General features: G+C 64.0%; 59 protein-coding genes and 1 riboswitch (2 of these 60 running past the window's edge). Of the genes, 30 read left to right on the top strand and 29 right to left on the bottom strand.

Features of this window, described 5'->3' with window-relative positions; translation table 11 throughout:
- The 6 genes from WM94_RS23340 to WM94_RS23315 all read left to right on the top strand — a co-directional run.
- Positions 1-152, top strand: the 3' portion of a protein-coding gene (locus tag WM94_RS23340; RefSeq protein WP_061552201.1) for a hypothetical protein. It extends 151 nt beyond the left edge of the window; only the last 152 of its 303 coding nucleotides appear in the window; its start codon lies beyond the left edge, outside the window; its stop codon occupies positions 150-152.
- An 81-nt stretch (positions 153-233) separates the two neighbouring features.
- Positions 234-467 (top strand): hypothetical protein, encoded by a 234-nt coding sequence (locus WM94_RS23335; RefSeq protein WP_061552200.1) that lies wholly within the window; start codon positions 234-236, stop codon positions 465-467.
- A 51-nt stretch (positions 468-518) separates the two neighbouring features.
- A complete protein-coding gene (locus WM94_RS23330) occupies positions 519-833 on the top strand; it encodes a hypothetical protein (protein ID WP_061552199.1) in 315 nt (104 codons plus the stop codon).
- Positions 834-1,045: 212 nt separating this feature from the next.
- A complete protein-coding gene (locus tag WM94_RS23325; protein WP_061552198.1) occupies positions 1,046-2,224 on the top strand; it encodes a tyrosine-type recombinase/integrase in 1,179 nt (392 codons plus the stop codon).
- Between the two features lie 35 nt (positions 2,225-2,259).
- A complete protein-coding gene (locus WM94_RS23320) occupies positions 2,260-3,846 on the top strand; it encodes an ABC-F family ATPase (RefSeq protein ID WP_013972511.1) in 1,587 nt (528 codons plus the stop codon).
- A gap of 247 nt (positions 3,847-4,093) precedes the next feature.
- Positions 4,094-5,287 carry an MFS transporter gene (locus tag WM94_RS23315; RefSeq protein WP_061552197.1) on the top strand — a complete coding sequence of 398 codons (1,194 nt, stop codon included), beginning with the start codon at positions 4,094-4,096 and terminating at the stop codon, positions 5,285-5,287.
- On the opposite strand, the gene WM94_RS23310 is transcribed toward WM94_RS23315, so the two are convergent.
- On the bottom strand, positions 5,249-6,295 hold the full coding sequence (locus WM94_RS23310) for a dienelactone hydrolase (protein WP_061552196.1): 1,047 nt from the start codon (positions 6,293-6,295) through the stop codon (positions 5,249-5,251). The two genes, WM94_RS23315 and WM94_RS23310, sit on opposite strands and share 39 nt — an antisense overlap.
- Positions 6,296-6,495: 200 nt before the next feature.
- Here WM94_RS23310 and yghU point away from each other — a divergent pair, with 200 nt between their 5' ends.
- On the top strand, positions 6,496-7,338 hold the full coding sequence (gene yghU, locus WM94_RS23305; RefSeq protein ID WP_013972508.1) for a glutathione-dependent disulfide-bond oxidoreductase: 843 nt from the start codon (positions 6,496-6,498) through the stop codon (positions 7,336-7,338).
- A gap of 123 nt (positions 7,339-7,461) precedes the next feature.
- Here yghU and WM94_RS23300 read toward each other — a convergent pair whose 3' ends face one another.
- Entirely contained in the window at positions 7,462-8,787 is a 1,326-nt protein-coding gene (locus tag WM94_RS23300) for a sigma-54 dependent transcriptional regulator (protein ID WP_061552195.1), read from the bottom strand.
- Between the two features lie 342 nt (positions 8,788-9,129).
- Between WM94_RS23300 and WM94_RS23295 the strand changes: the two genes are divergently transcribed.
- Complete coding sequence (locus tag WM94_RS23295; RefSeq protein WP_013972506.1) at positions 9,130-9,396, top strand: hypothetical protein; 267 nt, start codon at positions 9,130-9,132, stop codon at positions 9,394-9,396.
- 107 nt (positions 9,397-9,503) lie between these two features.
- On the opposite strand, the gene WM94_RS23290 is transcribed toward WM94_RS23295, so the two are convergent.
- From WM94_RS23290 to cobW, 4 genes are all read right to left on the bottom strand, one after another.
- Complete coding sequence (locus WM94_RS23290) at positions 9,504-10,070, bottom strand: VWA domain-containing protein (RefSeq protein WP_013972505.1); 567 nt, start codon at positions 10,068-10,070, stop codon at positions 9,504-9,506.
- A gap of 101 nt (positions 10,071-10,171) precedes the next feature.
- Positions 10,172-11,194, bottom strand: a complete 1,023-nt coding sequence (locus WM94_RS23285; RefSeq protein WP_015270206.1) for an ATP-binding protein — start codon at positions 11,192-11,194, stop codon at positions 10,172-10,174.
- A 1-nt stretch (position 11,195) separates the two neighbouring features.
- Complete coding sequence (gene cobN / locus WM94_RS23280) at positions 11,196-14,957, bottom strand: cobaltochelatase subunit CobN (RefSeq protein WP_061552194.1); 3,762 nt, start codon at positions 14,955-14,957, stop codon at positions 11,196-11,198.
- Between the two features lie 3 nt (positions 14,958-14,960).
- Positions 14,961-16,028 (bottom strand): cobalamin biosynthesis protein CobW, encoded by a 1,068-nt coding sequence (gene cobW / locus WM94_RS23275; RefSeq protein WP_013972502.1) that lies wholly within the window; start codon positions 16,026-16,028, stop codon positions 14,961-14,963.
- Positions 16,029-16,127: 99 nt separating this feature from the next.
- Positions 16,128-16,341, bottom strand: a riboswitch (cobalamin riboswitch).
- A gap of 473 nt (positions 16,342-16,814) precedes the next feature.
- On the opposite strand from cobW, the gene WM94_RS23270 reads away from it, so the two are divergent.
- On the top strand, positions 16,815-17,834 hold the full coding sequence (locus WM94_RS23270) for a branched-chain amino acid aminotransferase (RefSeq protein WP_013972500.1): 1,020 nt from the start codon (positions 16,815-16,817) through the stop codon (positions 17,832-17,834).
- A 253-nt stretch (positions 17,835-18,087) separates the two neighbouring features.
- On the opposite strand, the gene WM94_RS23265 is transcribed toward WM94_RS23270, so the two are convergent.
- Complete coding sequence (locus WM94_RS23265; RefSeq protein WP_061552193.1) at positions 18,088-18,516, bottom strand: multidrug/biocide efflux PACE transporter; 429 nt, start codon at positions 18,514-18,516, stop codon at positions 18,088-18,090.
- Positions 18,517-18,608: 92 nt separating this feature from the next.
- Here WM94_RS23265 and WM94_RS23260 point away from each other — a divergent pair, with 92 nt between their 5' ends.
- Positions 18,609-19,472 (top strand): LysR family transcriptional regulator, encoded by an 864-nt coding sequence (locus tag WM94_RS23260; RefSeq protein WP_061552192.1) that lies wholly within the window; start codon positions 18,609-18,611, stop codon positions 19,470-19,472.
- Between the two features lie 86 nt (positions 19,473-19,558).
- Here the strand turns inward: WM94_RS23260 and WM94_RS29630 are convergent, their stop codons facing one another.
- The 3 genes from WM94_RS29630 to WM94_RS23250 are packed head-to-tail and all read right to left on the bottom strand — an operon-like array spanning position 19,559 to position 23,139.
- Positions 19,559-20,785, bottom strand: coding sequence for an RHS repeat-associated core domain-containing protein (locus tag WM94_RS29630; RefSeq protein WP_256207040.1), 1,227 nt, complete (start codon positions 20,783-20,785; stop codon positions 19,559-19,561).
- A 6-nt stretch (positions 20,786-20,791) separates the two neighbouring features.
- Entirely contained in the window at positions 20,792-21,685 is an 894-nt protein-coding gene (locus WM94_RS23255) for a DUF2950 domain-containing protein (RefSeq protein ID WP_061552191.1), read from the bottom strand.
- A complete protein-coding gene (locus WM94_RS23250; RefSeq protein ID WP_061552190.1) occupies positions 21,682-23,139 on the bottom strand; it encodes a DUF3300 domain-containing protein in 1,458 nt (485 codons plus the stop codon). Before WM94_RS23250 ends, WM94_RS23255 begins: the two co-directional genes overlap by 4 nt.
- A gap of 295 nt (positions 23,140-23,434) precedes the next feature.
- Between WM94_RS23250 and WM94_RS23245 the strand changes: the two genes are divergently transcribed.
- On the top strand, positions 23,435-23,680 hold the full coding sequence (locus WM94_RS23245; protein ID WP_025338909.1) for a hypothetical protein: 246 nt from the start codon (positions 23,435-23,437) through the stop codon (positions 23,678-23,680).
- A gap of 11 nt (positions 23,681-23,691) precedes the next feature.
- Here the strand turns inward: WM94_RS23245 and WM94_RS23240 are convergent, their stop codons facing one another.
- Complete coding sequence (locus tag WM94_RS23240) at positions 23,692-24,351, bottom strand: VIT1/CCC1 transporter family protein (RefSeq protein ID WP_061552189.1); 660 nt, start codon at positions 24,349-24,351, stop codon at positions 23,692-23,694.
- Positions 24,352-24,473: 122 nt separating this feature from the next.
- On the opposite strand from WM94_RS23240, the gene WM94_RS23235 reads away from it, so the two are divergent.
- Complete coding sequence (locus WM94_RS23235; RefSeq protein WP_061552188.1) at positions 24,474-24,725, top strand: hypothetical protein; 252 nt, start codon at positions 24,474-24,476, stop codon at positions 24,723-24,725.
- Positions 24,726-24,806: 81 nt separating this feature from the next.
- Positions 24,807-25,526, top strand: coding sequence for a TorF family putative porin (locus WM94_RS23230; protein WP_061552187.1), 720 nt, complete (start codon positions 24,807-24,809; stop codon positions 25,524-25,526).
- Here the strand turns inward: WM94_RS23230 and WM94_RS23225 are convergent.
- Both WM94_RS23225 and WM94_RS23220 read right to left on the bottom strand, forming a co-directional pair.
- Positions 25,523-26,395, bottom strand: a complete 873-nt coding sequence (locus tag WM94_RS23225; protein ID WP_061552186.1) for a DMT family transporter — start codon at positions 26,393-26,395, stop codon at positions 25,523-25,525. The genes WM94_RS23230 and WM94_RS23225 overlap by 4 nt on opposite strands.
- Positions 26,396-26,503: 108 nt before the next feature.
- On the bottom strand, positions 26,504-26,914 hold the full coding sequence (locus tag WM94_RS23220) for a RidA family protein (RefSeq protein WP_054573119.1): 411 nt from the start codon (positions 26,912-26,914) through the stop codon (positions 26,504-26,506).
- Between the two features lie 210 nt (positions 26,915-27,124).
- On the opposite strand from WM94_RS23220, the gene WM94_RS23215 reads away from it, so the two are divergent.
- Entirely contained in the window at positions 27,125-27,448 is a 324-nt protein-coding gene (locus tag WM94_RS23215; RefSeq protein ID WP_015270192.1) for a hypothetical protein, read from the top strand.
- Positions 27,449-27,492: 44 nt separating this feature from the next.
- Here WM94_RS23215 and WM94_RS23210 read toward each other — a convergent pair whose 3' ends face one another.
- Positions 27,493-27,705, bottom strand: a complete 213-nt coding sequence (locus WM94_RS23210; protein WP_013972488.1) for a PLDc N-terminal domain-containing protein — start codon at positions 27,703-27,705, stop codon at positions 27,493-27,495.
- Between the two features lie 224 nt (positions 27,706-27,929).
- Positions 27,930-28,400: a hypothetical protein gene (locus tag WM94_RS23205; RefSeq protein ID WP_013972487.1), complete on the bottom strand. Its 471-nt coding sequence runs from the start codon at positions 28,398-28,400 to the stop codon at positions 27,930-27,932.
- 160 nt (positions 28,401-28,560) lie between these two features.
- Here WM94_RS23205 and WM94_RS23200 point away from each other — a divergent pair, with 160 nt between their 5' ends.
- Entirely contained in the window at positions 28,561-29,568 is a 1,008-nt protein-coding gene (locus WM94_RS23200) for a GlxA family transcriptional regulator (RefSeq protein WP_013972486.1), read from the top strand.
- Positions 29,569-29,876: 308 nt separating this feature from the next.
- Here the strand turns inward: WM94_RS23200 and WM94_RS23195 are convergent, their stop codons facing one another.
- A complete protein-coding gene (locus tag WM94_RS23195; protein WP_061552185.1) occupies positions 29,877-30,629 on the bottom strand; it encodes an anti-sigma factor in 753 nt (250 codons plus the stop codon).
- Positions 30,626-31,147: a sigma-70 family RNA polymerase sigma factor gene (locus WM94_RS23190; protein WP_013972484.1), complete on the bottom strand. Its 522-nt coding sequence runs from the start codon at positions 31,145-31,147 to the stop codon at positions 30,626-30,628. The genes WM94_RS23195 and WM94_RS23190 overlap by 4 nt, the downstream gene beginning before the upstream one ends.
- A gap of 129 nt (positions 31,148-31,276) precedes the next feature.
- Between WM94_RS23190 and WM94_RS23185 the strand changes: the two genes are divergently transcribed.
- The 4 genes from WM94_RS23185 to WM94_RS23170 all read left to right on the top strand — a co-directional run bounded on the left by WM94_RS23185 (position 31,277) and on the right by WM94_RS23170 (position 34,770).
- Positions 31,277-32,323, top strand: a complete 1,047-nt coding sequence (locus tag WM94_RS23185; RefSeq protein ID WP_061552184.1) for a catalase family peroxidase — start codon at positions 31,277-31,279, stop codon at positions 32,321-32,323.
- Entirely contained in the window at positions 32,320-32,853 is a 534-nt protein-coding gene (locus WM94_RS23180) for a cytochrome b (protein ID WP_061552183.1), read from the top strand. The genes WM94_RS23185 and WM94_RS23180 overlap by 4 nt, the downstream gene beginning before the upstream one ends.
- An 84-nt stretch (positions 32,854-32,937) precedes the next feature.
- Positions 32,938-34,143, top strand: a complete 1,206-nt coding sequence (locus tag WM94_RS23175) for an MFS transporter (protein WP_038409604.1) — start codon at positions 32,938-32,940, stop codon at positions 34,141-34,143.
- 81 nt (positions 34,144-34,224) lie between these two features.
- Positions 34,225-34,770 carry a cupin domain-containing protein gene (locus WM94_RS23170; protein ID WP_003248033.1) on the top strand — a complete coding sequence of 182 codons (546 nt, stop codon included), beginning with the start codon at positions 34,225-34,227 and terminating at the stop codon, positions 34,768-34,770.
- Between the two features lie 94 nt (positions 34,771-34,864).
- On the opposite strand, the gene WM94_RS23165 is transcribed toward WM94_RS23170, so the two are convergent.
- Positions 34,865-35,476: a 2-hydroxychromene-2-carboxylate isomerase gene (locus WM94_RS23165; RefSeq protein ID WP_061552182.1), complete on the bottom strand. Its 612-nt coding sequence runs from the start codon at positions 35,474-35,476 to the stop codon at positions 34,865-34,867.
- 31 nt (positions 35,477-35,507) lie between these two features.
- A complete protein-coding gene (locus WM94_RS23160; RefSeq protein ID WP_061302366.1) occupies positions 35,508-36,239 on the bottom strand; it encodes an SDR family oxidoreductase in 732 nt (243 codons plus the stop codon).
- A gap of 89 nt (positions 36,240-36,328) precedes the next feature.
- Between WM94_RS23160 and WM94_RS23155 the strand changes: the two genes are divergently transcribed.
- Both WM94_RS23155 and WM94_RS23150 read left to right on the top strand, forming a co-directional pair.
- Positions 36,329-36,892: a TetR/AcrR family transcriptional regulator gene (locus WM94_RS23155; RefSeq protein ID WP_054573115.1), complete on the top strand. Its 564-nt coding sequence runs from the start codon at positions 36,329-36,331 to the stop codon at positions 36,890-36,892.
- A complete protein-coding gene (locus WM94_RS23150) occupies positions 36,879-37,472 on the top strand; it encodes a DUF4157 domain-containing protein (RefSeq protein ID WP_024087033.1) in 594 nt (197 codons plus the stop codon). The genes WM94_RS23155 and WM94_RS23150 overlap by 14 nt, the downstream gene beginning before the upstream one ends.
- Positions 37,473-37,642: 170 nt before the next feature.
- Here the strand turns inward: WM94_RS23150 and WM94_RS23145 are convergent, their stop codons facing one another.
- The gene (locus WM94_RS23145) at positions 37,643-38,635 is read right to left on the bottom strand and encodes a bile acid:sodium symporter family protein (RefSeq protein WP_061552181.1); all 993 of its coding nucleotides are present in this window, start codon (positions 38,633-38,635) and stop codon (positions 37,643-37,645) included.
- Between the two features lie 119 nt (positions 38,636-38,754).
- Here WM94_RS23145 and ampC point away from each other — a divergent pair, with 119 nt between their 5' ends.
- On the top strand, positions 38,755-39,897 hold the full coding sequence (gene ampC / locus WM94_RS23140) for a class C beta-lactamase (protein WP_061552180.1): 1,143 nt from the start codon (positions 38,755-38,757) through the stop codon (positions 39,895-39,897).
- Between the two features lie 301 nt (positions 39,898-40,198).
- Entirely contained in the window at positions 40,199-40,531 is a 333-nt protein-coding gene (locus WM94_RS23135) for a hypothetical protein (protein ID WP_003253895.1), read from the top strand.
- A gap of 46 nt (positions 40,532-40,577) precedes the next feature.
- On the opposite strand, the gene WM94_RS23130 is transcribed toward WM94_RS23135, so the two are convergent.
- From WM94_RS23130 to WM94_RS23105, 6 genes are all read right to left on the bottom strand, one after another.
- Complete coding sequence (locus WM94_RS23130; RefSeq protein ID WP_023663278.1) at positions 40,578-40,889, bottom strand: hypothetical protein; 312 nt, start codon at positions 40,887-40,889, stop codon at positions 40,578-40,580.
- A gap of 140 nt (positions 40,890-41,029) precedes the next feature.
- A complete protein-coding gene (locus WM94_RS23125) occupies positions 41,030-41,218 on the bottom strand; it encodes a hypothetical protein (RefSeq protein WP_003253897.1) in 189 nt (62 codons plus the stop codon).
- A gap of 138 nt (positions 41,219-41,356) precedes the next feature.
- Positions 41,357-41,677, bottom strand: coding sequence for a YbjQ family protein (locus WM94_RS23120; protein WP_003258990.1), 321 nt, complete (start codon positions 41,675-41,677; stop codon positions 41,357-41,359).
- A gap of 189 nt (positions 41,678-41,866) precedes the next feature.
- Positions 41,867-42,751, bottom strand: a complete 885-nt coding sequence (locus tag WM94_RS23115) for an EamA family transporter (protein WP_023663280.1) — start codon at positions 42,749-42,751, stop codon at positions 41,867-41,869.
- Between the two features lie 146 nt (positions 42,752-42,897).
- Complete coding sequence (locus WM94_RS23110; RefSeq protein ID WP_054573126.1) at positions 42,898-43,653, bottom strand: class II aldolase/adducin family protein; 756 nt, start codon at positions 43,651-43,653, stop codon at positions 42,898-42,900.
- Between the two features lie 23 nt (positions 43,654-43,676).
- Positions 43,677-44,720: an ABC transporter substrate-binding protein gene (locus tag WM94_RS23105; RefSeq protein ID WP_061552179.1), complete on the bottom strand. Its 1,044-nt coding sequence runs from the start codon at positions 44,718-44,720 to the stop codon at positions 43,677-43,679.
- Between the two features lie 176 nt (positions 44,721-44,896).
- Here WM94_RS23105 and WM94_RS23100 point away from each other — a divergent pair, with 176 nt between their 5' ends.
- The 3 genes from WM94_RS23100 (at position 44,897) to WM94_RS23090 (ending at position 48,760) form a co-directional block, all read left to right on the top strand.
- On the top strand, positions 44,897-46,849 hold the full coding sequence (locus WM94_RS23100) for an FAD-dependent oxidoreductase (RefSeq protein WP_061552178.1): 1,953 nt from the start codon (positions 44,897-44,899) through the stop codon (positions 46,847-46,849).
- Between the two features lie 39 nt (positions 46,850-46,888).
- Positions 46,889-47,488: a helix-turn-helix domain-containing protein gene (locus WM94_RS23095; protein ID WP_015270174.1), complete on the top strand. Its 600-nt coding sequence runs from the start codon at positions 46,889-46,891 to the stop codon at positions 47,486-47,488.
- A 69-nt stretch (positions 47,489-47,557) separates the two neighbouring features.
- Positions 47,558-48,760: an NAD(P)/FAD-dependent oxidoreductase gene (locus WM94_RS23090; RefSeq protein WP_061552177.1), complete on the top strand. Its 1,203-nt coding sequence runs from the start codon at positions 47,558-47,560 to the stop codon at positions 48,758-48,760.
- 154 nt (positions 48,761-48,914) lie between these two features.
- Here the strand turns inward: WM94_RS23090 and WM94_RS23085 are convergent, their stop codons facing one another.
- The gene (locus tag WM94_RS23085) at positions 48,915-49,526 is read right to left on the bottom strand and encodes an FMN-dependent NADH-azoreductase (protein ID WP_003258995.1); all 612 of its coding nucleotides are present in this window, start codon (positions 49,524-49,526) and stop codon (positions 48,915-48,917) included.
- Between the two features lie 133 nt (positions 49,527-49,659).
- Between WM94_RS23085 and WM94_RS23080 the strand changes: the two genes are divergently transcribed.
- Both WM94_RS23080 and WM94_RS23075 read left to right on the top strand, forming a co-directional pair.
- Positions 49,660-50,562, top strand: coding sequence for a LysR substrate-binding domain-containing protein (locus tag WM94_RS23080; RefSeq protein ID WP_061552176.1), 903 nt, complete (start codon positions 49,660-49,662; stop codon positions 50,560-50,562).
- Positions 50,555-50,914: an MmcQ/YjbR family DNA-binding protein gene (locus tag WM94_RS23075; RefSeq protein ID WP_023660801.1), complete on the top strand. Its 360-nt coding sequence runs from the start codon at positions 50,555-50,557 to the stop codon at positions 50,912-50,914. Before WM94_RS23080 ends, WM94_RS23075 begins: the two co-directional genes overlap by 8 nt.
- Positions 50,915-51,035: 121 nt before the next feature.
- Here WM94_RS23075 and WM94_RS23070 read toward each other — a convergent pair whose 3' ends face one another.
- Both WM94_RS23070 and WM94_RS23065 read right to left on the bottom strand, forming a co-directional pair.
- On the bottom strand, positions 51,036-51,449 hold the full coding sequence (locus WM94_RS23070) for a DUF1294 domain-containing protein (protein WP_023660800.1): 414 nt from the start codon (positions 51,447-51,449) through the stop codon (positions 51,036-51,038).
- Complete coding sequence (locus tag WM94_RS23065) at positions 51,442-52,272, bottom strand: undecaprenyl-diphosphate phosphatase (RefSeq protein WP_003258998.1); 831 nt, start codon at positions 52,270-52,272, stop codon at positions 51,442-51,444. The genes WM94_RS23070 and WM94_RS23065 overlap by 8 nt, the downstream gene beginning before the upstream one ends.
- Before the next feature lie 299 nt (positions 52,273-52,571).
- Here WM94_RS23065 and mcpP point away from each other — a divergent pair, with 299 nt between their 5' ends.
- Both mcpP and pnuC read left to right on the top strand, forming a co-directional pair.
- Positions 52,572-54,206: a methyl-accepting chemotaxis protein McpP gene (gene mcpP / locus WM94_RS23060; RefSeq protein ID WP_061552175.1), complete on the top strand. Its 1,635-nt coding sequence runs from the start codon at positions 52,572-52,574 to the stop codon at positions 54,204-54,206.
- Between the two features lie 194 nt (positions 54,207-54,400).
- Positions 54,401-54,532, top strand: partial view of a nicotinamide riboside transporter PnuC gene (pnuC, locus tag WM94_RS23055; protein WP_061552174.1) — the 5' portion only. The gene runs 435 nt beyond the window's last position; the window shows 132 of its 567 coding nt (coding positions 1-132); it begins with the start codon at positions 54,401-54,403; the stop codon falls past the right edge of the window.

The raw sequence follows: 54,532 nt of genomic DNA, 5'->3' as shown, positions 1-54,532 counted from the left end.
GGTACCGCGTCCTCCGCCAAGCAGATGTCGACACAATCCATAACGGCGGCCTATTCGCCGGCCTGACACCCGACAACATCGTGATTAACGGTCACGACCTGGATCGGCGCACCGACGCCGTGATCGCAGCACACAAGGAGGTGCAGCCATGATCGCCCTCGCTTACATGGCCTACCTGATCTACAGGGGGCCGCGATGAAAATTCACCAGGTCGACACTCAGCAGGAGTTCCCATGGGCTACATCAACCCGCTACTGAAACTGCCAGCGGGCCAGGCCCTGCTGAAGCTTCCCGCAGAGGACAGGGCGCGGATCGAAGCAGTGCTGCGCGAACTGCGCGCCCAGGCTGACGCCGAGGCCGAAAACTCATGGCTTCGGCGCAAGGGCCCGATGGCTGCCTACTGGCGCGCCGTCTCGACCTACGCCCGCCACTTGGCGCACGCCCTTTCGCGTAACGCCCAGTCGTAACTCCTCCCCCTACAACTCAAGCCCGCGACATGCGCGGGCATGGAGAGGCTCATGCTCAATTTTTTGGCCCGCCTGTTCAAGCGCAAGAAGAAGCCGGCACAACGCGCTGCGCTCGGCCCGACCGGGTATGCACGTGGCCACAGCCCGGCATCCGGCCGGCAAGACCCGATGCTCGACCCGCTCAACCCCATGAGCCCAATCAGCCCTATGCATCCCACACATCTGGCGGACAGCTACGAGCCGGCTCGCTCGAGCAGTTCGTGTGCCAGTCGGGACTACGGCAGCTACGACAGCGGCAGCAGCTACTCGTCGAGCGACAGCAGCAGCTCCAGCGATAGCGGCTCCAGCTCGAGCAGCTGCGACTGACCACCAACCTGCCGCAACCGGCGGCGTGGAGACCATCCCATGGATATCGAAAGCACCGGTGACGTAGACAAGGTCACCGAGCAGCGAATGGCTGAACTCATCGGCTGCACCAAACGCTCCCTGGAACACCGGCGCCTGGATGGGAAGATTCCCGCAGGCGTCTGGATGAAACACGGCGGCCGGATCATTTACAGCATAAAGAGGTATGACGAATGGCTGGAAAGCCAATGGGTTTACCCCGCGGGGTCGAAATCTTCCGCAACTCCCTCCGCATTCGTTTCACATGGGACGGTATCCGTCGATGCGAAACGCTCCCCTATCCCCCGACACAAAAGGGGATCAAGGCTGCATCCAACCTTCGCGATCAGGTAACAAGCCTCAACAAGCTCGGTCTCCTTGACCAGGACAAGTACGCCGAGCTTTTCCCTAGCTCACAGGCGGCGGTCGGCGGAAAGCCGACATTCGGCGAGTACGCGCAGCTCTGGCTGGACAGCCGCGAAATCACTCAGGGCACGCACAACAACTACAAGAGCGCCCTCAACCTGTACTGGGTGCCACGCCTGGCTCTGGTCCGTATCGACCTGATCACAACCACCCTGCTCCGCCGCGTCATCAGCGATACCGAATGGACCTCGGCAAACGTGAAGCGCAACGCGATTACGAGGCTGTCGACGATCCTGGCTGCGGCAACCCGGGAAGGCCTACTGGCCAAGAACCCCGCCGAGGTGATTGAGTTGCCGAAGCGGTCGCGTAAGGAGATCGACCCGTTCACTCTGGCCGAAGCCAACACCATCATCGACAAGCTCTACGAACACAAGCATTGGCCGAGCCTCATCTACGCTGCATTGTTCGAATTCATGTTCTTCACCGGCCTCCGCCTGTCGGAGGCATTGGCAGTGCGCTGGGATGTGATCGATATGGAAAAGAGGACCTTGCACGTAAAGAGGACCGTCGCCTTGGGCGAGGTGGAGGAAAGGACGAAAACAGGAAGGGATCGGTTCGTTCTGCTGAATGATCGAGCCTTACGCGCGATTCAGTTCGCCAGGGAGTATGCGGACCGCCGCAGGCATGGGAAGGGAGCGATCACCGAAACCCCATATCTGTTTCCGCCGTCGAAGAGCGCCGAGTACGTGAAACAGACCTCCGACCTGCACAAGCAGTGGGTGCCGGTGCTGAATGAGCTGGGCATTCGGCGTCGTCCCCCATATAACTGCCGGCACACCTATGCGACAATATGCTTAATGTCCGGCCTCAACCCCGCATTTATCGCCCAACAGCTGGGTCACAGCGTTCAAATGCTGCTGTCGACGTATGCCCGTTGGCTCAACTCAAGCTCCGACTGGAGCGAGCTGGAAAAACTCAAGATTGGTATCAAATCGGTATCAGGTTGAAAGCCAGCTCTGTAAGTGACTGATAGGTAAGCCCTTTGATCTCCACCGCCAACATCACCATGCAGTTCGGCTCCAAGCCGCTGTTCGAAAACGTTTCCGTAAAATTCAACAACGGCAACCGCTACGGCCTGATCGGCGCCAACGGTTGCGGCAAGTCGACCTTCATGAAGATCCTCGGCGGTGACCTGGAGCCGTCCGGCGGCCAGGTCATGCTCGAGCCGAACACGCGCCTGGGCAAGCTGCGCCAGGACCAGTTCGCCTATGAGGAATTCACCGTGATCGACACGGTGATCATGGGCCACGGCCAGCTGTGGAAGGTCAAGGCCGAGCGCGATCGCATCTACTCGCTGCCGGAAATGACCGAGGAAGACGGCATGGCCGTCGCCGAGCTGGAAACCGAATTCGCCGAGATGGACGGCTACACCGCCGAATCACGCGCCGGTGAACTGCTGCTGGGCCTGGGTATTCCGCTGGAACAGCACTTCGGCCCGATGAGCGAGGTGGCTCCGGGCTGGAAGCTGCGTGTCCTGCTGGCCCAGGCGCTGTTCTCGGATCCGGACGTACTGCTGCTCGACGAGCCGACCAACCACCTGGACATCAACACCATCCGCTGGCTGGAAAACATCCTCACCGCGCGCAACAGCACCATGGTGATCATTTCCCACGACCGGCACTTCCTCAACAGTGTCTGCACCCACATGGCCGACCTGGACTACGGCGAGCTGCGCGTGTTCCCGGGCAACTACGACGAGTACATGACCGCTGCCACCCAGGCCCGCGAGCAGCTGCTGTCGGACAACGCCAAGAAGAAAGCCCAGATCGCCGAACTGCAGACCTTCGTCAGCCGCTTCTCGGCCAACGCCTCCAAGGCCAAGCAGGCCACCTCGCGGGCCAAGCAGATCGACAAGATCCAGCTGGCCGAGGTCAAGCCGTCGAGCCGGGTGAGCCCGTTCATCCGCTTCGAGCAGACCAAGAAACTGCACCGCCAGGCTGTTACCGTCGAAAAAATGGCCAAGGCCTTCGACGACAAGGTGCTGTTCAAGGACCTGGGCTTTACCATCGAGGCTGGCGAGCGCGTGGCGATCATCGGCCCCAACGGTATCGGCAAGACCACCCTGCTGCGCACCCTGGTCGGTGAAATGACCCCGGACAAGGGTGAAGTGAAGTGGACCGACAGCGCCGAAGTGGGCTACTACGCCCAGGACCACGCCCACGACTTCGAAGACGACATGACCCTGTTCGACTGGATGGGCCAGTGGACTTCCGGTGAGCAGGTGATCCGCGGCACCCTCGGGCGCATGCTGTTCTCCAACGACGAGATCCTCAAGTCGGTGAAGGTGATTTCCGGTGGTGAGCAAGGCCGCATGCTGTTCGGCAAGCTGATCCTGCAGAAGCCGAACGTGCTGGTGATGGACGAGCCGACCAACCACCTGGACATGGAATCGATCGAAGCGCTGAACCTGGCGCTGGAGAACTACCCGGGCACCCTGCTGTTCGTCAGCCATGACCGTGAGTTCGTGTCTTCGCTGGCCACGCGCATCATCGAGCTGTCGGCTGATGGCGTGGTGGACTTCAGCGGTACCTACGACGACTACCTGCGTAGCCAGGGTGTGCTGGTCTGATTGATGCGGCGGCCTGGCCATCTTGTATGGCTGGGCCGGCCTCTTCGCGGGCACGCCCGCTCCCACAGGGACTGCACAGGCCTTGAATTCTGTGCAGTCCCTGTGGGAGCGGGCGAGCCCGCGAAGAATTCACCGCCGACCCCACGGGCTGGCACTGCCCGACGAATAATTCGTTAGCCTGCTTTCATTTCCTTCGCGCAACGGCCATGATGGGGCCACGCCCAACCGCCCGCCCGCGAACGAGCCCATGACCGCGCAACAACCTGCCCCCGCCAGTAACACGCTGCAAATCACCCTGCAGATCCTGTCGATCGTTTTCTACACCTTCATCGCCTTCCTCTGCATCGGCCTGCCGATCGCCGTGCTGCCCAGCCATGTGCACGACCAGCTGGGGTTTGGTGCGGTGGTCGCCGGGCTGACCATTGGCCTGCAATACCTGGCCACGCTACTCAGCCGCCCGTTTGCCGGGCGCGTGGCCGATACCCTGGGGGGCAAGCAGGCCATTCGCTTCGGCTTGCTGGGGATTGCCGGCTGCGGGGTGTTGACCCTGCTCTCGGCCTGGACCCTGACGCTACCGCTGCTGAGCCTGGCGCTGTTGCTCGGCGGGCGCCTGCTGCTGGGCGTCGCCCAAGGGCTGATCGGCGTGGCCACGCTGAGCTGGGGCATCAGTCAGGTCGGGCCCGAACACACCGCCAGGGTGATTTCGTGGAACGGTATCGCCTCCTATGGCGCCATCGCCATTGGTGCCCCCTTGGGTGTATTGGCCGTCGACGGGCTGGACTTCAGCGTGCTGGGGCCGGCACTGTTGGTGCTGGCGATATCTGCCTTGCTGGTACTGCGCAAGCGGCCGGACGTGGTGGTGGTACGTGGCGAGCGCCTGCCCTTCTGGTCGGCCTTCGGCCGGGTCGCACCGTGCGGTCTGGGCCTGACCCTTGCCTCTATCGGCTACGGTACCCTGACCACCTTCGTCACCCTGTATTACCTGGAGCGCGGCTGGGTGGGCGCAGCTTGGTGCCTGAGTGCCTTTGGCGTGTGTTTCATCATTTCCCGGCTGCTGTTCGTCAATGCGGTCAACCGCTTTGGTGGTTACAACGTGGCGGTCGCGTGCATGGCCACCGAAGTGCTCGGCCTGAGCCTGCTGTGGCTGGCACCGTCGCCGCCGTGGGCGCTGGTCGGTGCCGGGCTTACCGGTTTCGGGCTATCGCTGGTGTACCCGGCGCTGGGGGTTGAAGCAATCAAGCAGGTACCCAGCAGCAGCCGTGGTGCAGGGCTGGGAGCCTACGCCGTGTTCTTCGACATGGCCCTGGCCATCGCCGGGCCGGTGATGGGCGCAGTGGCCGCACATCTGGGCTATGCCTCGATCTTCTGTGTGGCCGCCCTGCTCGCCCTGGCCGGTGTCGGCCTAACGCTGTTGCTGGCGCGGCGCGCCACTCGCCGCTGAACGCTCGGCCGGCTCCGGCGCGCCCAACGCCTGGCTGAAGAACACCGCGGCTTCCTGCTGCAGGGAATGGTGGATGTGCCGACGATCCACACCTGCGGCGTCCTTGCACAACGCCGGCATCCGCACGGACTGCTCGGCATCGCAATGGGCCATGAACACGAAGTGCCCGGCGCCGGCCAGCAGGCGATAGTCCGGTGTCACCGGCAACTTGCGGGCCAGGGCTTCGGCGTTGCGGTCCACCGCCACCAGCTGGTCGCTGTCGCCACTGTAGATCAGCGCCGGCACCTGCACCCCGGCCAGGGCATGGCGCCCAAACAGCAGGCTGAGCGGCGCCATGAGCATCACGGCCCCCGCCCGCTGGTCGGCCTCTGGCACCAGCTCGCTGCGGTCGGCAATCAGTACACCGTGGGTCTTGCAGGCGTCGGCGTCGTCAGGGCGCTCCAGGCAGTACTTGCGCAGGCGGTCCAGGTCCGGGCGCGCGCCTGAGAGGATCAAGGCAGTTTCACCACCGGCCGAGTAGCCGATCACCCCAACCTTGCCACCGTTCAGGTAAGGCCCCAGCAACGCATCATCGCGGGCGGCCGTAATTGCGGCACTCACTTGCAGCGGCCGGCCGTACAGGTTGCTCAGGGTGCCCAGGCGGCTGTGGTCGCGGGCGTTGTCGCCGGGGTGCACCACCGCCACCACGATAAAACCCTGGCGCGCCAGCGACGTCGCCAGGTAGTGCAAGGCCAGCGGGCTGCCGGTATTGCCGTGGGACAGCACCAGCAACGGGAACTGGCCCAATGCTACCGGCGCCTCTTCACTCACATCGACCGGGTAGCCGTCTATCCGGCTGCTGCGGGTCTTGCCAATGGCCGGGTAGAACGCCAGCGCCTGCATGGGCCGGGCATCGACCGGGTCGGCCAGAGTCATGTGGTGCAGGCCGACAACCCAGGGTGCGGCCTCGGCATGGGCCAGAAGGCTACCGAGCAGGGCCAGCGCCAGCATGCAGCGAGAAAGAGTCATCGGCCGGCGGTTCCTTGCAGGGCGAAGAGATAGCCCAGCATAGAACCGGCCTGGGCTGCACAGGATGAAACCTGAATGAAACCGAAGTCATGCACTTCACGCCCGCGCCCTATGCATTTGCGCTTTTCGTCGAACCCGTGGCATAGATGCAGGTCCACGTCTCTACGTGACCGTTTCGCGCCATTTAAGGAGATTCACGCATGAGCAAGCCCGCCTACGTGCCACCCAAGGTCTGGCGCAACGACGCCGCGTCCGGTGGCCAGTTCGCCAGCATCAACCGCCCGGTTGCCGGCCCGACTCACGACAAGGACCTGCCGCAGGGCAAGCACCCGCTGCAGCTGTACTCCCTGGCCACGCCCAATGGCGTGAAGGTCACCATCGCCCTCGAAGAGCTGCTTGCCCTGGGCCATCTTGGGGCCGAGTACGATGCCTGGTTGATCCGCATTGGCGAGGGTGACCAATTCTCCAGCGGCTTTGTCCAGGTAAACCCCAACTCGAAGATCCCTGCCCTGCTCGACCGCAGCGTCGAGCCGCCGGTGCGGGTGTTCGAGTCGGGTTCGATCCTGCTGTACCTGGCGGAAAAGTTCGGTGCCTTGCTGCCGAAAGCGCCAGCTGCTCGCACCGAAAGCCTGAACTGGCTGTTCTGGCAAATGGGCGCGGCGCCATACCTGGGCGGCGGCTTTGGCCACTTCTATGTGTATGCGCCAGAAAAGTTCGAGTACGCGATCAACCGCTTCACCATGGAAGCCAAGCGTCAGCTGGATGTGCTCGACCGGCGCCTGGCCGAAAGCCGCTACCTGGGCGGCGAGGAATACAGCATCGCCGACATTGCCGTGTGGCCTTGGTATGGCCAGCTGGTACGCGGCAACCTGTATGGCGCGGCGGAGTTCCTGGCGGTGGACGAGTACAAGCATGTGCAGCGCTGGGCCGAGGAGATTGCCTTGCGCCCGGCGGTGCAGCGTGGCACACGGGTGAACCGGACCTGGGGGGATGAGGCCAGCCAGGTGCCGGAGCGGCATGCAGCGGCAGACCTGGACGAATAACACGGCCTCTTGTGGGAGCGGGTTTACCCGCGAATACCGGCGTAGCCCGGTGCCATCCACCGCAGCGCCTGCTTCGCGGGCATGCCTGCTCCCAAAGGCTCGAGCACAGCCGAGGGCTGCTGCTCAGCGAATCTGGTGCTTGTGCAGCAACCGATAGAAAGTCGGCCGCGATATACCTAGCACCTTGGCCGCCACACTCATGTTGTCACTGTGCCGGCTGAGTACATCGCACAGCGCCTGGCGCTCGGCTTGGTGCTTGTACTCTTCCAGCGTGCCCAGCGGTTGCTGTACCTGGTCCAGGGGCTGCAAACCAAGGTCCTGTGCCTCGATTTGCCGGCCTTCTGCGAGCACCAGCCCGCGCCTTACCCGGTTGGCCAACTCGCGGACATTGCCCGGCCAGTCATGCCGGCCCATGGCCGCCAGGGCATGCTCGCTGAACGAGCGCGGTCGACGCCCGGTTTCAAGGCTGTAGAAATTGGCAAAATGACTGGCCAGCATCGCCAGGTCGCCATGCCGGTCTCGCAATGGTGCGGTCACTACCTGCAACACGTTCAGGCGATAATACAGGTCTTCGCGAAAGCGCCCTTGCTCGATGGCCCTTTCCAGGTCCACATGGGTAGCCGCCAGCACCCTGACATCCACCGGGATCGGCTGGCTGCCCCCCACGCGCTCGATGTGCTTTTCCTGCAGAAAGCGCAGCAGGTTGGCCTGCAACTCCAGCGGCAAATCGCCAATTTCGTCGAGAAACAGCGTGCCACCATGAGCCGCTTCGATGCGCCCGGCCTTGCGCTGATGAGCACCCGTGAAAGCGCCCTTTTCATGGCCGAACAGTTCCGACTGGATCAGGTGCTCGGGGATTGCCCCGCAGTTGATGGCAATGAACGGTTGCTCGCTGCGTTGCGACTGGCGATGCAGGGTGCGGGCCACCAGTTCCTTGCCGGTGCCGCTTTCACCACAGATCAGCACCGGCGATTCAGTGGGCGCCAGCTTGCCCAGCAGCTTGCGCAGTTCGCGGATCGGGCGGCTATCACCGAGCAGTTCGTGGCTTGTTTCATCCACCCTCGCCATCCCTTTGCCGCGCAGGCGCGCCATTCCGAAGGCCCGGCCCAGCGTGACCTGAACGCGGGAAACGTCGAACGGCAAGGTGTGGAAGTCAAAGAACCATTCACAAACAAAATCGCCGACGGCCGGCATGCGCAATTGTTCGGCGCTGAGCACAGCAATCCATTCGGTGTTGCTGCGTTTGATCAAGTCCTTGACCCCGTCCGGGCGCCTCAGGTGCGATGCCTGCAAGCGCAACAGGCCCACATCGCAGGGATGATCCAACGCGGCGCCGAGCATGCAGCTGTGCACATCCCAGCCTGCGCTGCGCAATCCGGGTAACAAACGATGGCAGTCATCGCAGGGGTCGACGATGAGCAAACGGCGTTGGGCGGCAGGCTGCTGCATGACCAATCCTTGGCGCCAGTTTTCAGTTTTTTGAAATAAAACAGTAAGTTGTGGCGCCCGATTAACAGTAGCAACTAAGTTGACGGTTCCCAGTACCGTCTGTCTGCCGAATCATTTTTTTACAATGCGTGACGGGAATTTTCGCACTTTATCGACATCACATGGCGGCATGGGCAAGAACGGATTCGACCCTGGCAAATTTTTTTACAACCAATGTGTGACTCGCCCCCGGACAACGAGCATCAGTACACATAACCCCGCGCTGCACTTCGCGATAACCGAGGCGACTTCGAAGCAACGCGGACTTTAACTGGATGTTTGGGACCATAGAGAGACCGAACCATGAATGCCCCGCTCCGTGTCAACGAAGCACTGCTGATTGCCGACCACGCCTTCGAACCCTTCCAGTGCGTAGCCTGGGATGCACCCAACGGTACTGGTGAACTGAGCCTGGCAGTGATCGACCGGACCAGCACCCGCATCGGCAGCAAGCAAGTGTCTTCGCGCATCTATTCCGACCCGGCCCAGTGGGCCAGCCTGATCGAGGAAGTGCGCGCCGAACTGTGCGAAAAAGGTTACGACCTGCAACCGTGGTCAATGCCGAAATAATATCGGCCGGCAAACCAAGTGCGTGCGTCGCCACGCACTTGTACAACTTCCGGGTTGCTGTTCTGGCAACTTTTCTTATTGCGGCATAGTGTCGCACCGGTGCTTTTTCAATCCACCAACCTGAACTGTTGCAGGTGCTGGTAATCCGCCTGAAGTTGCTGCGCCAGGCGCTGCGCACGGCCCAGGCGCACCGGCGCCAGTTCCATGTCCACCAACAGAGTGGCGCACGGCATCGGCTGCACGGTATTCCAGTGTTGCAGGCGACCGTCGGTGAACACCAGGCAGCGTAACGCTTCTTCGGGGTGGGCCCGTTGCCGATCCTGCAACCAGTGCCGAGCTTGCTCCAGTGCAGCGATCAACGGCGTGCCACCACCAGCTCCCAAGGCTTGCAGCCACGGTTGCAAGGCGGCCGAGGCCTTCAGGCCGTGGCGCTGCCACTGCGGTGAGCGCCCGCTGGCGGTAAGCAGGGCCAACCGGGCACGTTGGCGGTAGGCTTGGTCGAACAGCGCCGCCAGCAGCCCTTTGGTTTGCGCCAACGCCTGGTGGCGACGGGTCGAGGCCGAAGCATCGACGATTACCAGCCACAGTTCTGCGGGCCTGGCCTGGCGTTGCTGCCAGCACAGGTCCTGGCGCTGGCGTGGCCGGCCCTTGAGCAGGGTCGGCAGCCAGGCCACCCGCCCGGCCGCAGCACTGCGCGCCCGGCCTCGGCTGGCACCGTATTGCTTACCTGCGCCTGCTTTGGCGTCCGCCCCTTTGGCAGGTGACTGGGGGATGCTCAGGGCTTTTTTGCCCAGTTCGGCACCTCACGGCGCGCGCCGCTGGCCACAGGTTGCGCCGGCATTGCGCCCCAGTCGCCCTGCCCGCCCTGTTCGCCAGGGTTGCCCGCGTCTTGTCGACCGGGTTGCTGTTCAGGCTGCTGCGGCGCCGCAGGCGGGTTGGCCTGGGGCGAAACGCGGCGGCGATGGCGCAACGCGAACTCGGCCACTGCATCGACATCGGCCTCCTCGATGGCCTCGCCACCACGCCACGCACAGTGGGCGCGTGCGGCGCGCAGCCAGACCAGATCGGCGCGCAGCCCGTCGACCCCAGCGGCATAGCAGCGTTCGGTGATCCAGGCCAGCGCCTGGTCGTCCAGGGCAATGCCGGCCAGGGCCTGACGCGCCGCCTGGCAGCGCTCGCGCAATTGCGCCTGGGCCTCGGCCCATTGCGCGCAAAAGGCCTGCGGATCGCTGTCGAAGGCCAGACGGCGGCGAATGATCTGCTGGCGCGCCTCAGGCTCGGGCAAGCCTTCCAGGGCCACATTGAGGCCAAAGCGGTCGAGCAACTGCGGGCGCAGTTCGCCCTCCTCCGGGTTCATGGTGCCGATCAGTACGAAGCGGGCGCTGTGCCGGTGCGAGATGCCGTCGCGCTCGATGCGGTTGGTGCCGCTGGCTGCCACATCGAGCAGCAGGTCGACCAGGGTGTCGGGCAGCAGGTTCACCTCATCGACGTACAGCACGCCACCATCGGCCTGGGCCAGTACTCCTGGGGAGAACTGCGCCTTGCCCTGCCCCAGTGCGGCATCCAGGTCGAGGGTGCCGACCAACCGCTCTTCGCTGGCGCCCAGTGGCAGGGTCACGAACGGGCCCTCACCGAGCAGGTCGGCCAAGCCACGGGCCAGGGTACTCTTGGCCATGCCACGTGGCCCCTCGATCAGCACGCCGCCGATCTTCGGGTCGATTGCGGTCAGGCACAGCGCCAGTTTCAGGTCATCGGCACCGACCACGGCTGCCAGTGGAAATTGCACGGGTTCACTCATTTCAAGCCTGTTCCTCGCCGTCGAGCAGTTGTTCCTCGAGGGCTTCGCGGTAGTCACCCGGTGCCTGCCACAGACCGCGCTGCTGGGCCTCCAGCAAACGCTCGGTAAGGTCGCGCAGGGCCTCGGGGTTGTGCTCGCGCATGAAGTCGCGGGTCGCCGGGTCGAGCACGTAGGCATCGGCCAGCGCCTGGTAATGATGGTCGTCTATCAGTTGCGTGGTGGCGTCGAAGGCGAACAGGTTGTCGACCGTCGCCGCCATCTCGAAGGCGCCCTTGTAGCCGTGGCGCTTGGCCCCGTCGATCCATTTCGGGTTCAGCGCTCGGGCGCGGATGACCCGGTTCAGCTCTTCCTTGAGGGTACGGATGCGCGGCCGGTCGGCCTGGCTATGGTCGCCGTGATAACTGGCAACTGCCGCACCGGACAAGGTTTCCGACGCCGCCAGCATGCCACCCTGGAACTGGTAGTAGTCGTTGGAATCGAGCAGGTCGTGTTCGTGGTTGTCCTGGTTCTGCAGCACCGCCTGCACCTTGGCCAGGCGCTGGGCGAACTGGGCTCGGGCCGGGGTTCCGTCGTCGCTGGCGCCGTAGGCATAGCCGCCGTGATTGAGGTAGACCTCGGCCAGGTCGTCGCGGCTGTGCCACAGGCGCCCGTCGATGGCGTTCTGCACCCCGGCGCCGTAGGCCCCGGGCTTGGCACCGAACACCCGCCAACCCGCCTGGCGCGCAGCCTGCTCGGGGTCCACGCCCTGCGCCTGCAGCGCGGCACGCTCGCTACGCACGCGGGCAGCCAGGGGGTTGAGATCGTCGGGCTCATCCAGCGCGGCCACGGCCTGCACTGCGGCATCGAACAGGCGGATGAGGTTGCCGAAGGCATCACGGAAAAAGCCGGAAACGCGCAAGGTCACGTCCACCCGCGGGCGGTCGAGCAGGCTGAGTGGCAGGATCTCGAAATCGTCTACCCGCTGGCTGCCCGTGGCCCACACCGGACGCACGCCCATCAGCGCCATGGCCTGGGCGATGTCATCACCGCCGGTACGCATGGTTGCCGTGCCCCACACCGAAAGACCGAGCTGGCGCAGGTGATCGCCGTGGTCCTGCAGATGGCGCTCCAGGATCAGGTTGGCGGAGGCGAAGCCCAGGCGCCAGGCGGCGGTGGTGGGCAGGTTGCGCACGTCCACGGTATAGAAGTTGCGACCGGTGGGCAGCACGTCCAGGCGACCACGACTGGGTGCGCCACTGGGGCCAGCGGGCACGAAACGCCCGGCCAGCGCCGCCAGCAGGCCATCCATTTCGGCGCTGCCGCAGGCGTCCAGGCTGGGTGCCACCGATTCTCGCAGCGTCCGTACCACATCGTGCACCGGCTGCCATTCGCTCTGGGCAGGTAAATGCACGGTGCCGCACAGCGCCTGGTCGATCAACTGCAGCGCCAACAGTTCGAGGCGTTCGCGGGTATCGCCACAGGTGCGCCAAGGCTCGCTGCTCATGGCCTGCAGTTGTTCCGGACGTGGCCCTTGCCACGGCTGGCCAAGTTCGCAATCGAGCGGATCGAAGCCTGGCACCAGCGCCTTGGCCAGGGCCCGCAACAGGCTGGCATTGCCACCGCGACCGTCGCCACGCTCGACCCGTAACAGCGCCAGCAAGGTATCCAGCCGCAGCCGGCCTTCCGGGGACTGGCCGAACACATGCAGGCCATCGCGAATCTGCGATTCCTTCAGGTCGCACAGGTAGGTGTCCAGGCGCGGCAGCCACACGGCGGCATCGTCCAGTTGGCCTTCCAGCTGCAGTTCGCGGTCGATGTGGTTGGCCTTGACCAGTTCGAGAATGTCGCGCTGCAACTCGCGGGCGCGCCGCGGGTCGAGCAGCTGCGCTTCGTAGAACTCGTCGGCCAATTGCTCCAGGTGGCGCAACGGGCCATAGGTTTCGGCACGGGTCAGCGGCGGCATCAGGTGGTCGATGATCACCGCCTGGGTGCGGCGCTTGGCCTGGGCGCCCTCGCCCGGGTCGTTGACGATGAACGGATAGATGTTCGGCAGCGGGCCGAGCAAGGCGTCCGGCCAGCACTGCGCCGACAACCCGACGCCCTTGCCGGGCAGCCATTCTAGGTTGCCGTGCTTGCCGACATGGATCACCGCGTCGGCGGCAAATGCATGGCGCAGCCAGAAGTGAAATGCCAGGTAGCCGTGCGGCGGTACCAGGTCCGGGTCGTGGTACACCGCGCTGGGGTCCACCTGGTAACCGCGCGCCGGCTGGATGCCGACAAAGGTCAAGCCAAAGCGCAGGCCGGCCACCATCAGCCGGCCACTGCGGTACATCGGGTCCTGCTGCGGCGGCCCCCAGCGTTCCAGCACGGCCTGGCGGTTTGCCTCTGGCAGGCGCTCGAAGGCGGCCTTGTAGTCGGCCAGGCTCAGGCTCTGCGCGCACGGGCGCAGGTCCAGCTGGTCGAGGTCGTTGGTCACCCCACCGAGCAACTGATGGATCAGCTGCGTGCCGCTGCCCGGCAAGTCGGCCAGCGGATAGCCTTCGGCCTGCAGGGCCTTGAGTATGTTCAGCGCGGCCGCTGGCGTGTCCAGGCCAACGCCATTGCCAATACGGCCGTCCCGAGTCGGATAGTTGGCCAGCACCAGGGCTACGCGCTTCTGCGCATTCGGCAGGCGCGCCAGCTCGACCCAGCGGCGGGCCAGTTCGGCGACAAAGTCCATGCGCTCGGGGTGGGCGCGGTAGCAGACCACATCGGACTGGCTGCGCTCGCTGCGCCAGGCCATGTCCTTGAAACTGACCGGGCGGGTGATGATGCGCCCGTCCAGTTCGGGCAAGGCGATGTGCATGGCCAGGTCACGCGCCCCCAGGCCCTGCTCGCTGGCTTCCCAGCCGGGCTGGTTGTCTTGCGCGCAGATGGCCTGCAGCACCGGGATGTCGCGACGGAACGGGCGCAGGTTGGGGCGCTCGGGGCTGGACAGGGCAAAGCCGGTGGTGTTGACCAGCACTTCGGCCCCCACCTCGTCCAGCCAGGCTTCGACCTGCTCCAGGCAGGCGCTTTCCTTGAGGCTGGCCACGGCGATCGGCAACGGGTTGAGCCCGGCGGCCTGCAGGCGCTGGCAGAACACATCGATGAACGCGGTATTGGCCGCCTGCAGGTGCGAGCGGTAGAACAACAGTGGCGCCACCGGCTGTTCGGGATGCCACTGGGAGTACCAATCCTCCAGCGTGGCGCTGCCCTTGGCTGGGTGATACACGGCAGTGCGCGGCAGCGGCTGCGGCTCGTCCCAGGCATAGTCGCGGCCCAGCCACTGGCTGGCCAGGCAGTTGAACAGGTTGATGGCATTGGCCTTGCCGCCCTGGCGCAAGTAGTGCCAGAGGCGTTCGGCCTGCTCGCCGCTGACACTGCCCAGGCTGGTCAGCTCCGGGTCCGGGCGGTCGTCACCCGGCACCAGGATCAGCTGCACGCCACGGCCGGCCAGCTCGACCAACTGCTCGACGCCATAGCGCCAGTAGCCGACGCCACCGTGCAGCGACACCAGGATGACCTTGGCATGGCGCAGCACCTGGTCGACGTACAGGTCGACCGAGGCATGGTTCTGTACCTGCATCGGGTTGGCCAGGCGCAGGCTGGGGTAATCCTCGGGCAATTGCTCGGCGGTATCGGCGAGCAATGCCAGGTGCGAATCGCCGCTGCAGAGAATCACCAGCTCGGCGGGCGTCTGGCCGAGGTCGGCAATGCTGTCATCCGGCACGAAGCCGCCGGGCTGGGTCCGCAGCAGGTGCATGGGTCAGGCGCCCAGTGCCTGGCGCAGGCGCGCTTCCAGCTGGGCGGCGTCGAGGTCCTGGCCAATCAGCACCAGGCGGGTGATGCGCGGCTCGTCGGCGCGCCAGGCGCGGTCGAAGTGCTTGTCGAAACGGGTGCCCACGCCTTGTACCAGCAGGCGCATCGGCTTGCCCGGGATGGCAGCGAAGCCTTTGGCACGCAGGATGCCGAATTCCACCACCAACTGGGTCAGGGCGTCGAGCAGCAGGCTTTCGTCGGCTTCGGGCAGGTCGATGGAGATGGAGTCGAAGGCGTCGTGGTCATGATCGTCATGGTCATCGCCGTCATGGTGGGAATCATGGTGGGTACGGCGACCATCGATGTGCGCCTCGGACTCGGCGCCCACACCCAGCAGCACCTCCAGCGGCAGCTTGCCGCTGCTGGCCTCGACAACCTTGACCGCCGGAGGCAGTTCTTCGGCCACCTCGGTGCGGACCTTGGCCAGGCCTTCGGCGTCGATCAGGTCGGCCTTGTTCAGCACCACCAGGTCGGCACTGGCCAACTGGTCGGCGAACAGTTCGTGCAGTGGCGACTCGTGGTCCAGGTTGGGGTCGAGCTTGCGCTGGGCATCGACCTGGTCCGGGTAGGCGGCGAAGGTGCCGGCGGCCACCGCAGGGCTGTCGACCACAGTGATCACCGCGTCGACGGTGCAGGCATTGCGGATTTCTGGCCACTGGAAGGCTTGCACCAGCGGTTTGGGCAGGGCCAGGCCGCTGGTTTCGATGAGGATATGGTCCAGGTCGCCACGGCGTGCCACCAGCTCGCGCATCACCGGGAAGAACTCTTCCTGCACGGTGCAGCAGAGGCAGCCGTTGGCCAGCTCGTAGACGCGGCCGGTGGCTTCTTCCTCGGTGCAACCGATGCTGCACTGCTTGAGGATTTCGCCGTCGATGCCCAGCTCGCCGAACTCGTTGACGATTACCGCAATGCGGCGGCCCTGGGCGTTGTCGAGCATGTGGCGCAGCAAGGTAGTCTTGCCCGAGCCGAGGAAGCCGGTGACGATGGTGACGGGGAGCTTGGCCAGTGTTTTCATGTCGCATTGCCCTTGGCAGATTGGCGCGGGCATGCAGGACGACAGCCGCAGGCCAGGCCGGCCGGGCTTGTTCGCCACCGGATCACCCCGCCCGGTTGAAAGTCGAAAACGTGACGAGGCAGGTCTCCTGGCTCGCACCGTTCCATGTACCCGCTGGTGCAGCGGGCTGGCGGGATGACGCCTTCCCGCGCGCGGGCGCAGTGGCTGTGTCGATCCGTTGTCGGTGCTTACAGTTGCGGGGGCAGCCGCGGCTTGTACCGCGTTCCCGTCTTAGCTTCGGCCTGGCCGAAGAACCTCGAAGTGGCAAGGCTACGCAGTGGCTGGCGGGTGGTCAACCATTGGCTCGCCTCGATTCTTGTAGCGCCTGTGAGCTCGAGCGCCGCCCGCGCGGCGCTTCGCAGCACAAGGCTGCTCCTACATCTGTTTCGGGCCAGTAACGCCTGTACCAATGCGCGCGACCGCCTTGTTTGTCCGGCACGATATCGAGGTGGACACCAAGGGGCCGCGTGCCTTTGCCTCAGGAATAATTGGCCCGAAACAGATGTAGGAGCAGCCTTGTGCTGCGAAGCGCCGCGCGGGCGGCGCTCGATCTCACAGGCCCTGAAAATGTTGTGGCGAGCACCTCGCAGCCCCACTGCAATACCCGCGCCGTGCCGCAATAAATGCATTGCAGGCTATCAATTCGTGACTGGCCGTTCCCGATCTCCCACGGATGTATTATGGTGGCGTGGTGCGCATATAACAGCAGCCCGAGCAATCGGGCACTTGCAAGACAATGAGGGTGTCATGAGCAACGAAAGCATTAATTGGGACAAGCTGGGTTTCGACTACATCAAGACCGACAAACGCTACCTGTCCGTATGGCGCAATGGCGAGTGGGACAAGGGCACCCTGACCGAAGACAACGTACTGCACATCAGTGAAGGCTCCACTGCCCTGCACTACGGCCAGCAGTGCTTCGAGGGCCTCAAGGCCTACCGTTGCAAGGACGGTTCGATCAACCTGTTCCGCCCGGACCAGAACGCCGCCCGCATGCAGCGCAGCTGCGCCCGCCTGCTGATGCCGCAGGTGCCGACCGATGTGTTCATCGAGGCGTGCAAGCAAGTGGTCAAGGCCAACGAGAAGTTCGTGCCACCGCATGGTAAAGGCGCCCTCTACCTGCGCCCGTTCGTGATCGGCACCGGTGACAACATTGGCGTGCGCACCGCCCCCGAGTTCATCTTCTCGATCTTCGCCATCCCGGTTGGCTCGTACTTCAAGGGCGGCATGAAGCCGCACAACTTCCAGATCTCCAGCTTCGACCGCGCAGCCCCGCAAGGCACCGGCGCGGCCAAGGTCGGTGGCAACTACGCCGCCAGCCTGCAGCCGGGTGCAGAAGCGAAGAAAGCCAACTTCGCCGACGCCATCTACCTCGACCCGCTGACCCACACCAAGATCGAGGAAGTCGGTTCGGCCAACTTCTTCGGCATCACCGCCAACAACGAGTTCGTCACCCCGAAATCGGCTTCGGTGCTGCCAGGCATCACCCGCCTGTCGCTGATGGAACTGGCGCAATCGCGCCTGGGCCTGACCGTGATCGAAGGCGATGTGGAAATCAACAAGCTGGACCGCTTCATCGAAGCCGGCGCCTGCGGTACCGCTGCGGTGATCACCCCGATCGGCGGCATCGAGTACAACGGCAAGCTGCACGTGTTCCACGACCTGGAAAAGGTCGGCCCGGTTACCCAGAAGCTCTACAACGAGCTGACCGGTATCCAGAGCGGTGACGTGGAAGCACCGGCTGGCTGGATCGTCAAGGTTGCCTGAGGCGCTTTAACGGTTTGAAAGACGGGGCATGCCAGCGATGGCATGCCCCGTTTTTTTATGGGCTGACGCGGTCAACTATAGATGGCACCGGCTGCGCCGGTGTTCGCGGCTAAAGCCGCTCCCACAGGGACAGCGCAAGCCTGAAGCCTGCGCCGCCCCTGTAGGAGCGGCCTTGTGTCGCGAAAGGGCTGCGAAGCAGCCCCAGGATATCCGCACAATGCACAAATCGAGGAGCAGCGCAGGCTGGTAGTTTTCATGCAAGGCGACGCTGCATCAGCAGGTGCCGGGTTTTGTCGAAGGCCCAGTTGTACAGCACGGTGTAGGGCAGGATGATCACGAAGAAGCCCAACTCCACCATGAACGCCTGCAGCAACGAAATCTCCAGCATCCACGCCGCCACCGGCAGGCACCACACCACCAGCCCGGCTTCGAAGCCCAGGCCGTGCACAAAGCGTGCGCTGGCCTTCCAGTGGATGCGCTCGACCTGCACGTAGCGGTCGACCAGCGCGTTGTAGACCATGTTCCACAGCATGGCGATCACCGACAGGGTCACCGCCAGCGCCCCCGCCGTCGCCAGCGACTTGCCCATGATCCAGGACAACAGCGGCGCACACAGCAGCACGGCGAACACTTCATAGCCGACGGCGTGAACCAAGCGTTCGGTGAAAAAGACATTTTTCATTGCAGATTCCATCCAGTGCGTGAGTCGTGCTTCCTATTTTCTTTGATAGAACTGATACTCGCGACATAGCTACCATCGGTTTTATCAATACCATGCGCTACTCACCCGAAGCTCTGGTCGCCTTTGTCGAAGCCGCATCGCTGGGTTCGTTCTCCGCTGCGGCGCGCAAGTTGCGCAAAAGCCAGTCCACCATCAGCATTGCCATCGCCAATTTCGAGGCCGATGTGGGTTGCCCGTTGTTCGAGCGTGGCGGTCGCCACCCTACACTGAACGAGGCTGGGCGGCAGGTGCTGAGCCATGTGGAGGCGATTCTCGATGCCAGCGCCCAGCTCGATGCCCTGGCGGTGCGGCTGGCGGAAAACATCGAGGCACTGATCTCGGTGGTGATGTCGGACAGCTACAGCGTGACCTTCCAGGGCGCGGTGATGGCCCGCTTCGCCCAGCACTACCCGCATACCGAGCTGCGCTGCGGCCCGTCGGAAGATGCCGATGTGATCGAGCTGATCCAGCAGGGCCTGGCACACGTCGGCATTCTTGCCACCCAGCCCAGCTACCCCGCTGACGTTGCCGTGGCACGCTTGCCCGAGCAGGCAGAGTTTGGCGTGTACGTGGCCAGCGGGCATCCATTGGCGGCTTTGCCCCAGGTGCAGATGCAGCACCTAGAGAGCGTGCGGCAGCTGTATATCAAGACCTATGCCCCCAGCCTGCACCACGGTCGCGGCCAGGCCTGGTCGGCACCGGATTACCTCACCCTGCTGGAGTTCGCCGTGCGCGGGTTCGGCTGGGCCGAACTGCCCAGGGCCCTGGTGGCTCGGTTTGGCAGTGGGCTGGTGGAGTTGCAGGTGGCCGGGTACCCGCGACGGGTTGACATGGATGTGGCGTGGTCGAGCCGGCGCGCGCTCGGGCCGGCGGGGCAGTGGCTGGTGCGGCAGATGCTGGAAAATTATCCGCAATAAAATTTTATTGCAAAGGGCAATATGAAATGTGGCACGACTCGTGAATAAACTAATTAATCAATACAAATTATTCACTGGATAAATATTTATGAATTGTTCTTCGCGCCCCCTCTTCTGATACTATTAATTGTACCAGACGCAATGCTTGGGAAAGCTTTTTTTAATGTACCCGCAATATTAGCTCCGCTCTGCCTCGCGAATATTGCCAGTTGACGCGCACGTCTACTTTCTTCAATCGTCATACCCGGAAACGCACGCTCGTTTACCTGGTTGAGCTCGGTGAACCCATCCAAACCAGCTTGATTAGCCTCTATAATAGGTCTCCCCTGGCGACTTTCAGGCAGACGCATGCTTGACGCCACAGGAGTTCCTGCATTGGATGAAGACAACTCTGCAACATGAGTCGTCATTGCACGATCCGGGGGGTTCACCATCGTATTCAATACCTGATCAGGCCGCGTCGAGTGCTGAGCTGGCGCAGCTTTTCGTTCAGGTGCGTAGGCCAGGTCCCAGCCTGGATGAGCATACATTTTATCAATCACTTCTTGAGGTGAGGGGCTTCCACTCTGGCCTAATACCGGACGCTTGCTAAGAGTGTGACTTGGTGAAGAAAGTTTTCGTTTGAACATATGCCCGCTGGGATCAGTGAAATTGACCGGATCACCCGCACAATAGGCATAACAGTTCAAGCCCCCCGCACCAAATGGGCTTTGGCTGTCGGGACTCTGAAAACACATCAAGACCGGATTGAACGCACGATAACCATTCCCGAGTAAATAGAGATACCACAGCAGCAGGTGGCCATTGAATGCCGGTCGATGCAAGGGAATGCCATTAGGATTGTGATACCCATAGGCATTGTAGGTCACCGCCTCCGGCTGCCCCTGAGATCGGACGCCTACCACTGAATCCCCGCTGTCTGCAGCCAGTAATGCCGAGCGCGCTGTTTCCTGCTCCAGCCTGGTTTCTGCCAGAACGCCTGCCTGCCCTCTCATGCAGACCACGGCAGCGTCACCTGACAAAGCGGTATGAACCCTGTCGTGCTGCATGAAAAAGCGCGTGTACTTCATTGGCGAGGTCATATCTGGCTCCCGTGGATGAGGTAGCCATATTTTCGCGTCGAACCCCATCAAACAACTGTCAGAAATGACAGGTACGGCTTTCGTGAAACGCCAACTGGCGGTATGAAAGCCAGGGCTACCTTGCAGCCCATAGGAACGAAGCCCCATCAGATGAGCGCCACCTTCTGCGCAGCGCAGTTTCAGTCGTCGGCTTCCATACTCGCAAACGAAACGATGCTGCTCAAAGGCCATGCAGAGTCAGTCATCCGCCGGCACATCCACCACCTTCCAACTGTCATCCGGATCGAAGCGTTTCATCTCCTTGGCCAGCTTGTCACCGTGCGGCCCGAGGTCTTTCTCGAACACCTCGCCGTCATGGCTGATCATGAAGCTCATCACCCCGGTGTCATCGTACCTGGCCGGCCAGGCAACCATGGCGAAGCCACGGCTCATCTGGTTGCCGATCAGGTAACTGTAGGCACCGCCAGGGGCGGATGGGCCCTGAGCATCGAGGATACGAAAGTGGTAGCCATACCAGTCGTCGCCAACCCGGTCCTGGCCGAACAGCGGGCCCAGCGGGCTGACCTGGCCATCGCCGTCGTCGTCCCAGTACAGCCCGTCATGCTTGCCGGGCTCGCTGAATATCTTCTGCGCGTATTCCAGCGCACCGTTGCCGTTGTGGTCCTGGGTGGCGTACTCCATTTGCGCATCGTGATAGGCCAGCATCGACTGCATGGCACCCAGCTCGTTGCGGCCAATACGCCGCGCGCGGATTTCGGCGCTGCCGGCCTTGAGGTCGAAACGCCAACCCTGGTCGCCTTTGGTCAACGGAATAGGCAACGTCCAGTGATCACTGCCCACCGCGAGGATGGCCTTGTTTGTACCCGACAGGTTGATGCTGTGCTGCGCGCGATACTGCGCAAGGAACGTGTCCACATCACTGCGTTGCACACCACCGCGCGGTATGTAGGCACGCCAGTCATCACCCAGCAACCGGGCCAGGCGGGCTTCATCAGGTTTCTCCTCGCCCAGCGCCGCAACAAAGGATTCCACGGCCTTCTCCGGTGTCGGGAAGGCTTCCTGCGCAGCGGCCAGGGATGACCATGTCATACCGGCTGCGATTACCAGTGCCGCTATCGTTTGACGGTTCATCGACGGCCACCTCCCCCGCGGCGTGCGGGCGCACTGGGCCGGGAAATCTGGTGCCCGGCGGCACGTGATGCGCTCGGTCGCTGGGCGAACGACTGGCTGGTGCGGCCACGGCTGGCCTGCACGCTGGTGCGCGAGGGTGAACGCACGCCGTCGAAGGCATTGTTACGCGCACGGCCAGCGGTATTGGAAGGCCGGTTTTGTGCCAGCTGCCGCCCCTGGCCTTCGCCCTGCCTGCGCTGGTTCACCTGGCTGTTCTGCTGGCGAGCCTGGGTGTTGCGGGTTTCCTGTCGACGGTCGGTTGCCCTGGGGTTGTCGCTACGAGGCTGCATGCGGTTGCCGACCGAATTGCCTGCCTGCGCCTCGCGCATCTGCTGGCGTGCCTGGCGGTTGCTGGTGGCCGGACGTTCGATGCCGGCCCGGTCCATCGACGCCCGGGCCTTGTCCCGCGCCTGGGCGCGTTGGGCGTCGTCACCGCGGAAGGCAGTACGCTGGGTGGCACCGTCCAGCTGGCGACCGTACTGCTGGCGGCTGCGAGAGTCGCGGTACGGCACGCCGTCGCGGTTGGCGGCGTTGTGCTGCCATTTGTTCTGGTTGTTGGTGATGCGGTTGTTGGCGTTGATGTTGTTGTAGCGGTTGACGTCGATGTCGATGTCGTTGTTGCCCCAGTCACAGTCGCCCCACAGCGAGGCTACAATCGCCACGCCGGTACCAAAGGCCAGGCCCGCCACCAGTGCAGAACCAGGGTAATACATGGGCGGTGGCGGGTAATACACCGGCGGCGAGGCCGGGTAGGCCCAGGTGCCGTAGCTGGTGGTCGGGTTGTAGCTGGGCACGTACACCACTTGCGGGTCGGCTGGCTCGATGATGATGGTGGTGGGCGGGCTACTGGCCGTAACCACCTGGGTACTGCTGCCGCTGGAGGCCGGTGCCGGGGCGGTCTGCACGGTCACGTTCTGGTACTGGTTGCTCTGCAGGTTGCCGGCGGCCTGGGCCTGGTGGCGCAGGCGCTGCACGCCGCCCATGACATCGTCGGGCTGCGCAAGGAAGGCGTCACCCAGGCGCTGCACCCAGACCGGGTCTTGCCCCAGGGTCGCCAGTACCTGCGGGAAGGCCACCAGCGCCTGTACACTCGGGTCCCAGGGCTGGTTCGCCACCTTCTTGACGGCATCGTCGCCGGTGGCCTTGGGGTTGGCCTTGGACCAGGTCACCGCTTCGCTCACCTGCCCCGGATAAGTGGAGGCCATCAATACCTGGGCCAGCAGCGCATCGGGGTACAACGCGATGGGCGCGAGCATCTGATCCAGTTGCTCCTGGGTGAACACCGGGTCCTTGGCCGCGACCGTGTCGGTTTGTGGTGCCGGGTCGGGGGCCGGTACATCCTCTGCCAGCACCAGGCCGGGCGTGGCACTCAGATACAGGATTACCGACAGGACCGCTGACAGTGGAATGCGCATCGCTTCTCTCCATGAGATAAGACCGCGTGGATTAAGGGTAGCAATGGCGATGCTTTTGGCCAGATGTGCGGGCGCAAACTTTTCGCGCTCTAAAGGTGAGGGTGGTTGCTGCTTTTGAATCTATTCCAGGGCTGGGCTGAGATCTGTAATTGACTGTACCGGCCCTTTCGCGGGCACGCCCGCTCCCACAAGGTCACCACAGGTTCGAACATTGTGGAGTACCTGTGGGAGCGGGCGTGCCCGCGAAGAGGCCGGCGCATGCACAAGACCGTATGCCAAAAAGGAGCCCACCCTGATGAACACGCCCCGCCTCATCGCTGTCATCATGCTCGCCGTGCTCTGCACCTCGGCCTGGGCGGCCACCGACCGCGCCGAACGGCGCCGCGAGGCCCGTGATGTGCGGCAGGAAACCCGCCAGGACGCGCGGCAGACCAAACAGGACTGCCGCCACGCCGACCAGCAAAGCAACGCCGGCTGCCGGCAGGACAAACGCCATACCAAGCAGCAAGGCCGTGAGCGCGCCCGCGACATAAAATACTGAGCGGGCAGTGCTCAACCGCCCAAGGCGATGATCGCCACGATCAGTGACGCCCCGACTACCGCCAGAACCACGCCGGTCAACAGGGTGCGGCCACCGGAATAGCGTGCCAGCAGCCAGCCCGCAAGGAAGAGCATGGCCAGGGCGACCAGGTTCGATACACGGATGGCCGTACCGGTGGTCTCGATCAGCAGGAACGGAATGACCATCGGGAAAGTTGCCAGTACCACCAGCAGGAAAGTGGCCAGCGCCGCCTTGAAATCATCAAGCCCCAGGCGTGCCGGTAGCGGACGGGCAGCATCACGCAGCAATCGCCCGCGCAGCATCTCCAGCCCGTCTTCATCCAGTGCCAGGCCGATGCGCTCTGGCAGCGTATCGGCAATCAGCCTGCGCCCCTGGTTGATATCACCTGCTTGCAGGCGGGCCAGCAAGGTCCGACTGCGGGTGCGTTCGGTCCAGGTACGCAGCAGGTAGATTACGGCATCGGCCAGGCCCCAGGCCAGGTTGCAGCCGAGCGCGGCAATCAGCATCAGCCGCGCGTCTTCGCGCCCTGCCGTGGCCACGCTCAGCGAGCCGATGAAGGTCATCGCCATCAACAGGCCGAAGATGACTTCGGTGATCCGGTCGATCGGTTCCAGCACGCCCCATTTTCGCGGTTGCTCGTCTTGCCCCATCGCACCCTCCCAGGAACCATCGATAGTCACTATCGAGAATGGCAATTTCTGCCGAACGACATGGCCGAATAACCTAGCTCCATCGACTCGCCGCCCACTACCCCGGCCCCTGGAGCTACCTGATGAACACCTTGGCCCGCCTGCTGTCCGCCATCCTTGCCGTTATTGCCATCGCCATCACCAGCGGCTGTGCCAGCCACCCCGAACTGCGTCCCTACACCGCCGAAGAAACCCGTCAACTGCAATTGGAAGCCTTGCAACGCCGTGGCCTGTCGCTGGACGACTACGAGCAGCAACGGCGGGTAATCCAGCGTGCCGGCAACCTGCCCGTGGTGACCGAAGCTGCAGACGCCGACCGTTCGACCAAAGGCTGAATGGGCTAGCCCGCGGTTCCCTCACGTTACCTGCACAGGTATGCTTTACCGCTCAACCGCAAGCCTTCCAGGACGGAGACCATGACCAGGCCCCTTCTGTTGCTGAGTGCTGCACTGCTGTTCAGCCCCATGCTGCTGGCCCAACAGATCAAACGCGAACTGGGCGACTTCGACTTTACACTCGGCACCACCCCCTCACGCAGTATGGCCCAGGGGCTGATATCGCCCAGCGCCATCGGTGCGTTCCACGGTGGCCTCGACTTCAGCCACCCCAGCGGCTGGTACCTTGGCCAGTACGCCCCGAGCATGGGCGTGACGCCCGACTCCACCCTGCGGCTGGACAGTTATCTGGGCTACAAGCACCGGTTCGACACTAGCCTGGGCTACGAGGTGGGGTTGATCCATTATAGTCAGCCAACCATTGCGGGCCCCGACAGCTATGCCCTGTACGGCGGTGTTTCGGTGCTGGGCAGCCGTTTCGGTGGAGCGCTGCGCGACAATCCCGACAACCGCACCGCCACGCTGTTCGCCGACTTCGGCCAACTGCCGCTGTTTGATGTCGACCTGAGCGTCAAGCTCGCCCATCACCGCCTGGGTACGCCATTCACCATTGGTGATGGCAGCGAGGTGAATGCCTTTTCCGATTGGTCGCTGGAACTTTCCCGGCCTTGGCTCGGCATCGACCTGAACCTGGTCTACAGCAACTCAAACCTCAGTGGTGGCGGGTGTGATGCGTATTCGGGCATCAACACCTATTGCGACAGCATGGTCACGCTCAAGGCGCAACGCCGTTTCTTTTAACGGCGCGACGCCAGCGCCAGGGCGATACCGCCCAGCACCACCACGCAGGCCACCAGCAAGCGCAACGACAATGGCTCGCCAATCAGGCCAACCCCGCCCAACGCCGCGATCACCGGGACGCTGAGCTGCATGGTCGCCGCCTGCTGCGCGCTGACTTGCCTGACCACGCTGTACCACACGGCATAGCCAGCACCGGACGCCAGCACACCAGAACCCAGCGCATACAGCACGCCGAGCGGGCTCAGGTGCAAGTCGGCGCCCAGCAACAGCATCGGCGCCAGCAGCACCAGGCACGGCAGGCTCCGGGTGAAATTGCCGGCAGTGTCGGCCAGCGGCCTGGGTGAACCTTTGCCCAGCAGCGTGTAAACGCCCCAGGCCACGCCAGACAGGGTCATCAGCAAGGCACTGGCAAAAGGTGGCGCCGCAGTACCGGGCAACAGCAGCACCAGCAGGCCGACGAAGGCGATCAGCATGCCCAGCAGCATCCGCGCGGTGATTTGTTCGCCTTTGTACCAGGCGAAGCCGAACATGGTGATCTGCACCGCGCCAAACAGCAGCAACGCACCCGCGCCTGCGCCCAGTTGCAGATATGCCGCAGAAAACAGGAATGCGTAGAGGAACAGGGCCAAGCCGCCGCGCCAGCTCCCCCCCATGGCAAGCGCGGGTTTGCGCAGGCGGATCAACAGCAGCAGGAACAGTGCACCACTGGCCAGGCGCACCACGGTGAAGGATGCCGGGTCGATGGCCCCATCCTTCAGCGCGAGTCGGCAGAATACCGAGTTGGCAGCGAAGGCCACCAGGCTGAAAAGTGCGGGCCAGACCCAGGCCCGGGCCTTGGGTTCGGCAAGCGTGGTGGTGCCGGTGCTCATGGTGTGGTCACCTTTGAGGTCAATTGTTGTTATAGCGGCCATGCTGGTTGGGCCAGCACCGATATACAACATAGTGTTTATCTGCCGCCACCACCGAATCGCCCGGGCCTATACAGCCGCCACTGCCTCGATCTCCACCAGCATGCCGTCCAGCGCCAACCGGGGTACCGGTATCAGCGTGCAGGTCGGTTTCATGCTACGGCCCCAGGCCCTGTCAGCCTCGGCTACCCATTCATGCAGTCGCGTTTCGGAATGCTCGACGATCAGCAGGGTCAGCTTGAACACCTGGGCCAGGCTGGCGCCTTTCGACGCCAGGGCAATCTCAAGGTTGGCCAGTGCCTGGCGCGCCTGCTCGGCGAACAGCGGCGACAGCTGCCCGTTGCGGTCCTCCCCGCCCTGGCCGGCGATGAACAACAGGCGGCTGTCGGCATGAACCTCGGCGACATGAGAGTAGGCATTGCCGCTGGGGTCGTACAGGCCTTCGGGGTTGCTCAGCTGGAACGCGGTTGAATGGCTCACGGTAAACCCTCGATCAGTTGGAAGAGGGACGGAGTATCGAACCTTGAGTTAACTCGAGGTCAAGCATGCATCGTAAAACGGGCTTGTCTGCGTAGGACGTTTCGCACAGCGCACTGGCTTGCGTGAACCACGCGTTTGTATGCGCGGTGGCTGCCAGGCGCTAGATTGTGAGGCCCGGCATGGAGGCCTGCACGTACCAAGGATAAAGCGATGAGCAAATATGATTTTCAGCTGGCTTATACCATCAAGCCCAAAACCGCACGAGATGAAGACGATGCGGCAAAGGCGCGCCTGCACCTGCGCGAAAAAATTGGCCTGGACACCGTCGAACACATTGAAACCACCTTGCTCGGGGTGATCACTCTCAGCAGCACCACGCTCGCAGACCGCAGGCGCGATGCCGAAAAGCTGCTTCACGATTACATCCATGAAGCGCTCAAGCATCTGTGTGTGCTGTCGACCGTGAAGTTCTACGGTTGCCTGATGGTGGACGGGCTGGGGTCAGCCATTCGCTTCGATATCCTGCCCAAGTGAACATCGACGGCCTCAGGCGCCCCCGCGCCTGAGGCCGTTCGCCATCATTTTTCCTGCAGTACCGCCCTGCCCTTCACCGCCCGAGGCCCGCGCCAGGCCCAGAACAGCAAACCGGGGAACGGTGCGTAGACCACGAAGACGATCCACAGCATCTTGCGCTCGGCGCGCCGGTCACTGCCGATGATGTGCCAGATGGCCCAGATTTCCAGCAGGATCACAAAGGCCGCGACGATGATCCAGATCGTTCCGATTTCCATGAGCGCTCTCCCATTTGGCATGTAATGGGTTGGGTTGCAGAGGCTGCCGAGGGTTCAGATTGATTTGGCTGGCGGCATGGCACCACGGCCCTTTGTAGGAGCGGCCTTGTGTCGCGATGGGCTGCAAAGCAGCCCCCTGCGGTCTTTCGTAGGGCAAAAATCCTGGGGCTGCTGCGCAGCCCATCGCGACACAAGGCCGCTCCTACAGGGAGTAGTGACGGCCCTCAATGCCGTGGTGCAGCTTCCAACGCCGCCTTCAACGCCGGCGCATCGGCAAATGCCCGCTGGCTCACCAGCTTGCCCTGTTCCAGTTGCAACCACTGCACCTGGCCATCCTGCCCTGGATAACGGCTGGCCACGCGCCCGTCGCGGTCGAGCAGCACGCGGTAGTTGTAATCGCGCATGGCGGGGATGGCGAACAGCTTGCTGATCAGCGCCGGCATGCGCTGGATGTCGGCAACGAACACCGCATCGCGCGCCTCCAGGTAACCCTTGGGCTGTTCGGCCAGCGCCGCCTTCACCAGCTTGGCACCGTCCATGTCGCGTGCCACCAGCAGGATGTGCGTGCCGGCGGCGAGGCTATAGGCCTGGTCGTACTGGTCGAGCAGCGTCCACGGGGCGAGCTTGTCGCCCTGCTCCAGGGCATTGGCCAACAATGGCATCAGGCAAAGCAACAGGGCAGCGGCGTACTTCATCAAGGTATCCTCAGTGACAGGAGCATCAGCATAGCGGCAATGGGCCAAGCCAGACAGGTTGCCTGAACACGACCTGGAATACGACACGGCCACCCGGGAGATTGTCTTTCCCCCGGCCACCCGCCACACTCTCAAGGCCAGCCAGGAAGCGGAGTCCAGAGTGCCCACCCCACGCCAGTTCAGCAAGAAGACCAGTACCAGCAACATGCTGCGGCTGAAGTCCACCAGCGCCAATGCCCAAGCCCCCTATCGGGTCGATTTCGTATTGCTCGAACACTTCTCCATGGCCAGCTTCACCGTGGCCATGGACGTGCTGGTCACGGCCAACCTGCTGCGCGCCGACAGCTTTCGATTCACCCCACTGTCGCTTGCAGGCGACCGCGTGCTCAGCGACCTGGGGTTGGAGTTGGTGGCTACCGAGTTATCCGCCGAGGCCCTGAAGGAGTTGGACCTGCTGGTGATCTGCGGCGGCCTGCGCACGCCATTGAAGTACCCCGAGCTTGACCGCCTGCTGGGCGATTGCGCGGCCCACGGCATGGCCCTGGGCGGGTTGTGGAACGGCGCGTGGTTCCTCGGCCGCGCAGGGGTGCTGGACGACTATGGCTGCAGTATCCACCCCGAGCAACGCGCCAGCCTGTCCGAGCGCAGCCCGCAGACGCGGATCACCCCGGCCAGCTTCACTCTCGACCGCGACCGCCTCAGCGCTGCCAGCCCCAATGGTGCCATGGAGCTGATGCTCGGCCTGGTGCGCCGGCTGTATGGCGACGGCCTGGCCGAAGGCGTCGAGGAGATCCTGTCGTTCTCCGGTGCCCGCTATCGTCAGGTCGGCCCGGGCGCGAAGAAGTCCATGAGTTTGCACCTGCGCACCATCGTCGAGCTGATGGAGAACAACCTCGAGGAAACCCTCAGCCTCGACCAGTTGGCCGCCTACAGCGGGCGCTCGCGCCGACAGATCGACCGCCTGTTCCAGGCCCAGTTGGGCACTTCGCCGCGGCGTTACTACATGGAGTTGCGCGTCACCAAAAGCCGCCGCCTACTGCAGTATTCCGACCTGTCGGTGATGGAGGTGGCAGTGGCCTGCGGGTTTGTTTCGGTGTCGCACTTCAGCAAATGCTATGCGGCTTACTTTGGCTACCCGCCGTCGCGTGAGCAGCGGTTGGGCGAGTGAACAGGGAAAAGTGGCAGGAATGTGTGGCCTGGCGAGGCCTCTTCGCGGGCGCGCCCGCTCTCATAGAACAACACATGACTCATTGGTTCGGCGAGGTCCTGTAGGAGCAGCCTTGTGCTGCGAAGAGGCCGGGGCTGACAAAGCCTGTCTATTGGCTGTACCGGCCTCTTCGCAGCACAAGGCTGCTCCTACAAAGGACGCGTCAGACGAGCGATATTGGTTCTCTGCGCGACAGCGCAGCCCAAAGGGCTGGGCAATCTCCCACAGGATCACCAAAGCATCCACGTGCGATCCCGGCGAGAGCGGGCTCACAAACCCAAGCGCAACGCCTCCCCCACCCCCGCCCCACGCAAATCGTCCACCGCGCTGACCAGAGCAAAGTTGTAGGCCCCATGCGACCAGTACCGCGCCTCCAGCTGCCCGTCCACGCGCTGCCCGTCCGGCATGCGCCGATAATGATCACCTGGTGAGCGCAGGAACAGGCTGATGCGCTGGCCCTTGCCATCCTCGAACACCAGCAACGCCGCCGGCCCCTGCTCATTGCTTAGCAGGCGCGCGCCCACCGGTTTGAAGCCGTAGCCCGCCAGGTCCGGCAGGTGGCCAACGCGGCTGAAGTGGCGCCCCAGCCAGTCGCGCAACTGGCCTGGGTCGCTGGCCTGGATATCCAGCGCCTGGCTACCGGCAAACAAGCGGTGTGCCTGGACAGCATCGGCCATCGGCAGGTCGGCACGCGCCAAGGTCGCGTCGCGCACCTGCCAACCGCCCAGGCCACCCACGCCCAATGCCAGCAGCAACACCGCCGCCGTGGCCCAGCGGCGCTGGCGGCGTTGGCGCAATTGCCGGCGCAACTGCCCCAGGTCCAGCTGCGCCGCCCCGGGCACTTCGCCAAACCCGGCCAGTGCCGTACGCAGGCGGCGGGCGTCGGCACGCCAACCCTCGACCTTGGCCGCGGCCTGCGGGTTGGCCGCCAGCCAGGCCTGCACCTCGGCCCGGCGCACAGGCTCCAGGCGCTCGTCGACATAAGCGTGCAGTTCGTCTTCGCTGGGGATCAGGCGCGTCATTTCAGTCTCCGCAAGGCCGGGGGCTGGGGGCTGCCCTCGGTCAGTTCGCGCAAGGCATTGCGGGCGCGCGACAGGCGCGACATCACAGTGCCGATAGGGATGCCCAGGGCCTGGGCGGCCTCCTTGTAGCTCAAACCTTCAATGCTGACCAGCAGCAACAACGCACGCTGTTCTGCCGTGAGCCGGGCGAAAGCCTGCAGGTCGGCCTGGGCCAGGACAATGGCCTCGAGGTTGCCACCAACCGGCTCGTCATCGCGCTCGCCGCGGCCGAACCAGGACAGCCATCGCGCGTGCAGGCGCTCGCGGCGCTTTCCATCGAGGAACAGCCGATAAAGGATGGTGAACAGCCAGGCCCGCAGGGCATCGGCATCACGTTGCTGGTCGCGCCGGCTCAAGGCCCGCTCGACCGTGGCTTGTACCAGGTCGTCGGCGCTGCCCGGCTCGCGGGTCAGCCACACGGCAAAGCGGCGCAGGCGGGCCAGCAGCTCGCGCCACTGGTGGTCGTCCAGATCATGCATGGCAAGGTCCCGGCCTCTGGGGTTGTCAGTGTAAGAGGCAGACGCCTGCGAGGAAAATCTATTCCCGGCCAGGGAATAAGTTTTTCCCTGCGCCGTCGTACCGGCACCTTCACTGAACCGGACAAGACCATGAACTCACCTCTGCACGGCCCGGCCAAGGCCCTGCGCCTGGCCGCCATCGGCGTCGTGATGCTGGGCGCGGGCGCCGCCTTTGCCTATGCCGCCGGCTGGGTTGGCGATACCCGCCTGACCCCACAACGCATCATCGACACCTTCGAAGCCCAGGCCGGGCATTACCCGGGTTACCGCAAGAACCACGCCAAGGGCCTGTGCGTCAGCGGCTACTTCCAGCCCAGCGGGCAGGCCGTCAGCCTGTCCACGGCGCGGGCGTTCAGCCAGCCGCGGGTGCCAGTGATCGGCCGCTTCGCCATCGGCGGCGCCAACCCGTTCGCGCCGGATACCGGCATACCGGTGCGCAGCCTGGCCATCGAGTTGAGCACCGACGACGGGCAGGTCTGGCGTACCGGCATGAACAACCCGCCGGTGCTGGCGGTGAGCACGCCACAAGCCTTCTATGAACAGGTACTGGCGGGGGCACCTGAACCGCCCACCGGCAAACCGGACCCGGGCAAACTGCAGGCGTTTTTCGCCGCCCACCCGGAAAGCGCGGCGTTTCGCCAATGGGCGGCGGGGTACAAGCCCAGCAACAGCTTCGCCAGCACGCAGTACCACAGCATCAACGCCTTCCGCCTGATCGACGCAAGCGGCGCGTCCCACCCCGTGCGTTGGCAACTGGAGCCGCAGACAGCGTTTGCCGCCCTGCCTGCCCAAGTCGATGACAAACAGTTCCTGCAGCACGACCTGCAGCAACGGCTGGCCCAGGGCCCGCTGCGCTGGACGCTGCGCCTGGTACTGGCGGAACCCGGCGATGCAGTGGACGACCCTGCCAGCCCGTGGCCTGCCGACCGACGCAGCGTGGACGCCGGCACGCTGGTACTGGAACAGGTCGACGGCCCCGAGCAAGGGGCCTGCCGCGACATCAACTTCGACCCGCTGATACTACCCCGGGGCATCCAGGCCTCTGCCGACCCGATTCTCGCCGCCCGTTCGGCCGCCTACTCGGAATCCTTCAACCGCCGCAGCCGCGAGTCGCTCGACACCGGAGCCCACCCATGAAAACCGACGCCTTCCACCCCCTCGCCCGCCTGTTGCACTGGCTGATGGCCGTGCTGATCCTGGCCATGTTGTTCATCGGTGTGAGCATGGTCGCCGACCTGTCGCCGCGCCACCCCGTGCTGATCGGGTTGCACAAGGCAACCGGCCTGGCCCTGCTGGTGCTGGTGCTGCTGCGCATCGCCGTTCGCCTGGCCCTGCCCCACCCAACCCTGCCGCGCGACCTGCCTGCACTGCAACGCTGGGCCGCCGGGGCTTCGCACCTGGTGCTCTACGGACTGATGCTTGCCATGCCGCTGCTGGGCTGGGCCATGCTATCGGCCGGTGGCTACCCCCGCCCCCTGGGCTTGCCGGCCATTGCCCCCCATGACCTGCAACTGTATGCAGTGCTGCGCCAGGCCCATGGCTGGGCTGGCTACTTGCTGTTCGCCACGGTGCTGGTGCATGTAGGTGCGGCCTTGATGCACGCGTGGGTGCGCCGCGATGGCGTGTTGCGTAGCATGTGGCCTGGCCCGCTGCGCCGCAGCCAATGACGCTCGGCAGGCCGGGGGCTCGACACCGATAACGATTCCCAACAAGATCGGCTTTCTATTTGCCGTACCGCCCTGGACTGCCCTATGAATGTCGCAAAGGATCCTGCCACACTCGCACCCGCCAGTACCCTGGACTTGCGCCCCCTGCTGCTGGCCAACATGGCCTGCACCATGTCGATGATGGCCTTCGTCGCCCTGATCGGCCCGATCGCCCGCCAGCTCGGCATGGCCACCTGGCAAGCCGGTGCCGCCGTGACCGTGGCGGGCGTGGTCTGGGTGCTGCTGGCCCGGCCGTGGGGGCGCGCAGCAGATCGCCTGGGCCGTCGGCGCATCCTGCTGCTGGGCAGTGCCGGTTTCACCCTGGCCTACTGGCTGCTGTGCCTGTTCGTAGAAGGTGCGCTGCGCTGGCTACCGGGGGCGACCCTGGCCTTCATCGGCCTGATGGTCGCGCGCGGCTGTATCGGCGCCTTCTATGCTGCCATCCCGGTGGGCTGCAATGCGCTGATCGCCGACCATGTCGAACCGCAACGCCGGGCCCGGGCCATGGCCTCGCTGGGGGCGGCCAACGCCGTCGGCCTGGTGGTGGGGCCGGCGCTGGCAGCGCTGCTGGCGCGGCATGGCCTGAGCCTGCCGTTCCATATCATGTCGCTGCTGCCGGCCAGTGCCTTTCTGGTCCTGCTGTTCACCCTGAAGCCGCAGGCGCTGCCGCACAGCCATGCTCCCAGCCCGGTGCGCCTGAACGACCCACGCCTGCGCCGGCCTTTGCTGGTGGCGTTCAGCGCCATGCTCAGCGTCACGGTATCGCAGATCATCGTCGGTTTCTTTGCCCTCGACCGCCTGCACCTGGGCCCTGCCGAGGCTGCGCAGGCCGCTGGCATCGCCCTGACCACGGTGGGTGTGGCGCTGATCCTGGCGCAGGTGCTGCTGCGCCAGCTGGAATGGCCGCCGTTGAAGATGATCCGGGTCGGCGCCACGGTTTCGGCCCTGGGCTTTGCCTGCGGCTCGCTGGCCACCACGGCGCCCTGGCTGTGGGCTTGCTACTTTGTCGCGGCGGCGGGCATGGGCTTTGTCTTCCCGGCGTTTTCGGCGCTGGCGGCCAATGCCATGCACGCCTCCGAGCAAGGCGCCACGGCCGGGTCCATCGGTGCTGCCCAGGGCATGGGTGCAGTGATCGGGCCGCTGGCCGGCACCTTGGTATATGCCGTCGATCCTCGCTTGCCATTCCTGGCGGTGGCGGCGCTGTTGCTGCTGGTCGGGTCATGGCCGATGCCGCGCGATCAGCGGGCCTGACAAGCACAGCGCGCAAGCGCGCAGAGTGTGTTTTAATGCGCATCGCTCATTATTATTGACACCTCTGATTACAAGGCGGCTATGGACACGGGGACGCGACTCAAACTGGTGCGTGAACGCAACAACCTCTCCCAACGGGAACTGGCCCGCCGCAGCGGGCTGACCAATTCGACGATCTCGCAGATCGAGCAGAATCGCGTCAGCCCTTCGGTCAGCTCCCTGAAAAAACTGCTCGAAGGCATTCCGATGAGCCTGGCGGAGTTCTTCAGTTTCGACGAGCCGGTGCGCGAAGAGCGCTACGTGTTCCGTGGCGGCGAGCAGCCAGATCTGGGCCGCAACGGCCTGCGCATGCTGCTGGTTGGCGCCAGCGTCGAAGGCCGGCAGATGCGCATGCTGCGTGAACTGTATGCACCGGGTGCCGACTCGGGCGAGCCGATCGTGCATGCCGAGGGTGAGGAGTGTGGCCTGGTCACACGCGGCACCGTCGAGTTGTGGGTCGATGGCCAGGTAAGCGTGCTCAACTCGGGCGACGGTTACTACATCCCCACTACCCTGCCGCACAGTTTCAAGAACATCGGCCCGGACGAGGCCGAAATCATCAGCGCCAACACCCCGGCGAACTTCTGACTGCTTTATGCATGGAGATGGCACCGGCTTTGCCGGTGTTCGCGGTTGAAGCCGCTCCCACAGGAAACGCGCCAACCCTGTGGGAGAGGCGCCTTCAGGTAGGGCTGCCGGCGCCCTGACGCAGGGCCTCTTCGACAAAGTCCAAACGGTCCTGCCCGAAGAACATCTCGTCACCGACAAAACAGGTCGGCGCGCCGAACACCCCGCGCTCCACTGCAGCTTCGGTCGCGTGCCTCAGCGCGGACTTCACCTCGTCGTCACCCGCCAGCGCGCGAAATGCCTGCGGGTCGAAGCCGCCCTGGCTCAGCGTGTCGTCGAGGACGGCGTTGTCGCCCAGGTTGCGGCGCTGAGCAAACAGACCATTGAACAGCACCGCCAGCAACGCCTCGAACCGCTCCGGCGAACGCAGCTGGGTGCCCATTGCCCCACGCATCAGGGTCAAGGTATTGACCGGGAACCCCGGCGGCAACCCGAACGGTACCCCGTAGCGCGCGGCGAAGCGCGCCAGGTCGGTGAACATGTAGCGGCCCTTGGCCGGAATCATCACCGGCGAGGCGTTGCCGGTGGCCTGGAAAACCCCGCCCAGCAGCATCGGCCGGTAACGCAGCGTGGCACCCTGGCGGGCACACAGGCTAGGCAGTTGAGTCCAGGCCAGATAGCTGGCCGGGCTGCCCAGGTCAAAAAAGAAATCGACAGTCTTGTTCATGTGGTTACGGTCCTTGCTCGGTAAAAGGGGCTTACCAACGTTCCATCCAGGGGCGCAGGTCCAGCTCGAAGGTCCAGGCGTCGCGGGGCTGGGCATGCAGGAACCAGTAGCTGTCGGCGATGTGGGCCGGGTCGAGGATGCCATCCTGGTCCTTGAGGGCGTAGCGCTCGGGGAAAGTGTCACGGATGAAGGCGGTGTCGATGGCCCCGTCAACCACCACGTGGGCGACATGGATGTTCCGCGGCCCCAGCTCGCGCGCCATGCTCTGGGCCAGGGCGCGCAAGGCATGCTTGGCCCCGGCGAATGCCGCAAAGCCCGCCGCGCCACGAGTACCAGCGGTGGCGCCGGTAAACAGGATGGTGCCACGCTCGCGCTGGACCATGCGCCGGGCCACCGCCTGGGCGGTAAGGAAACCGGCAAAACAGGCCATCTCCCAGATCTTGAAGTATTTGCGCGGGGTTTCCTCAAGAATGCTACAGGGCACATTGGCACCGATATTGAACACAAACGCTTCGATCGGGCCGATATCACGCTCGATGGTTTCGACCAGCGCCGCCACCTCCTCCTCCTTGCGCGCATCGGAGCCAAACCCGTGGGCCTGGCCGCCGGCAGCACGGATTTCGTCCAGCAGCGGCTGCAACTTGTCAGCCTGGCGCCGGGTAACACAAGCAATGTAGCCCTCGCGGGCAAAGCGCTTGGCGATCTCGCCGCCGGTAGCATCCCCCGCGCCAATCACGAGCACCACTTTTTGTTGTTCTGCCATGCCTGCCCCCATTAGTGAATGATCGTTTAGTAAACGAACGCTATGTTATGATCGCCGCCACCGTCAAGCCCGCCTGCAGAGGCAACTGAATGCGCTACACCAACGAACACAAGCAGCAAACCCGCGAGCGGCTGCTGGCCAGCAGCGGCGCGCTGGCCAAACGCGGGGGCTTTTCCAGCACCGGCGTAGCCGGGCTGATGAAGGCGATCGGCCTGACCGGCGGAGCCTTCTACAACCACTTCCCGTCCAAGGACGACCTGTTCACCGAGGTAGTGCGGCAGGAATTGTGCAACAGCCCACTGGCGCGCCTGGCCAACCAGGGCGCCAGTCGCGAACGCCTGGGCCGTTGCCTGCAGCAGTACCTGAGCCTGGCCCACCTGCACAATGCCGAAGGTGGCTGCCCGCTGCCGCCATTGGGGGTGGAGATTGCCCGGGCCGAAGCACCCGTACGCGCCGTGGCCGAGCATTGGCTGGTGGAGCTGCACCAGGCATGGAGCGCGACCCTGGAAGACAGCGAATTGGCCTGGGTGCTGATCAGCCAGTGCGTCGGTGCCTTGCTGGTCGGGCGCATGTTGGCCACGGAAAGCGTGCAGTCGCAGGTACTGGACGCCAGCCGCCACTTTGTCGAGAAGGCCCTGCATGAAGCGGATTAGTCTACTGCTGGGGCTACTGATGAGCTTGCCTGCACTCGCCGAACAGGCCTGCCCGCCAGGGCAATACCAGGTGTGCCTGATGGGATGTTTCTGTGCGCCCATCGACCCCGGCCAGGCCGGGCAGATTTTCAAGGACGTGGAAGTACTGGCTTCGTCCAGCCTGACCTACGCCTTGCAGCAGGCCCGCGACGAAGCCACCGCCAGCGGCGTCGAGCCGATCCCGTTGCATATCCGTGCGCAACTCGAACCCTGGTACGACTTTGCCGTGCTCGACGCGGCGCGCTTCCGGGTGGGTGACGAACAGCAGATGAGCGCGGCCAATGCGCTGCTGCAGAACCCCGATGTGAACGCCGTGACGCTGATCGACACGATCATTTTCCGCCGCCCCGCCGATGCCGAGGACAACGTGGCGTTGTGGGCACATGAGCTCAAGCATGTGCAGCAGTATCAGCAGCTGGGTGTGGAAGAGTTCGCCCGGCGCTACACGCGCAACTACGACGACCTGGAAGCGCCGGCCTACAAGATCGAGGCCGAGGTAGGCAAGGCGCTGCGCGAGCGTGGTTCAGGGCAGGCCAGATAATTCCTGGTCATTGCGCGGTCGCCGTGTAGGAGCGGCCTTGTGTCGCGAAAGGGCTGCGCAGCAGCCCCTCGATTTCAGCTTGGAGCAAATATTGCCGGGGCCGCTTTGCGGCCCTTTCGCGACACAAGGCCGCTCCTACATGGCGACCGCATCAGTGGCCAAACCAGGTGTCAGGACGCCGCCGAAGCTTCTTCAGCCACCTGCTCACGGCTGGCATAACGTTGCGCCAGCACTGCACAGACCATCAGCTGAATCTGGTGGAACAGCATCAGCGGCAGGATCATCGCGCCAATGCCACTGCCGACGAACAGCACCTGCGCCATCGGCACCCCGGTAGCCAGGCTCTTCTTCGAACCGGCGAACAGGATGGTAATGCGGTCCTCCAGGTCAAAGCCCAGCAACTTGCCGAGCAGCCGTGTACCGTACAGCACCACTGCCAGCAAAAACCCGCACACGGCAAACAACCCGGCCAGGTGCTGCGGCGATACCGTGTGCCACAGCCCGGTGACCACCGCCTCGCTGAACGCGGTGTAGACCACCAGCAGGATCGAACCCTGGTCCACCACCTTGAGCCAGCGCGCATTGCGCTTGACCCAGGCACCGATCCAGCGCCGGGCGACCTGCCCGGCCACGAACGGCACCAGCAGCTGCAGGGTGATCTTCAGCACCGCATCCAGACCAGAACCACTATCACCGCTGGCCCCCAGCAACATCATTACCAGCAACGGCGTGAGGAAGATACCCAGCAGGCTGGATGCCGCCGCACTGCAAATGGCCGCCGGAACGTTACCACGCGCCAGCGAAGTGAAGGCGATGGCCGACTGCACGGTAGCCGGCAAGGCACACAGGTAGAGCACGCCCAGGTAAAGTTCGTTGCCCACCAGCGGCACGAACAGTGGCTTGAACGCCAGGCCCAGCAGCGGGAACAGCACGAAGGTGCAGGAGAACACCAGCAAGTGCAGGCGCCAGTGCCCCGCTCCGGCAATGATCGCCTCGCGCGACAGCTTGGCGCCGTGCAGGAAGAACAGCAGGCCGATGGCCAGGTTGGTCAGCCAACCAAAATACACCGCGCCGTCGCCCGAGCAAGGCAGCACGGTGGCAATCAGCACCACCCCGAGCAAGGCCAGGGTGAAATTGTCGAATAACATGCGCAAATACTTCATCACAGTTTCCGTCTTGTCATTGTGCAAGGGCAGACGATAAGGTCTTCGGTTTTTCGCCGCTAACGCCGGAACCCCCACCGGTGTCGCTCAACGGACACGCTCCAGCACAGGACCCGCTCATGCCCCTCTCCCGCCTGGCTGCACTTGCAGCCGCCATCACTCTCACCCTGGGCCACAGTGCCGCCCAGGCCGACGACCAGTTGCAGGCCAAGGTCGACCAGATCATCCGCCCGCTGATGCAGGAGCAAGGCATCACCGGCATGGCCGTGGCTATCTATGCTCGCAACCACGCGCACTACTTCAGCTATGGCGTGGCCAGCAAGGCAGACAATGTGCCGGTCAGCCGCGACACGCTGTTCGAGATCGGCTCGCTGAGCAAGACCTACACCGCCACTTTGGCCGCACTGGCCAGTGCCGAAGGCAAACTGGACCTCGATGCCCCGGCCAAGCGCTATCACCCTGCCCTCGCCGGCTCCCCCATCGGCGACGCAAGCGTGCTGGAACTGGGCGCCTATAGTGCCGACTGCCTGCCGTTGCAGTTCCCGGATGCGGTGCAGACGCCGCCGCAGGTGGTCGATTTCTTCCGTCACTGGCAACCCCGCGCCAAACCCGGCACCCAGCGCTGCTACTCGAACCCCAGCCTGGGCTTGTTCGGTGACCTGGCCGCCCGAGCGCAGCATCAGCCGTTTTCCACGCTGATGAGCGAGGGCCTGCTGAAACAGATGGGCCTGGAAAACACCTATCTGCAGGTCCCGGCCAGCGCCCAGGGGTTGTATGCCCAGGGCTACGACAGTGCCGACAAGCCGGTGCGTGTCGGCCCCGGCCCTTACGCCGACGAAGCCTACGGCATCAAGACCAGCGCCAGCGACCTGCTGCGCTATGTGCGCCTGCACATGCAGCCAGAGGGGCTGCCACCGGCGCTGGCAAAAGCCACGGCCATCACCCAGCGGGGCTACTTCCAGGTCGGCGCCATGACCCAGGGCCTGGGCTGGGAGCGTTACCCCTACCCGGTCACGCTGGCCGCACTGATCGATGGCAACGGCCCGCAGCTAATCCGTGAACCGCAGGCAACCACACGCTTGCAACCAGCCGTGCCGCCGCTGTCGGCAGCCTGGTACAACAAGACCGGCTCGACCAATGGCTTCGGCGCCTACGCCGCGTTCGTGCCCGCCGAACAACTGGCCGTGGTGTTGCTGGCCAACCGAAACTACCCGAACGAAGCCCGGGTGCGCGCAGCCTTCGACATTCTCTCCGGGCTGTAGTGCGGGCAGCGATTGTCGAACAAAACGACACAATGTAGTGAGAAAAAATATTCACTACAAAATGGTTGACGCCGTTCATCGCCCTTGGGCATGATGAAGCCGTCTCCCTGATCGGGAGCGGTGGCAAGGGTGTTCCAGACGGCCTGCGCGGTAACGCAGGCCGTCCGTGGAGAGGGAAACTGTCCAAAAGGCAGCGTGAGAAAGCCCCTGTTGCGATGCTGCTGTAGCAGCCTTGGTAGTGCGCTACACCGTGGTAGCGCCAACTGTGAAAAATCACCTACGAATGGGTAATGGGGGCTTTATGATGAACTTGAACAACAATCCGACTATCGACCAATTGGCCCAGCTGTTCGCCGTACGCAAGGACAGCCTTGACGACCATCTGCTGTGGGTAAGCCAGACCGGTGAAGTGCGCCTCGACCGCCTGCCACCGAACACCGTCGAAGATGAATTCGAAGAGCACCTGCCCAGCATGCGTGCCCGCTTCAAGGTCTACCGCCGTGGCCAAGGCTACGTCGGCAAGAAGGCCGCCGCCGACACCGAGTTCGTCGGCCGCGTTCTGCAGACCCTGCAACAAGAATGGCCCGCTGCCCGTGAGCAGCAGGCAGTCAAGGTAATCGAACCGCTCAACTGAGGGTTCCCACCTTTACCTGAGCCCGGCCCTCACAGGCCGGGCTTTTTCATGCCTGGCGCCGCTGGCTGCGGGGTTCCGGCAGCGGCAAGGCGCCGGTTGCCATCGCCCGGGCGCGGTCTACACCCCACACCAGGGCGCGAGTCATGGTCTCGCCTGGGCGTGCGGGGTAATACTCCTCCAGCAACGCTCGCCCATCACCGGCGTACAACCCCAAAAACAGTTGGGTCGCCCCCAGGCGCGACAGGCGCACCTGCACGTCGAGCGTGGTGCCGTCACTGAGTGCTTCGTCGTGGCAGCGGCTGTGCAGCTGTGCGTCGGCCCATTGCCAATAGGTCTCTTCCCTGACTCGCATGAGCATTCAATCCTCCGTTGCTGGAATGCCGCGCAAGAAAACCACAGCCTTGGCCATCCTGCGAGCGCAACCCGGCAATGCCATGAGGCGGATCAAGAAATGGCAATAAAAACCCCGCCATTCGGCGGGGTTGTGCTGGAGCGGGATCACTTCTTGAGCGGAACCCGCGGCATGAAGCGACCTTTTTTGCTGCGCTGCAGATGTGCAGGCTGGAGCTGTTCGGAATCATCCAGCGTCATGTGGGCGAAGCCCAGGCGAAATGCCGCTTGGCCGCAACGCACCTGGCTGTTGATCGGGAACGCGTCGTTCAGGTCTTCGAAAAAGGATTCGCTCATGCCCTGTCTCCCTCCAGTGGCGGACGCGTCGGCAACCAGAACAGTTGCTCTACCAAACGCGACCTGTGAAAGTGAGACTAGCTGGTCATTTGCGGACCGCCCAGACCGAAGCCTTGGACCCGACCAGCGGCAGACGCTCTACTTCAGGCGCACCGCTGTACCAGTAGCAAATACCACGACCATGCCGCCCTGTACCGACGGCATGCTGATCTCGAAATCCACTCCCACTACCGCATCGGCTTGCAACTGGCGTGCCCGCGCCTTCAGTTCTTCGGTGGCCTGCTCCCGGGCTTCGCGCAGTGCGCTTTCCAGGGTTTGCGAACGCCCGCCGAAGAAGTCGCGAAAACGTGCAAAGAAATCGCGCACGAAATTGATGCCCTGCACCGATTCGGAGCTGACCACACCCAGGTATTCGGCAATCGGGCGGCCTTCGAGCTGGCTGGTGGTGGAAATGATCATGGGGTGCACTCCATTGGCCTGGCAAAAGAGGCCGATTCTAACAGAGCACCCTGTTTGCAACGCGCATTTGTGGGAGCGGCCTTGCGTCGCGAAAGGGCCGCAACGCGGCCCCAGAATCTCAGCAGCATGCAGGAACCTGGGGCCGCTTCGCAGCCCTTTCGCGACGCAAGGCCGCTCCCACAGAGTCAGCTACGCGCTGACAGCCCTTAACCGGCGCCCAAGCCTTGCGCCGAACACGTTCACCAGCAACCCGGCCATCACCAGCAATGCGCCCCAGCCCTGGGTCGCGGTCAGACGCTCGCCCAGCAACAACGCCGACGAACTCAGGCCAATCACAGGCACCAGCAGCGAGAACGGCGCAACCTTGCCGGCCGGATGGCGCGAGAGCAGCTTGCTCCACAGGCTGTAGCCGAGCATGGTGGCGACAAACGCCAGGTAAGCCAGGGCCAATACCGAACTCCAGCTGATATTGGCAATGGCGTGGCCGATGCGCTCCGGCCCCTCCAGCCACCAGGACAACGCAAGGAACGGCAGTGGCGGGATCAGCCCGCCCCAGATAACCAGCGCCACCAGGTCAACCGAGCCAAAGCGCCGGGTGATGATGTTGCCCATGCCCCACATCGCGCCGGCACACAGGGTCAGTACCAGCGCCAACATCGGCACATGGCCGCCGTCTTCGCTGCCGATAAGGGCCAGGCCGCTGGCGGCCACCAGCAGCCCCAGTACGCTGGCCAGGCGCAGCCGCTCGCCAAGGAACAACGCGGCGAAGCCGAGGGTGAAGAACGCCTGCGATTGCAGGATCAGCGAGGCCAGCCCTGGCGGCATGCCGCTGTACATGGCTTGGAACAGGAAAGCGAACTGGCCCAACGAAATGGTCGCGCCGTAGGCGATCAGCCAGCGCCAGGGCAACTTCGGCCGCTTGACCAGCAAGATCGCCGGGAACGCCACCAGCAAGAAGCGCAATGCCCCCAGCAACATCGGCGGCAAGCCATCGAGGCCAACCTTGATGACCACGAAGTTGACTCCCCAGGCGACAATCACCACCAGGGCGATGAGCAGATCCTTGAGTGGCATTGCGACATCCTTCTTCAAACTTTCTAGACATATTTCGTTACAGCATAAGGCTATTCCTTTGACAGGGACCAGCACAGTTGCGGCCCAGAGGTGCGCAACAGTGACTGTTATCGTGCAAGGGTTGCCGAGGTGATTGGTGGAGCGCGTCAGCTCCGGTATCCAGGTGCGACCTTTTCCAGCATCCGCAATAATGCCGCCCATGCCAGCTGCAACGCATCCGGATCCGCCAGTTCGCCCTGTTTCAACCCTCGTCCAGGCTCATTGAACTGCCGCTCGGTATGCGCGCACACTTCGGCTGGCGGTAAAATCACCTGCCCGGCACTCTGTGCCGCCAACTGGATCTCGCACGCCTTCTCCAGGTAGTACATGCGCAGGAACGCTTCGGCCACGCTGCGCCCGGTAGTCAGCAGGCCATGGTTGCGCAGAATCATCACTGGCTTGTCGCCCAAGTCGGCTACCAGCCTTCGCTGCTCATCCATGTCCAGCGCAATCCCTTCATAGGCGTGGTATGCCACCTTGCCATAAAACTCCATGGACATCTGGTTGAGCGGTAGCAGCCCACATTCCAGCGCCGCCACCGCACAACCTGCCCGGGTGTGGGTGTGCAACACACAACGGGCATCCTCGCGGGCAGCATGGATGGCGCTGTGGATGACGAAACCGGCCGGGTTGACCGGGTGCGGCGTCGCTTCAACCGGCCGGCCCTGCAGGTCGATCTTCACCAGGCTGGAGGCCGTGATCTCATCGAACAGCAAGCCGTACGGATTGATCAGGAAGTGGTGCTCCGGCCCCGGCAGGCGCAGGGAAATATGGGTGAAGATCAGGTCGCTCATGCGGAAATGGGCGATCAGCCGATAACAGGCGGCCAGCTCCTGGCGCAGGCTTTGTTCCGTTGTGGTCATCATCGTTATACCTTTGCAGTACGCTATTTGCTGGCCCACGCATTGAAGCGCTGCTCCAGCTCTTCGCCATGGTCGACCCAGAATTCCACATTCATCGCCAACGCCCCCTGCAGGTTCTGCGGCGAAGTAGGCACCCAGCTGGCCAGGGACGGGTCTAGCTTCGCCGCCGCCTGGGTGTTGGTCGGCCCATAGGGAATCTGCTGCACATAACGCACCTGGGTGTCCGGCTGGTTGGCGTAGGCAATCAGCCGCTTGGCCTGGTCGACATGCCGCGAGCCTTTGATGATCGCCCAGTAATCCATGCCATACAGGCTGCCAGGCCAGACCACCGCCAGCGGGCTGCCCTGCTGGGCCGCCACGGCGATGCGCCCGCTATAGGTCGAGGTCATCACCACGTCTCCCGCCGCCAGCCACTGGGCAGGTTGGGCGCCGGCGTCCCACCACTGGATATACGGCTTGAGCTCGCTGAGCTTGGCAAAGGCACGCTCGACCCCTGCCGGGGTGGCCAGTACCTGGTACACATCCTCGACCTTCACCCCATCTGCCATCAGGGCGAACTCCAGGTTGTACACCGCACGCTTGCGCAGGCCGCGCTTGCCTGGGTACTTGTTCACGTCCCAGAAGTCGGCCCACGACGCAGGCGGCTGTGCCAGCTTGCTGCGGTCATAGGCAATCGCCACGCTCCATACCAGCGCGGCCGAGCCGCAGGCCTGTGCCGCATCGGCAATCAGTTCATCCGCATGGCCCATGCGCTGCCAGTCCAACTGCTCGTAGACGCCCTCGTCGCAGCCACGCATCAGGTCAGGCCCTTCGATCTGCACCACATCCCAGTCGACATTGCCGGTGTCGGCCATTACCTGGATCCGTGCCATCTCGCCGTTGTACTCGCTCTGGATCAGCTTGCTGCCATCCTGGGCACTGAACGGTTTGAAGATCGCCTCGTCCTGGGCTTTCTGGCCGGCACCACCATAGCCGACCACGACCATCTGCGGTGCCGCTTGCGCACTGCCCAGGCCCATGGCCAGCAACGCTGCGCAAAGGCTGCTTACACGTGGGAATACCTGCATCGTAGTTGCCTCCTGCCGGTGCCCGAGGGGCCCGTTTTCTTGTTGTTGTGAGGTCACGCCCTCGCCACGAGGGTGAGAAAAACCTAGTCGCCGACCAGTAAAAAAACAAGTTGATTTTTTACTGGTGCTACACTTTTATAAAAAAACAAGAACAACATCGCACCGGAGCCGCCTGTATGCAGAACGCCTTCCCTCATCTGTTCGAAGCCTTGCAGATCCGCGGCAAACGCTTGAAGAACCGCATCATGTCCACCGGCCACGACACCTGCCTGCCTACCGACAACCTGGTCAACGACAAGCTCATCGCCTACCAGCGCGCCCGCGCCGCCGGTGGCGTCGGCCTGATCGTGCTGCAGGTGGCCGGGGTGCATGACAGCGCTCGCTACACCTCGCATGTGCTGATGGCCACCGACGATGCCTGCATCGACGGCTACCGCCAGCTTGCCGAAGCCTGCCATGAGCATGGCACCGTGGTGCTGTCGCAACTGTTCCACCCCGGGCGGGAGATCATGGAGTCGGCGGACGGCTTGCTGGCGGTGGCCTACTCGGCGTCCGCGGTACCCAATGAACGCTTCCGGGTGATGCCGCGCGCGCTGGACCAGGCGATGATCGACGAGATCGTCCAGGGCTATGCCAGCGCTGCCCGCCGCCTGCACCAGGCCGGGTTGGATGGCGTTGAAGTGGTGGCCAGCCATGGCTACCTGCCTGCGCAGTTCCTCAACCCGCGGGTAAACCAGCGCTCGGATGGCTACAACGGTGAGCTGGAGCAGCGCCTGCGGTTCCTGCGCGAAGTACTGGCCGCCGTACGCGCGGCTACCGACGAGCAGTTCATCATCGGCCTGCGCATCAGTGCCGACGAGCGCGACAGCCAGGGGCTGAGCGAGGACGAATCGCTGGCCGCAGCGGTTGCCTTGCAAGGCCAGCTCGACTACCTGCACATCGTTGCCGGGACGTCGGCGTCCCTCGGCGGCGCCGTGCATATCGTGCCGCCGATGGCCATTCAACCGGCCTACCTGGCCCGTGAGGCCGGCACCTTCAAACAACACCTGGGCATCCCGCTGTTCGTCACCGGGCGTATCAACCAGCCCCAGGAAGCCGAACTGATCCTGGCCCGTGGCCAGGCCGACGTCTGCGGCATGACCCGCGCGCTTATATGCGACCCGCAGATGCCCAACAAGACCGAGCATGGCCAGGTCGAGGACGTACGTGCCTGTATCGCCTGCAACCAGGCCTGCATCGGCCATTTCCACCGCGGCCTGCCCATTTCCTGCATCCAGCGACCGGAGACTGGCCGCGAGTTGCAGTACGAGCAGCTGCCACCCACCACCCGCCCCAAGCGCATCCTCGTGGCCGGTGGCGGGCCCGCCGGCATGAAAGCCGCCGCCGTGGCCGCTGCGCGCGGGCATCAGGTCACGCTGTACGAGGCTGGCCCGCAGCTCGGTGGCCAGGTGCTGCTGGCCCAGTTGCTGCCACGGCGCAGCGAGTTCGGTGGCGCCAGCACCAACTTGCAACGGGAAATGGCCCTGGCGGGCGTGGAAGTGGTGCGCAACACCCGGGTCGACCGCGCACTGGTCGAACGGGAACGCCCCGACCTGGTGATCGCCGCCACCGGTGCTACCCCCTACTGGCCGGCCTTCGAGCGCACCGGTGATCTACAGGTGGTGGATGCCTGGCAAATACTGCGCAGTGAAGCAAATCCGGGCCGCTCGGTACTGGTGATCGACTGGCGCTGCGACTGGATCGGCCCCGGCATCGCCGAACGCCTGGTACGCGACGGCCACCATGTGCAGCTGGCGGTCAATGGCACCCATTGCGGCGAAAGCCTGCCGCTGTACGTGCGCGACCAACTGGCCGGCGAGCTGCATCGCCTGGGTATTCCCATCACACCGTATGCCCGCCTGTATGGCTGCGACGACAACACGGTGTACCTGCAGCACACCGCCAGCGGCGAGCCGATGATCTTCGAAGGCATCGACACCCTGGTACTGTGCCAGGGCCATCAACCGGAAGACCGCCTGGCAACGGAGCTGGCCGGCCTGGTCGAGGTGCGCCGCATTGGCGACTGCCTGGCGCCGCGTACCGCCGAAGAAGCGATTCACGATGGCCTGACGGTTGCCTGGGCGCTCTGAGGCTGTACATACTGCGGCTTTTACGATGGACCGACGTGCATGAGCCAACTCCCCCAGCCCCCCGCCAGCGAAGCCGGGGGCGCCGCGCCGCAGTTTCTCGGCAGCCGCATTCGCGGCCTGCGCAAGCGCCGTGGCATGACCCTGGCGGAGCTGGCCGCGCACAGTGAGCTGACCGCCGGCTACATCAGCCAGCTGGAGCGCAACCTCTCCTATCCATCGATTCCGGCGCTGTTCAACATCGCCCGCAGCCTGGGGGTGACCATCCAGTGGTTCTTCGCCAGCGAAGCCATCACTGCGCCCGAAGACCAGGGCTATGTGGTACGACGCAACAGCCGCCTGAGCGTGCATTACGAAGACGGTATCGTCGATCAACTGCTCACGCCCCAGCCCAACCGTCAGCTGGAAATCCTGCATTCGCGCTTCCCTCCGGGCAGCTACAGCCAACAGAGTTACAGCCACGACGGTGAAGAGGCCGGCTACATCCTCAGCGGCAGCTTCGAGCTGTGGGTGGGCGAGCGGCATTTCCAGCTGGGTGAAGGGGACAGTTTCAGCTTCTCGAGCCAGGAACCGCACCGCTACGGCAACCCCGGTGAAGTCGATGCCGTGGTGATCTGGGTGATCACGCCGCCAACATTCTGAAGCATGCTCGCTCCCCAATATCCAGCAACAGGGTCTACCTTGTTAACCGAACTTTAGAGGAGCACAACCATGAAGCAGATCCTGATCATAGGCGCGGGCTTTGCCGGCCTGTGGAGCGCGCTCAGCGCCGCCCGCCAGCTTGACCTCCATGGCCGCAAGGATGTCGAGGTCACCTTGCTTGCACCCCAGGCCGAGCTGCATGTGCGCCCGCGCTTCTACGAACCCGACGTACATACCATGGCCGCGCCGTTGCAGGAGCTGTTCGATGCCGCCAACGTGCGCTTCGTGCAGGGCACGGCCTTTCATATAGATGAAGCGGCCCGCCGTGTGGGCTATCGCACCCGCAGCGGAACCCAATGCACCCTGCCCTACGACCGCCTGATCATGGCCTGCGGCAGCGTGCTCAACCGGCCCGACATGGTCGGCATCGAGCATGTGTTCGATGTCGACAAGCTCGACAGCGCCGCGCGCCTGGAAACCCACCTGAAGTCACTGGCCAACCTGCCCGACACACCGGCGCGCAATACCGTGGTGGTGGCCGGTGGTGGTTTTACCGGCATCGAGACCGCCACCGAACTGCCGGCCCGCCTGCGCGAAATCCTCGGCGAGGACGCGGCGTTGCGCGTGGTGGTGGTCGACCGTGGGGCGAGGATTGGCGCGGCCCTGGGTGACGGCATCCGCCCCGCCATCGAACAGGCCTCCGAGGCCCTGGGCGTGGAGTGGATCTGTGGTGCCACGGTAGCCTCGGTCGACCCTGCCGGCGTGGTGCTGGACAACGGCCAGCGCATCGACGCCAGCACGGTGATCTGGACCGTGGGCTTCAAGGCCAACCCGCTCACCGAACAGATCAGTGGCGAGCGCGACCGCCAGGGCCGCTTGCATGTCGATGGCAATCTCAAGGTGAAAGGCAATGATGCCGTGTACGCGGCGGGAGATGTGGCCTACGCCGCCTGCGACGAGGCTGGCAATCATGCGGTGATGTCCTGCCAGCATGCGATTCCGCTGGGGCGTCATGCGGGCAACAATGCGGCGGCCGAGCTGATTGGCGTGGCACCGAAGACTTACAGCCAGCCCAAGTACGTGACCTGCCTGGACCTTGGGGCCTGGGGGGCGGTGTATACCGAAGGGTGGGAACGCACGGTGTCGCCACCGGAGGACAAGGCCGAAGCCAAGGTTTTGAAGGCGCAGATCAATACCGTGTGGATCTATCCACCGGCGGCCGAACGTGCTGCGGCGCTGGCAGCGGCTGACCCGGCTATTCCAGTGGCCTGACACCAGGCCGACGCGATCATTGTAGGAGCGGCCTTGTGTCGCGATGGGCCGCAAAGCGGCCCCAGGATTTCAGCGTTGATGCCGAGAATTCTGGGGCCGCTTCGCGGCCCATCGCGACACAAGGCCGCTCCTACATTCGATCGCGTACCTTCGATCAGGCAGCAGCAAACAGCTCGTTGGCAATCTGCGCCTGGGCAGCATCGATCGCCTGGCTGCGGTGCTCAGGGCCATAGGCCAGGCCATGGGCGCGGACGATTTCCAGGTCGGTGATGCCGATGAAGCCCAGGAATACCTTGAGGAAGTCCTCATGCCCGGCGCCAGTCGGCTGGCCAGCGTGCAGGCCACCGGCAGTGGACACCAGCACTACCTTCTTGTTGCCGCACAGGCCTTCCGGGCCGGCTTCGGTGTAGCGGAAAGTCTTGCCGGCGACGGCAACGCGGTCGATCCAGGCCTTGAGCTGGGTCGGCACGGTGAAGTTGTACATCGGCGCACCAATCACCACGGCATCGGCAGCCAGGAACTCTTCCAGGGTTTCCGCGCTCAGCTTGGCTTCGAAGGCCTGGGCTGCGTCGCGCATGTCTTCCGGGGTGCCAGCCGCTACCAGGGTAGCCGCGGAGAAGTGGGCGATGGCGTCAGCGGCCAGGTCGCGGTACACCACTTCCACGCTCGGGTCGGCGGCCTTCCAGGCTTCAACCACTTCACGGCTCAGTTGGCGGGAGGCGGAATTGTCGCCCAGGATGCTCGAATCGATGTGCAACAGTTTCATGGGATTCTCCTGTGAATGAAGACCGCGACATTGGGCGATCACGATGGGGAGAATCCTACCGACATCAACAATGGCTGATAAGGCAGCAAAAATGCGTTAGTTTGTCCTACTGGTGGAACAGTGAGACATTCCCATGCAAGACCTCAACGACCTTTTCTACTTCGCCCGCGTGGTCGAAGCCGGCGGTTTCGCCGCAGCCGGCCGCCAGCTGGGCATCCCCAAGTCGCGCCTGTCGCGGCGTATCGCCGAGCTTGAAGAACGCCTGGGCACGCGCCTGCTGCAACGCACTACACGACAACTGAAGCTCACCGCAGTGGGCGAGCGCTACCTGCACCACTGCCAGGCCATGCTGCTGGAAGCCGAAGCCGCCGACGAGGCCGTGGCCAGCATGAGCAGCGAACCGCGCGGGCGCTTGCGGGTGTCGTGCCCGGTGGCATTGGCCCACGCCTTTCTGCCGGATGTGATCAGCCGCTTTCTTGCGCAGTACCCGCTGGTGCAACTGGACATGGTGCTGCTCAACCGCCGGGTCGACCTGATTTCCGAAGGTATCGACGTGGCCCTGCGGGTACGCGACCTGGGCGATGAAGACCCGGCCCTGGTCACCCGCCGCCTGCGCCAGGCGCAGATGCAACTGGTTGCAGCGCCCGGTTTCGCCGACCACATCCGCGAACCGGGCCAACTGGCATCATTGCCGGTGCTGGGCGCTGCCGAGGCGGACCGGCTGGTACACTTCCGCCTGTTCGGCCCCCACGGCAAACAGCAGGAAATCGCCATGGAACCGCGCCTTGCCATCGATGATTTCGTAGTACGTAATGCTGCTGTACGGGCAGGCCTCGGGTTTACCGCGCTGCCCAGCATGTTCTGTGAAGAAGAACTGGCGCGCGGCGAACTGGTGCGCCTGCTGCCGGACTGGTCGCTGCCGGGTGGCTACCTGCAGGCGGTGTATCCGCACCGGCGCGGCTTGCTGCCTGCGGTACGGGTATGGATCGACCACCTGGCGGCGTCGTTCGAGGCCTGTGGAGAAAAGTATGTCTGAGCGGAACATGAGCGAAGCCCAGGTGGCAACGTTCTGCCTGAGCCTGCCGGGTGCGCGGGAAGACTACAAATGGGGCGGCATCCGGGTGTTCTCGGTGGCGGGCAACAAGATGTTCGCGGTGCTCGACCTGGCGGGTGCGGGGTTGTCGTTCAAAGTGGCCGACGAACTGTTTCTTGGCTACTGCGACCGCCCGGGGGTGCGGCCTGCGCCGTATCTGGCACGGGCGCGGTGGATCAGCATGGCATCGCCCTACCCCATGGGGCGTGAGGAGCTGTGTGATCTGTTGCAGCGCTCGCACCAGCTGGTGGTGCGGCGGTTGCCGAAGCGGTTGCAGGTGGGATTGCTATTGTGAATTCCCTGTGCTGACCCTTTCGCGGGTAAACCCGCTCCCACAGGGTTCTCCACTGGTCTGAAGTCTTGTGCTGTACCTGTAGGAGCGGGTTTACCCGCGAAAGGGCCGGCACAGTCACATATCAACTGAAGGGCAGATACCGCCCGCCAAGAAACAGCCAGTCCGCCCAGAACACCTGGTGCACCAGCACAATCCCCCAGAACACCAGCTGGTACGAAACCTTGCGAGTCTTGTGTCGATACAGCTGCTGCGCCAGCAGTGCCCCAGGCCAGCCGCCCAGCAGCTCACTGGCATGCAGCACCTTCTCGGGCGTACGCCAGGCCTGGGTACGCGCCTGCTGTTTATCCTGCCAATACAGCAGCAGGCTGATCAGGCTCATTGCCGGGTACAACGCCAGCGGCCACCAGGCCTGGTCGACCCAGGCCATGCGCGCCGCGCCCAGGGCGGGCAGCAGGCACAGCAGGCCCAACAGCAGCAGCTTCAGGCGCACATTACGTACGCCCTCCACCCTTTGCCCCCGTGCCACCTCAGCCATGGGCCGTCGCCCAGTCAACCCAGCCGAACTGCCAGGTCGCCAGAATCAGCAGGCCAAAGGCAATGCGATACCAGGCGAACGCCGCGTAGCTGTGGTTGGCAATGAACTTGAGCAGGCCACGCACGGCGATCATGGCAAAGATGAACGAAGTCACGAAGCCAATGGCAAATACCGGCAGGTCACCAGGCTGGAACAGGTCGCGGTACTTGTAGCCCGAATACACTGCCGCACCGACCATGGTCGGCATCGCCAGGAAGAACGAGAACTCGGTCGCTGCCTTGCGCGACAGGCCGAACAGCAGGCCACCGATGATGGTCGAACCGGAGCGCGAAGTGCCCGGGATCATCGCCAGGCACTGGATGAAGCCGATCTTCAGCGCGTGGCTCCAGCGCATGTCGTCCACGTGGTCCACCTCCACACGGTGCTCGCGACGCTCGGCCCAGAGCATGATCACCCCGCCCACCACCAACGCAGCCGCCACGGTGATCGGGTTGAACAGATATTCGTGGATCAGGTCGGCGAACAGCACGCCCAGCACCACTGCCGGCAGGAACGCCAGCAACAGGTTACCGGTGAAACGCCGCGCCGTGGGCTGGCTGGTCAAGCCGAAGACCACGTCGAAGATCTTGCCGCGAAACTCCCACACCACCGCCAGGATCGCCGCCAGCTGAATGATGATGTTGAAAGCCATGGCCCGTTCGCCACCAAACCCGATCAGGTCGGCGACGATGATCTGGTGACCGGTACTGGAGATTGGCAGAAACTCCGTCAGCCCTTCGACCACGCCTAAGATGATTGCCTGGAAGGCAGTCCAAAAATCCATCGTTCCCCCGATGGAGCACTGCTCGTTGCAGGCCCCTTGTTCTTGATTTGCTTGAAATTGCCGCGCGCGGCCCGGCTGTTTTACAGCGACTGTTGGGCGTAATGCCAGTAGAAAAGTTCACGCCGCCTAAAGGTTTCATCTTGCGCGGCCGAAATCCTAGCAGAGCGCCTTCGCAATCACCTTGTACAAACTGCTGCAGACTATTGAATGGATAGCACTTAGCCATTAGTCGTGTGGGGGCCTCGCGCAAAGCATGCTTGGATGCGCCTGAATAAAAAGAACAATGCGGGAGCTGTGGTATGAAAACCCTGAGATCGATGTCTATCAGCCGCCGTCTGTGGCTGATCCTTTTGGTGGCGGTGGCCATGCTGGTGGTATTGGGCCTGCTGATGCTGCGCCAGATCCACGGTGACCTGTACCAGGCCAAAGCGGAAAAGACCCGCCACGTGGTACAGACCGCAGCCGGTGTGCTGGCCTATTACCAAGGCCTGGAGGCAGCCGGCACACTCAGCCGTGAAGCGGCCCAGCAACAGGCGCTGCAAGTGGTACGCGCGCTGCGCTACGACCAGAACGACTACTTCTGGATCAACGACCTGGGGCCGAAGATGATCATGCATCCGGCCAACCCCAAGCTCGACGGCCAGGACCTGTCGGCCATCCGCGACCCCGACGGCTTTGCCGTGTTCAACGAGATGGTCGCCCTGGCTCGGCAGCAGGACGCCGGGCCGGTCAACTACCGCTGGCCCAAGCCCGGTGCCAGCGAGCCGGTGGCCAAGACGTCCTACATCCAGCTGTTCAAGCCCTGGGGCTGGATCATCGGCTCAGGCGTGTACGTCGATGACGTGCAGGCCGAATTCACCCGCCAGTTGCGCGACGCCTCGCTGGTGGGCGTGGCCATCGCCCTGCTGATGGCGCTGGTGGTCATGCTGATTGCGCGCAGCATCGCCCGCCCGTTGCAGGAAGCAGTGCAGGCCATGGGCAACATCGCCAGTGGAGAAAGCGACCTGACCCGGCGCCTGGACACTCACGGCCGTGACGAAATCACCCACCTGGGCGAGCACTTCAACCGCTTCAATGGCAAGCTGCAAGGCGTGGTCGGCCAGTTGCAAGGCGCGGCCCATGCCCTGGCCCGGTCCGCCGGGCATGTCGGCGACAACGCCGGTGCCGCGCAGCAGCACAGCGCCCAGCAATCGCTGCAGATGGACCAGGTGGCGACCGCGGTCAACGAAGTGACTTACGCCGTGCAAGACGTGGCCAAGACCGCCGAGCAGGCCGCTGGTGAAATGCGCACCGCGCAACAGCAGGTGGCACACGGCCAGGAGGCCATTCACGGCAGCCTGGCGCAGATCGACCGGCTGTCGCTGACCATCGACCAGGCCGTGCAGGTGATCCGTGAACTGGCCGGGCACAGCACGCGCATCGGTGGTGTGCTGGATGTGATCCGCTCCATCGCCGAACAGACCAACCTGCTGGCGCTGAACGCGGCCATCGAGGCGGCGCGGGCCGGCGAGCAGGGCCGTGGCTTTGCCGTGGTCGCCGACGAGGTGCGCCTGCTGGCCCAGCGCACGGCGCAGTCGACGGCCGAGATCCATACCATGATCGAGCACCTGCAAAGCCAGTCGGACGCTGCGGTCAAAGCCATCGACACCAGCAGCGAGGCCTCGCGCCAGACGGTCGAGCAGGCCCGCGAGGCCGGTGCCAGCCTGGATGCCATCAACCAATCACTGAACAACCTCACGGCGTTGAATGCCTCCATCGCCAGCGCCACCTTGCAGCAGTCGCACGTGGTAGAAGAGATCAACCGCAACGTGCTGGATACTGCCGGGTTGTCCCAGCAGACCGCCGATGCGGCGCGCCAATCCAGTGATGCCGGGATGGCGCTGGGGCAGCTGAGCGAAGAGCTGGAGCAGTTGTTGCGGCAGTTCCGGGTATAAGGTTGATAATGCCGGGGGCGCTTTGCGCCCCTTTCGCGACACAAGGCCGCTCCTACAGACGATCGCGTCCCCCTGTAGGAGCGGCCTTGTGTCGCGATGGGCTGCAAAGCAGCCCCAAAGGCCCCAACGCCCTACACCTTCCCCGGCCGACCCGCTACAATCGCGCCCCTCCCCGTAGTCTCCAAGGATCGCCGATGTCCGGCCTTGAACTCATCGCCGCCGTCCTCGGCGTCACCGCTGTCTGGCTCACGGTCAAGCAGAACGTCTGGTGCTGGCCCATTGGTCTGGTCATGGTGCTGATCTATGGCTGGCTGTTCTACGAGGTG

This window comes from Pseudomonas sp. ABFPK (assembly GCF_001586765.1).
Classification (GTDB): domain Bacteria; phylum Pseudomonadota; class Gammaproteobacteria; order Pseudomonadales; family Pseudomonadaceae; genus Aquipseudomonas; species Aquipseudomonas asiatica.
This window is presented reverse-complemented; position numbering and strand designations above follow the sequence as displayed.

Coding starts and splice junctions, on each gene's coding strand:
- WM94_RS23335 (WP_061552200.1), top strand. CDS start 234: ATGGGCTACATCAACCCGCTACTGAAACTGCCAGCGGGCCAGGCCCTG.
- WM94_RS23330 (WP_061552199.1), top strand. CDS start 519: ATGCTCAATTTTTTGGCCCGCCTGTTCAAGCGCAAGAAGAAGCCGGCA.
- WM94_RS23325 (WP_061552198.1), top strand. CDS start 1,046: ATGGCTGGAAAGCCAATGGGTTTACCCCGCGGGGTCGAAATCTTCCGC.
- WM94_RS23315 (WP_061552197.1), top strand. CDS start 4,094: ATGACCGCGCAACAACCTGCCCCCGCCAGTAACACGCTGCAAATCACC.
- WM94_RS23310 (WP_061552196.1), bottom strand. CDS start 6,295: ATGACTCTTTCTCGCTGCATGCTGGCGCTGGCCCTGCTCGGTAGCCTT.
- yghU (WP_013972508.1), top strand. CDS start 6,496: ATGAGCAAGCCCGCCTACGTGCCACCCAAGGTCTGGCGCAACGACGCC.
- WM94_RS23300 (WP_061552195.1), bottom strand. CDS start 8,787: ATGCAGCAGCCTGCCGCCCAACGCCGTTTGCTCATCGTCGACCCCTGC.
- WM94_RS23295 (WP_013972506.1), top strand. CDS start 9,130: ATGAATGCCCCGCTCCGTGTCAACGAAGCACTGCTGATTGCCGACCAC.
- WM94_RS23285 (WP_015270206.1), bottom strand. CDS start 11,194: ATGAGTGAACCCGTGCAATTTCCACTGGCAGCCGTGGTCGGTGCCGAT.
- cobN (WP_061552194.1), bottom strand. CDS start 14,957: ATGCACCTGCTGCGGACCCAGCCCGGCGGCTTCGTGCCGGATGACAGC.
- cobW (WP_013972502.1), bottom strand. CDS start 16,028: ATGAAAACACTGGCCAAGCTCCCCGTCACCATCGTCACCGGCTTCCTC.
- WM94_RS23270 (WP_013972500.1), top strand. CDS start 16,815: ATGAGCAACGAAAGCATTAATTGGGACAAGCTGGGTTTCGACTACATC.
- WM94_RS23265 (WP_061552193.1), bottom strand. CDS start 18,516: ATGAAAAATGTCTTTTTCACCGAACGCTTGGTTCACGCCGTCGGCTAT.
- WM94_RS23260 (WP_061552192.1), top strand. CDS start 18,609: ATGCGCTACTCACCCGAAGCTCTGGTCGCCTTTGTCGAAGCCGCATCG.
- WM94_RS29630 (WP_256207040.1), bottom strand. CDS start 20,785: ATGGCCTTTGAGCAGCATCGTTTCGTTTGCGAGTATGGAAGCCGACGA.
- WM94_RS23255 (WP_061552191.1), bottom strand. CDS start 21,685: ATGAACCGTCAAACGATAGCGGCACTGGTAATCGCAGCCGGTATGACA.
- WM94_RS23250 (WP_061552190.1), bottom strand. CDS start 23,139: ATGCGCATTCCACTGTCAGCGGTCCTGTCGGTAATCCTGTATCTGAGT.
- WM94_RS23245 (WP_025338909.1), top strand. CDS start 23,435: ATGAACACGCCCCGCCTCATCGCTGTCATCATGCTCGCCGTGCTCTGC.
- WM94_RS23240 (WP_061552189.1), bottom strand. CDS start 24,351: ATGGGGCAAGACGAGCAACCGCGAAAATGGGGCGTGCTGGAACCGATC.
- WM94_RS23235 (WP_061552188.1), top strand. CDS start 24,474: ATGAACACCTTGGCCCGCCTGCTGTCCGCCATCCTTGCCGTTATTGCC.
- WM94_RS23230 (WP_061552187.1), top strand. CDS start 24,807: ATGACCAGGCCCCTTCTGTTGCTGAGTGCTGCACTGCTGTTCAGCCCC.
- WM94_RS23225 (WP_061552186.1), bottom strand. CDS start 26,395: ATGAGCACCGGCACCACCACGCTTGCCGAACCCAAGGCCCGGGCCTGG.
- WM94_RS23215 (WP_015270192.1), top strand. CDS start 27,125: ATGAGCAAATATGATTTTCAGCTGGCTTATACCATCAAGCCCAAAACC.
- WM94_RS23210 (WP_013972488.1), bottom strand. CDS start 27,705: ATGGAAATCGGAACGATCTGGATCATCGTCGCGGCCTTTGTGATCCTG.
- WM94_RS23205 (WP_013972487.1), bottom strand. CDS start 28,400: ATGAAGTACGCCGCTGCCCTGTTGCTTTGCCTGATGCCATTGTTGGCC.
- WM94_RS23195 (WP_061552185.1), bottom strand. CDS start 30,629: ATGACGCGCCTGATCCCCAGCGAAGACGAACTGCACGCTTATGTCGAC.
- WM94_RS23190 (WP_013972484.1), bottom strand. CDS start 31,147: ATGCATGATCTGGACGACCACCAGTGGCGCGAGCTGCTGGCCCGCCTG.
- WM94_RS23185 (WP_061552184.1), top strand. CDS start 31,277: ATGAACTCACCTCTGCACGGCCCGGCCAAGGCCCTGCGCCTGGCCGCC.
- WM94_RS23180 (WP_061552183.1), top strand. CDS start 32,320: ATGAAAACCGACGCCTTCCACCCCCTCGCCCGCCTGTTGCACTGGCTG.
- WM94_RS23175 (WP_038409604.1), top strand. CDS start 32,938: ATGAATGTCGCAAAGGATCCTGCCACACTCGCACCCGCCAGTACCCTG.
- WM94_RS23170 (WP_003248033.1), top strand. CDS start 34,225: ATGGACACGGGGACGCGACTCAAACTGGTGCGTGAACGCAACAACCTC.
- WM94_RS23165 (WP_061552182.1), bottom strand. CDS start 35,476: ATGAACAAGACTGTCGATTTCTTTTTTGACCTGGGCAGCCCGGCCAGC.
- WM94_RS23160 (WP_061302366.1), bottom strand. CDS start 36,239: ATGGCAGAACAACAAAAAGTGGTGCTCGTGATTGGCGCGGGGGATGCT.
- WM94_RS23155 (WP_054573115.1), top strand. CDS start 36,329: ATGCGCTACACCAACGAACACAAGCAGCAAACCCGCGAGCGGCTGCTG.
- WM94_RS23150 (WP_024087033.1), top strand. CDS start 36,879: ATGAAGCGGATTAGTCTACTGCTGGGGCTACTGATGAGCTTGCCTGCA.
- WM94_RS23145 (WP_061552181.1), bottom strand. CDS start 38,635: ATGAAGTATTTGCGCATGTTATTCGACAATTTCACCCTGGCCTTGCTC.
- ampC (WP_061552180.1), top strand. CDS start 38,755: ATGCCCCTCTCCCGCCTGGCTGCACTTGCAGCCGCCATCACTCTCACC.
- WM94_RS23135 (WP_003253895.1), top strand. CDS start 40,199: ATGATGAACTTGAACAACAATCCGACTATCGACCAATTGGCCCAGCTG.
- WM94_RS23130 (WP_023663278.1), bottom strand. CDS start 40,889: ATGCTCATGCGAGTCAGGGAAGAGACCTATTGGCAATGGGCCGACGCA.
- WM94_RS23125 (WP_003253897.1), bottom strand. CDS start 41,218: ATGAGCGAATCCTTTTTCGAAGACCTGAACGACGCGTTCCCGATCAAC.
- WM94_RS23120 (WP_003258990.1), bottom strand. CDS start 41,677: ATGATCATTTCCACCACCAGCCAGCTCGAAGGCCGCCCGATTGCCGAA.
- WM94_RS23115 (WP_023663280.1), bottom strand. CDS start 42,751: ATGCCACTCAAGGATCTGCTCATCGCCCTGGTGGTGATTGTCGCCTGG.
- WM94_RS23110 (WP_054573126.1), bottom strand. CDS start 43,653: ATGACCACAACGGAACAAAGCCTGCGCCAGGAGCTGGCCGCCTGTTAT.
- WM94_RS23105 (WP_061552179.1), bottom strand. CDS start 44,720: ATGCAGGTATTCCCACGTGTAAGCAGCCTTTGCGCAGCGTTGCTGGCC.
- WM94_RS23100 (WP_061552178.1), top strand. CDS start 44,897: ATGCAGAACGCCTTCCCTCATCTGTTCGAAGCCTTGCAGATCCGCGGC.
- WM94_RS23095 (WP_015270174.1), top strand. CDS start 46,889: ATGAGCCAACTCCCCCAGCCCCCCGCCAGCGAAGCCGGGGGCGCCGCG.
- WM94_RS23090 (WP_061552177.1), top strand. CDS start 47,558: ATGAAGCAGATCCTGATCATAGGCGCGGGCTTTGCCGGCCTGTGGAGC.
- WM94_RS23085 (WP_003258995.1), bottom strand. CDS start 49,526: ATGAAACTGTTGCACATCGATTCGAGCATCCTGGGCGACAATTCCGCC.
- WM94_RS23080 (WP_061552176.1), top strand. CDS start 49,660: ATGCAAGACCTCAACGACCTTTTCTACTTCGCCCGCGTGGTCGAAGCC.
- WM94_RS23075 (WP_023660801.1), top strand. CDS start 50,555: ATGTCTGAGCGGAACATGAGCGAAGCCCAGGTGGCAACGTTCTGCCTG.
- WM94_RS23070 (WP_023660800.1), bottom strand. CDS start 51,449: ATGGCTGAGGTGGCACGGGGGCAAAGGGTGGAGGGCGTACGTAATGTG.
- WM94_RS23065 (WP_003258998.1), bottom strand. CDS start 52,272: ATGGATTTTTGGACTGCCTTCCAGGCAATCATCTTAGGCGTGGTCGAA.
- mcpP (WP_061552175.1), top strand. CDS start 52,572: ATGAAAACCCTGAGATCGATGTCTATCAGCCGCCGTCTGTGGCTGATC.